Here is a 57,671-nt window from a genome sequence, read left to right on the forward strand (position 1 = left end):
TGAAAAAAGTTAACGGTTTTTTCGCTTTCGGCTTTTATAGCGAAAGTGAAAACAGGCTGATCATAGGTCGAGACCGCTATGGTATAAAGCCTTTGTACTATCATCGATCAAGTGATGAAGTAATATTTGGGAGTAGTTTGGGTACGGTCATGCCCTACTTATCGAAACCGGAAATTGATCAAGAAAGTCTGTCCCTATACCTCGGCTTAAGTTATATCCCTTTCCCAAAGACCATCTTAAGCCACGTTCATAAACTCGCACCAGGCACCTGTTTGCACTTTCATGGTGATTCGGTCAATGAGGAAATTTTCTATGAGTTAGATATAAGCAAGACGAAGGATATCTCTGCTGATGAGGCGAAGAAAGCCATAAGAGAAAAACTTACGGAGTCGGTTCGTAAGCGAATGGTTTCGGATGTTCCGTTAGGAACTTTTTTAAGTGGAGGGGTTGACTCCTCGATCATCACTCAGATAGCCTCCCAATTTGATCGATCAATTCCCGCTTTCTCCATTGGCTTTCCCGATCAACCCTATTTTGACGAAAGTCAAAAGGCTGCTCAAATAGCGAAGCACCTTAGGGTAGACCACCACATTTTGGAAGTGACCGAAAACGACCTCGACCGACATTTGGATGATATTCTGAACGCGATGGACGAACCCTTTGCCGATTCGTCGGGGATTCTGGTGAATATGCTTTCGGAGTTTGCTCGCAAAAAGGTTAAAGTAAGCCTTAGCGGTGATGGAGCAGATGAGCTATTCGGAGGGTACAATAAGCACCGCGCTTTGTTGCGCTCCATGCAGTCGGATTGGAAAAACGGCCTGCTCAAAAATGCTTCCCCATTGTTGGATGTGCTCCCCTCCTCCAGGAATCACAAGGCTTTTGATCGTTTTCGAAAGATTCAAAGGTATTCGAAAGGACTGCGATCAGAATTCAAAGATCGCTACCTGGAATGGGCTTGTTTCACACCCGAAAAGGAAGTGGCCGGTCTTATCAAATCTCATCGCGGCTATTCAAATAACCAAACGATCAGAGCTTATCTCGATCGATTGGATGAGGGAAATTTTAACTCAGTTTTGGAAACAGATTTCGCGCTGGTTCTGGCGAATGACATGCTTTGTAAGGTAGACGGAATGAGCATGCACCGGAGCTTGGAAGTGAGGGTACCTTTTCTGGATCACGAATTAGTAGACTACGTTTTTTCGCTGCCTGCTGAGATAAAGCTGAATAATAACTCAGGAAAAATATTGCTGAAAGAAGCTTTCGCGAATGAGTTTCCAAAAGGTTTTTTCTCAGGGTCAAAAAGAGGTTTTGAAGCCCCTCTTACTCATTGGTTCAAAGGCCCGTTGAGAGAAAGACTGGAGCGCCTCTTCAAAAAACAACTCATTGAAGAGCAAGGTCTCTTTGACTATGATCAAATACAAGGCTTGATTAAAAACGCTCTGAGTCGGGCACCTGGCGACAGTCCACATACATTGTGGGCATTGTTGGTTTTTCAACATTGGTATGAGCGCTTCTTTTTGACATCCACACCCTCATAAATTTTACCTTAGGTCTTTCGCTCAAGATACACTATGCCCCGAATTCTCAGAATAATAAACCGTTTCAATCTTGGTGGCCCTACTTACAATGCCGCCTACCTTACCAAGTACCTGCCTCCGGAATACGAGACAATGCTTTTGGGCGGGATGAAAGATGAAACTGAGGATAGCTCTCAGTTCATTGTAGAAAATCTGGGCATAACCCCGACTGTACTTCATGAAATGCATAGAGAAATTAATGTTTTCAATGATGCCGCAGCTTATCGAAAAATTAAAAATATCATAGCCGAATTCAAGCCTGATATTGTTCACACACACGCATCCAAGCCAGGCGCTCTAGGCAGATGGGCCGCGCATCAGATGAATGTCCCGGTAATTATTCACACATTTCACGGGCATGTATTCCACTCCTATTTCAACCCCGCCAAAACGAGGTTTTATAAATCCCTTGAGCGAAAGCTTGCAAAGATTAGCACGCGCATAATTGCCATTAGCGAAAAGCAAAAAGAGGAATTGTCGATCGATCATGAAATATGTCCTGCTGAAAAAATTGAAGTCATCCCACTGGGATTTGACTTAAACCGCTTTCAAGATGGTATTGCCAAAAAGAGAGAGGTTTTCAGAGAAGAATTTTCTTTGGCAGACGATGATATCGCTGTATCCATTGTCGGAAGGTTGGTCCCGATTAAAAATCACGAACTATTTCTAGACTCTATGAAGTGGGTCAAGGCGAGAATCAACAAAAAAATCAAGGGCTTTATAGTCGGTGATGGTGAGTCAAGGGCGCAACTCGAGAGTTATTGTTCGGAAATAGGACTCAGCTACAGCAGCGATTCTGAAGATGATGTAGATATTTACTTCACATCTTGGGTAAAAAATGTAGACTTTGTAAATTCAGGTTCCGACATAATAGCCTTGACTTCGAAAAATGAAGGAACACCAGTGAGTCTGATTGAAGCACAAGCGGGAAACAGGGCTATTGTGAGCACTAGAGTCGGTGGTATCGAAGATGTAGTAATACCTGACGAGACGGCCCTTCTGAGCGATCCAAACAGTACGGAGGCATTCCAACAAAACTTATTAAAGCTTGCTTCCGATGATGATCTTAGGAAGGCCATGGGAGAAAGAGGATGGTCATTCGTAAAAGATAAGTTCCACTATGAGCGTTTAGCCCGTGATGTTGCTGCTCTTTACGCGCGGCTATTGGTATAATTTTAATACTTTCGACGTTTAAAATAGCGTGAATAAATTCCGCATGAGAAGAATTCTCTTTTTAGCTCTAGTAGCTTTTACTTTAGGTAGTTGCACCATCAACAAGGACCTATTATTCAAGACTCCGACAGATTATACATTTGACGAAGTACCTGATTCTGCTCGTGCAGAAGTGGTTATTGCGCCAAATAATCTTTTGACGTTCAACTTCTTTACCGGAAACGGACACATTCTTGTGGAGCAATCCATCGGTAATGGAATCTTGGGCGGTGCAGGTGGTCAGAACAATCAAAACATTACGAATCAGCGAAACCAAATTTCTTATTTGGTAAATGATGACGGTACAGTTAAACTGCCCGTTCTCGGGAGGGTAAATCTGGACGGTCTCTCCATCAGAGAGGCTGAGAGTAAACTCGAGGAAATGTACTCTGTTTACTACAATGAGCCATTTGTAATGCTACAAGTTCAGAACAACCGGGTGATCATATCGCCGGGAGCCGGAGGAACCGCGCAAGTTATCACGCTTGTAAATGCCAATACTACTCTCATGGAGGCTCTGGCTATGGCCGGTGGTGTAAATGCCAGAGGAAATTCCAGCAAAATAAAGCTGCTTCGAGAGAATCGCGAAACAGGCGAAAGGGAAGTCTATCTTATCGATTTAAGTACCATTGATGGGCTAAAGGCGGCCGATATGATCGTCCAAGCTAACGATATCGTCTATGTTGAACCGCTGCCTTTAATTGCCAGAGAATTTGTTGAGGAGATCACACCAATCGTAACTCTGATCACCACAGCAGCCCTTCTTATTGCCATTTTGAACGTCAATTAGAACATGTACGGCGAGGACATATCGAAAATCAACAATAGTTTCGAGAGCTATAAGGAGCGACTGACCAATTTCAGCAATGAATTTGAGCTGGGGCTTTTTCTGCATATCCTCCGCAAGAACCTTTACTTGGTCGTTATTTTCGTCTCATTGGCTATAGCAGGGTCTTATATTTTCCTTAGATATACCGCTCCCGTTTACGAAGCAAGAACAGTCCTGCAACTTAGTAATAGCGACAATGCGAAGCGCGTACTGAATGTAAACCAGTTTTACGACAACAACAGCTTACTAGCAGAGATTGAGCTCATGCGCTCGAAACTTTTGGTGGAAAGAGTAGTGAAAAAACTCCCTCTTGAGATCTCTTATTTCGAGAAAGGTGAAGTACTCACTGATCAGCGTTATCCTACCTCATCTTTCGTTATTGAGACTCTTGCCATAGCCGACTCCTCCATCATGGACACCCCGATTTTTGTGCGATTTTCGGAAGGCAACACCTACCATCTTGAGTTGAGAGGAGTTCAACTTGGAGAGGTTCACAAAGTGGGACAGTTAGCCCAAAACAATTACTTCACCTACAAATTACTGGTTATTGATGCGAACCATTTTAATCGAGTAGAAGAAGGCGAAATTGAGTTTTACTTCAAACTAAATAGGTCGCAGACATTAGCGAACCAGTATAGTAGGCAGCTGGGCATCAAGATTCTCAATAATACGGCGAAGACCGTGGAGCTGAGTTTGAAAGATAATAATCCCGGAATAGCCCGAGACTTTGTGGTCAATCATGCCGAGGAGTATATCAAGTTTGAACTTGAAAACAGAGAGCAAAGCGCCACCAGCATCATTCGATTCATAGATAGTCAACTCGATACGGTTTATCGAAACCTGAGGGACTCAGAGCTATTGCTCAATATCTACAAAAAGGAAAACAAGATTTCCAATTTGGATAACCTCTCGGGGTTATATTTCGATTACTTCAGGGAGTTTGAAAACGAGATGGTCGAACTGGAGCTCGAAGAGAGTATGTTGGCTCAGGTGGTCGAGACCATCGAAACAGATTCTGATGTTGATGTCTACAACATCATACCTATTCTGACCGGCACCAAATACGAGACGATAATCGCCTCAATGCTTGAAAGTCTGAGAAATCTGCTCGTTTCGAGAGAAGAAATACAATTTGACATTAAAGAGGGAAGTGCCAAACTCGAACAACTTGATTACAGCATCAATATTCAAAAAAGGCTGATTATCGAAAGTATTGAATCGGCATTGGATAAAATTCGTCGTCGCCAAGAATTTTTAAATGGTAAGCTGGCTGAGTACGAAGGTGATTTTAGCGAACTTCCAAAGAAAGAACTCGAATTTGCCAGACTCAAGAGAATTTTCGACATCAACGAAAAATACTACACGCTCCTTCTGGAAAAGAAAACGGAATACCGTATCTCTCAGGCGGGCTACGTTCCTGAGAACAGAGTGCTCGAGCGATTGATCTCTTCCAATGAGCCCATCTCGCCAAAGAAAAACTTGATCACGACAAGTGCCATTTTGGCGGCAGTTCTTTTAAGCCTGCTCATTATTGTAATCAAGTATCTTCTGCACAGCAACATCACTTCGCTGAGCGAAATCACCAAGCTTTCAAATGCTTCCATCAATATACTTGGGATGATTCCAAAGTATAAAAAGGATATTCCTACATCTCAGTTGCTCATTGATAAGAGTCCTAAATCAATGATTTCTGAGGCTTTTCGAAGCTTACGAACGAATCTCCAATTTATGGGAGAAGGCACAACTACCGATGAGCCCAGGGTAATATCAATTACGTCAACGACTTCGGGAGAAGGAAAAACGTTTGTTGCCATCAACCTTGCAGGAATTATCGCCTATTCAGGGCAACGAGTTATTGTACTGGATTTGGACATGAGGAAACCAAAGATCCACATCGGATTTGACGTTGATAACCTCAAGGGAATGAGCACAGTGCTGATCGGAAAAAGCTCTTTAGAGGAGTGTATTAGAAACAGTAAAGTCGAAAACCTAGATTTTATTACGGCAGGACCTATCCCTCCAAACCCAGCTGAATTGATCATTGGGAAACGAATGAGTGAAGTAATTGAGAGATTGAAAAAAGATTACGATACCATCATAATTGATAACCCACCTGTAGGGTTGGTAACAGATGGTATTCCGATGATAAAGGAGGCTGATCATCCTATTTTCATTTTCCGTGCTGACTTTTCAAAAAAGCAATACGTACAGATGGTTGATCGCTTGATCAATGAAAACAACTTACCCAATTTGTCAGTGGTACTTAACTGTGTTGACGTTGATCGAAATAAATACGGGTACAGCTATGGCTACGGTTACGGCTATGGCTATGGATATGGATATGGATACGGTTATGGCTATTACGAGGATGGCAAAAAGGAGAAAAAGTCCTGGGTCCAAAAAATATTTGGTAGCTGATGAAAATTCTTCAGAACCACATCAGCGGCTTGTTGACTATAGAACCTAGCGTTTTCGAAGATGACAGGGGTTATTTTTTGGAAAGTTTCAATACGAAGACTTTCGAAGAAGCCACCGGAGTTGATGTGGACTTTGTTCAGGATAATGAATCCATGTCAAATAAAGGTGTACTTCGTGGGCTGCATTTTCAGGTGCCGCCTTATGCACAAGATAAATTGGTACGGGTAGTAAGGGGCAGCGTGATTGATGTCGCGGTGGACTTAAGGCATGGCTCGCCTACATTTGGAGAATATGCCAAAGTACTCCTGTCTGCGAAAAACAGAATACAATTCTTTGTGCCCAAAGGGTTTGCACATGGATTCGCAGTGCTGGAAGATCAAACTATTTTCAGTTACAAGTGCTCAGAGTTTTATCACAGAGACAGTGAAAGGTCTTTGAAATGGAATGATCCTGCAATAGCTATCAATTGGGAAATTGATGATCCGATTCTATCTCAGAAGGATAAAGAAACTGAACATAGGCTCGAAGATTTTACAAGTACTTTTTTGGTTCAATAGTGAAAGACACCTCATACTATATCATTTTTTACAGCTTCTTCTTCATTGCCATGACAGCATTTGCACTACTCATCAATAGCATCTTATTGAGGTTTGTGAAAACGCTGGGAACCAAAAACCAAGAAGGAGTAACTGTTCGATGGAGTGCGCAAACCAAACCGGCTATTGGTGGGCTTTCATTTTTCATCATCTTTTTAATCAGTCTTTGCTTGTGCTTGTTTTTCTATGATTACAAGGATGTTATCAGCGAGCCACAAATTCCGGGACTCTTGCTCAGTGCCGGTCTCGGTTTTTTGATGGGGCTTACCGATGATGCCTACAATACTAAACCTATTCTAAAACTGAGCATTCAGATTTTATGCGGTATCATTTTGGTTTTGACGGGATCATCGATTGCGATCTTTGAAAGCTATTGGATGAACTACACCCTGACCGTATTCTGGGTAGTGGGCATCATGAATTCCATAAACATGTTGGATAATATGGATGGAATCGCCGCTTCTGTAGGAAGTTTCATATTAGCCGCTCCTTTGATTTTTATGGTTTCTACGGGCACTTATGGCGACGTCAATTTTATGCTGATAGTCGGAATATTGGCTTCACTTATTGCATTTCTATATCACAATTGGCATCCGAGTAAGATGTTTATGGGAGATACTGGCAGTCAATTTTTGGGAGTGATTCTGGGATATGTTGGTATCCACTACTGCTGGAATGTAGGTTTAGACCCTGAAACTTCGCAAGGCTGGTATAGCCTAGCAGCCCTGTTGACCGTATTTATTTTACCCATTTCAGATACAATCACGGTCACCATCAATCGCCTGAGAAGAGGGCAATCACCTTTCGTTGGTGGAAAAGACCACACCACTCATCACTTATCTTATCGAGGGTTTTCAGACTCACAGGTGGCAAAGCTTTTCGTTTTTCTCTCTGCATTCTCCATTGTTCTGTACACTTTATATCTTATTAACATCAGCCCAGCAGATTATATGATGATAGGTACGTATCTTTTCTACTTTTTAGCCGTATTTTTCATATTATACACATTGACGCAAGTCAATAAGAAAAAAGGAATAAAAGATCACTAAGCCATGCAGCAATCCCCTTCAAATACATTTCGATTCCTACTCATATCCGTCTTGTCTTTACTTGTTATTGCTGTAGTATGGACAGGGTACTCTTTCAAATCGGCCAATCTAAATCCCGATATCAGTTACCGACAGTACTTTAATGACAATTACAAAATTTTCAGTTTGAGTTCTCCTGATGCGTTGACTTTTGCAGAGGAAGAAATTCCGCTTCACATTCTCGATGTCAGAGAAAAGTTGGATCATGAACTCTTGGTAAATACGTACTGGCAATCACAAACTCTTTTATTTCACAAGCGGGCTAACAGGTGGTTTCCTATCATAGAACCTATCTTGAAAGAACATGGAGTACCTGATGATTTCAAATATTTGGCAGTGATTGAGAGCGGACTTACCGACGTCGTTTCGCCTGCCGGTGCCACAGGCTTTTGGCAGTTTATGAAGACAACGGGGCGCGAATATGGCCTTGAGATCAACAATGAGGTAGATGAACGTTATCATATCGAAAAAGCTACGGCAGCCGCTTGTGAATACCTGAAGGATGCCCATGCCAAATACGGATCTTGGAGTATGGCAGCCGCGAGCTACAATATGGGAATGGCAGGGTTAAACAAGCAAGTTGCTCGTCAGAATGTGGACAATTACTATGACTTGCTTCTTAATGCGGAAACAGGTCGGTACATGTACCGAATTCTGGCCATCAAGGAGATCTTGAGTAAGCCTGCTCAATACGGTTTCCACTTCAGACCACAGGATCTTTATCCAACTTATGACACACGCACCATCGTAGTTGATGAAAGCGTAGATGATTTCGCTGAATTTGCGATAGAAAACGGAGTGAATTACAAAATATTGAAAATCCTCAATCCTTGGTTGAGAGATAAGTATCTCACAAATCCGGGGAAAAGAACATACGAGGTGAAATTACCGACAGATACCATTCAAGGTCTTGTTCCATTTGCTAAACAAAAAGCTGCTTCTGACACTTTAATCTCTGCACCTCATAGCAACTAAACGGATTGGAAAGTACCGAAACCCTTGAAAAAGAAAGTGTCGAAGTTCTCGGCGCCAGAGTACACAACCTTCAGAACATTGATGTAGAAATTCCCAGAAACCAACTTGTGGTCATAACCGGCCTGAGTGGCAGTGGAAAGTCATCCTTGGCATTCGACACGATTTATGCCGAAGGCCAGAGAAGATATATCGAAACCTTCTCTGCCTATGCTCGGCAGTTCCTAGGCAACATGGAAAGGCCCGATGTGGATAAGATCACAGGGCTCAGTCCTGTGATCAGTATCGAGCAAAAAACCATCAGCAAAAGTCCCCGGTCGACCGTGGGTACGATTACTGAGATTTACGACTTCCTCAGATTGCTCTATGCCAGAGTAGCAAACGCATACTCATACAAGACAGGCGAAAAGATGGTGAAGTACAGCGAAGATCAAATTGTTGACTTGATCATGGATACTTACCGTGATGAAAAAATAGCGGTTCTGGCTCCCGTCGTAAGAGGAAGAAAAGGACATTATCGGGAACTTTTCCAGCAAATCAGCAAACAGGGATACCTGCGCGTCAGAGTTGATGGTGAAGTAAAGGAGATCACGAGTGGAATGAGGCTCGATCGCTACAAGATTCACGATATTGAGATAGTCGTAGACCGCATAGTGGCAGGTGAAAAAGACAAGCAACGCCTTCGTCAGAGCGTTACCACGGCCATGGATACCGGAAAAGGCTCGATGATGGTCATGAATTGGGATACTGAAGAAGCACGCCATTTCAGCCGCGATTTGATGTGCCCTACTACGGGTATCTCTTACCCCGAACCCGAACCAAATTTGTTTTCCTTCAACTCACCTTATGGAGTGTGCAAAAGATGCAATGGTATCGGTGAAGTAAGCGAGGTGGATCGGAAAAAAATTATTCCCGATGAGAAAAAATCGATTCGAAAAGGAGGAATCGCGCCACTTGGCTCTTACAAGAATAACTGGATATTCAGACAAGTAGAAGGGCTCTTGCGGAAATACGAGTACGATCTCAACTCCCCACTGAAGGACATAGACGATGAGCTGCTCGATAAGATTCTAAATGGTACAAATGAGACTGTAAAAATCGATGGCGCGACAGGTTCTAGCGAGTACAACGTAAACTTTGAAGGTATCATCAATTTCATTTCTCGCCAGGCCGATGAAAATGCTTCCGCTCCGATACAGCGCTGGGCGAATAGTTTTATGAACCAGATCACCTGCCCGGTTTGTGATGGTGCCCGACTCAGAGAGGAAGCCCTATACTTCAAACTTGATGACAAAAACATTGCTGAAATATCAAGTTGGGGAATCAACAAGTTTGATGTTTGGGTAAATTCTTTGGAAAAGAAATTGACCAAGACCCAACTGAGAATTGCAACGGAGATTCTTAAAGAAATCAAAAATCGCTCTGGGTTCTTAATGGATGTAGGCTTGGATTACTTGTCCTTGGATCGCAGCGCCAAAACCTTGTCAGGCGGTGAAGCTCAGCGAATTCGTTTGGCTACTCAAATCGGATCAAAACTGGTTGGAGTTCTCTATATTCTGGACGAGCCAAGCATTGGACTCCACCAAAGAGACAATAACAAGCTGATTGACTCTTTGAGAAATCTTAGAGATATCGGGAATAGCGTAATCGTTGTTGAGCATGACAAAGACATGATTCTGGCAGCTGATCACCTCATCGACATTGGCCCGTTTGCGGGAGTCCATGGAGGTAAGATTGTAGGTGAAGGCACTGTCAAAGAAGTAATGAAGTCAGGTTCACTTACTGCAGACTACCTATCTGGGAAAAAGAGAATCGAAATACCAAAAAAACGCAGAAAAGGTAATGGTGATAAAATCACCTTGACTGGGGCTACGGGCAATAACCTGAAAAATGTGAATGCCATCTTTCCTTTGGGCACTTTCACTTGCGTGACTGGAGTATCGGGAAGTGGCAAGTCTACACTGATCAATCAAACCCTCTACCCCATCCTCAACGCTCATGTATATAAAGGGGTAAAGAAGCCATTGACCTACAAGAGCATCAAGGGACTGGAGAAGATTGATAAGGTGATTGAAATAGATCAATCACCTATTGGCAGGACGCCAAGAAGCAATCCCGCCACTTACACGGGAGTTTTCACAGACATCAGGAATCTTTATGCGCAGTTGCCGGAAGCAAAAATCAGGGGATACAAGGCAGGAAGGTTTTCATTTAACACTACAGGTGGAAGATGCGAAACATGCAAAGGCGCTGGACTGAAGACTATTGAGATGAATTTCTTACCGGATGTCTATGTGCAATGTGAAACTTGTGAAGGCAGAAGGTATAACCGCGAAACGCTGGAAGTTCGCTTTCGAGGTAAATCCATTAGTGATGTACTCGACATGACAATTGAGTCTGCTGTTGCATTTTTTGAAGATCATCCAAGAATTTCGTTGAAGCTGAAAACTCTTTTTGATGTTGGATTGGGTTATTTGACTTTAGGCCAACCGAGTACTACATTATCGGGAGGTGAGGCACAAAGGATAAAGCTAGCCTCTGAGTTGAGTAAAAAAGGTACAGGACAGACATTTTACATTTTAGATGAACCTACCACCGGACTACATTTTGAAGATATTCGTTTATTAATCACTGTTCTGAATCGACTAGTCGACCAAGGAAACACCGTTTTGGTGATAGAACACAACTTGGATGTAGTGAAAGTGGCCGACTATGTTATAGATTTAGGTCCTGAAGGTGGAGAAGGAGGCGGAACGATTATTGCCAAGGGCACTCCCGAACATGTTGTAAAAAAGGGAGTCGGCCACACTGCTGAATACTTAAAACTCGAATTGAATGTCAAATGATGAAAAGCGCATCAAGCGCGCCTTTAAGACAAAAACATGGAATGAAGTAAAAACCAACGATAGTTGGGCAATCTTCAAGATAATGTCAGAATTTGTTGAAGGTTTTGAGAAGCTCTCCCGAATAAAACCTTGTGTTTCTATATTTGGTTCCGCTCGATTTACCGATGATGATCCTTCTTACAAAGCAGCTGAAGAAATAGCTTTCCAGCTAAGCCAAGGCGGCTATGGGGTGGTTACAGGTGGAGGCCCGGGAATTATGGAAGCAGGAAACAAAGGAGCACACCGGGGAGGTGGCGATAGTGTGGGATTGAACATCGATCTACCATTTGAGCAAAACGGAAATCCATACATTGATAAGGATAAGCTGATAACATTCGATTATTTCTTTGTAAGAAAAGTGATGTTTGTGAAGTACTCACAAGGCTTTATCGTCATGCCCGGTGGTTTTGGAACATTGGATGAGCTATTTGAAGCCCTTACCTTGATCCAGACGGGTAAAATAGGCCGGTTTCCAATTATTCTTTACGGTAAAGACTATTGGGAGGGTTTGCTCGATTGGATCAAATCAACATTACTTGAAAACTATAAATCGATTAGCGAACAGGATTTAGAACTATTCCGACTCGCTAATACTCCGGAAGAGGCTGTTGGTCACATCGATGCGTTCTACCAGAAGTATATGCTCAAGCCAAACTTCTAGGCTTTTTCGACACACTTCCGATTTCAACAAAATTCTGTTTGCAAATTCGTTTCGGCTCAACCGAGGCACCTCCACTATTGGATAGCTTTGTTAGAAAGGCTTTTCAAAGAGCTACACCTCGGAGGTATGACAAGAACATTTTTCATTGGCATTCAGATTTTGGGATTTTTAATCTTTTCTCTTGGACAAAAAGAAGAGGTCAAGATCAAGCATAATCCACCCGAAAACATGGGGTCAGGAGAAGAAGCGGTGGTTTTAGTCGAGCTTGATAAATCTGATGTAACGGGTTTTGCTAAATATCAAATTACGGTAGACGAAGGTTTGGTGATAGAAGTAGTAGAGTCAGCGGGAGCCTCCTTTACCTTTAACAATGGAAAAGCGAAATTTATCTGGATGGCTCTACCGGCCAATGAAGAGTTCTCCATTTCCTACAGGATTCGCACGACAGGCGCTGCTAAAGGAAAAAAAGCTTTGGACTCACGGTTTTCATATATCTATGAAAATGAGCGAAAGAACCACGACGTACCAACCCACTACATTAATGTAGGAACACCACAAGAAATAGTTGCCGAATCGATCAAAGAATCAATGGAGGAGAAAGGCATGAACAAAGAGGCATACGCTCTGGCTGATCGCCAAATTCGACCTGATGGATTGAATCAATGGAGAGTGACCGTGGAAATTGAAAAGGAAGGGTTAAGCGGATTTGCTAAAGTAGAAGAGAATTTACCTGAAGGGTATACAGCTATTGACTTTAAATCGAGTGGAGCTGTTTTCAGCTCAATGGATCAAGTGATTAAATACATTTGGTACGACATTCCGGAAAATGATGTTATCACCATTTCATACAAGCTTTTGCCTGTAATTGCACAAAATGGAGAAGAACCGAAGATAGAAGGCTCTTTTTCTTACCTCGAAGGTGAAGAAACAATGGAGATTCCTATTTCTTCAGGCATAGAAATGATGGCTGAGGAAAAATCAAAAGATACCACAGGGGCAGAAGTCACAGGTGACCCAATAGCGGATATAGTTGAAGAGATGGAAGAAGTAATTGCTGAACCGATGGTAGTCGCTGTAAGCACTCCTCCAGCAAAAACCAAAGAAACGGATACACCAAAGCCCAAAGAGGAAACTGTAACTGCTTCATTCAACGATTCTAAAAGTCCAACAGATGCGAATATCATTGATGTTCCTCAGCCGGAATCAGGAGTATTCTACAGAGTGCAAATAGCAGCAGGCAAGAATAATCTTCAAAAGAGCGTTTTCGAGAAACTTTATACTTTCCAAGAGGGATATAAGTTGGAGAATCATAAAGGATGGTTCAAATACACTACGGGATACCACCAAGTGTACAAGTCTGCTCGAGACGACCGCCAGAGAATCACGGGTAAATACGACAAATTTCAGGGTCCATTCGTAACCGCATATAACGATGGTGAAAGGATCAGTGTTCAGGAAGCCCTGATGATAACTGCCCAAAAGTGGTATCCATAAGATACGCAACCTTTTAACCAAAGTCTCAGTATACGCAAGAGATTAACTCTCGCTATGCGTACCCCTTTGAAGTATATACGAATCGCTCTCTGCGCTACTGTTTTGCTTATTTCCAATCATTTGGTAATGGCCCAATCAGACTCAACAGCTACAATAAGCAGCGAAAAACTATTCAGACCTCAAGTGGGTTTGAATACTGGTTTGATCAATTATTTTGGTGACGTTGGTAGTTTGGATGGTTTAAGCCAGCAATCTCAAATGAACTGGGGACAGAGTCTCTCACTAGTTTCGCCACTGACAGATGCCTTTAGCCTCCGAGCATTTGCATTTTTTGGAAAAATCACGCAAGAAGAAAGAATTGAAGGTGGCAATGCTAATTTCAGCACTCCCATACGTATGGGCGGACTTAGTCTTTCTTACAATTTTGACCATATTCTTCCTAAAACAAGAACCGTAGAGCCTTACGTTTCTCTGGGTATATCAACATTTGAATTCAATTCAAAATCAGACCTAATGGATGCCAATGGAGAAATCTATCACTATTGGTCGGATGGAACGATAAGAAGTTTGGCGGAAAACGCTCCTAACAAGAGTGACGCCAATACACTTACAAGGGACTATACTTACGAATCTGACCTAAGAGCTACAGATGAAAACACGGGCTTACCCTATGCATTGAGAGGCATGAGTATGCCTATCGGAGTTGGAGCGAATTTGAAAATCAACGATTTCTTTACCTTAAATATGGGTACTGAGTTTCATTTGAGTTTTACGGATAATATTGACAACATTTCGGATCAACCGAATAGTCGATCAGGAAATGATCACTTCTTGTTTTCATCGATTGGTATTCTCTACAACCTCCATCACGAAAAGAAATCTCAGGTCGAGAAATCTTCAGGACTTGAATTTGATGAGATCGAATTTGAAGATGAAGACATTGATGGCATTGCGGACATAATCGACCTCTGCCCTTTCACAAAAGAAGGCATTGCCATAGACGAATATGGTTGTCCATTGGATACTGATAATGATGGAGTAGCCGACTATCGGGATGGTGAATTAACAACCCCAGAAGGTAACCTGGTTGACCTGGATGGAGTGACGCTAACAGATGTCGCTATTCAAAACATCTACTTGACCTACAAGGATAGCATAGGAAACCTTAGTTACCAGAAGAGCAAAAAAGAAACTGCCGATTTCGATAGACAATCGATCAAATTAAGAGGGAGAAGCAAAGGCTATAGAGTCAGAATTGCCAACACAGAAAACTTAGACGGTCTGGCAATTTCAAAACTGCTGAGTATAGCAGACATACGTGGAAGTGAGGACGAAAATGGTTTGAACTATTTCATTGGCGATTTCAATAGTTTAGAGGAAGCTCATAGTAGAATGAGACAACTTCAAGAAATGAATTATGAAACAGAATTGGTCTACAATGATTTTGGCACGTTCAACAGTGTAGACGATACTGAACTTGCTCTGATTGAAAAGAGTTCGGAGTCATTCTTTTCAAATCCTGATCAAACGACTTTCCGAGTCCAGATCGGTGCGTACCGCTATAGGCTATCGGACAATATTTTTAAAGAGATTAATGATGTCTTGGTAATAACCGGTCAAGACGGACTCACACGCTATGTTAGTGGATCATTCGATAACATTAAGGATGCTGCCGAGCATAGAATCGAATTGCTTCTAAATGGATTTGAAGGCTCCTTTGTAACAGCTTATAAAGGCGGTAAGCGAATATCGTTGAAAGAAGCAGGAGCCAGAGTGAGCAAAAAAGAGGTCATAACAGGAACTCCCGCAACAGGTGGTATCAGTACAGAGTACGTAGACTATTCAGTACAGCTTGGTTCTTTCTCAGGGAGAGTTCCTGCCGAAATGTTGAGCAAATTCATCGAACTCGATGACGTAAGCCCAATGAGAGGATCGAATGGTACCACGAAATATATCTATAAATCTTTCAATGATATTCAACAGGCCCGGGAAGCTTTATCTCTGCTTAAAGCGAAAGGTTTTGAAGATGCCATGATAATAGGCTTGTTCAACGGGCAAATCATTTCTGAAGAAGAAGCGAATCGTTTGAAAAACGAATAAGATCGTAGGACTCTATTTGAAACAAAGGCGCATTGGATTCATGAAATACTCGCGCAGGTTCTTTTCTGTTTGCGGTGTGTATTCTCTCTTCTCTAAGATTCCAAATAATATGATGTCCCTCAGATGAATTTTCTGACATGCGGACATTGAGAATGTCATTGTCTTCGTCAAGATTTACAAACCGAATCTTTTCAGGGTCGCGTACTCCTTTCGTGAGCAAATAAGGATAGATCTCTCTCCGCCAATTTGCGCTGAACGTTGCTGTATCTTGGCTGTACACTATCATTTCATCTTGAACTAATCTGATGATAGTGGGACTTTCTCCCAATAAAGGAAGAAGAACATCGTCCTGCAAAACGACACCAATTCGGCGGTTTAAAAAAAGAAAAAGCAAGCAGGCTGTGGCCAATATCAATAGCCTCAAAACTCTAGTTGCGGGCTTCAACAGAAAGATCGTTATGAGAATAATTACGACATAGATAATAAAGGCAGAAAGACTGCTCAAATAGAGCCCATCAATCTTTGCAAAAGGCAATGTATTGATCGTCTCGATAATCCAATTCAAAAGCCACGTCCACCTTATGGTTACCCACCCCATGACATCCGAGGCATATGGAACCCAAAGAAGCAAGACCCAGGCAATTCCTGAATATAAAATTATTGAGGCCAAGGGAATAACTAAAATATTCGTAATAAAAAATAGCAAAGGGAATTGATTGAAGTAGTAAATACTCAATGGAAAAGTAGCTAGTTGCGCGGCAAAAGAGACACAGAATAATGACCACAACATACTGATGTACTTATTCTTAAAATCGAGTGAAGCATAAAAAATCGGATGAAAAAACACAATGCCCAAAACTGCCAAATAGGAGAGCTGGAAACCAATTTGAGTAATTAATAGCGGATTGATCACAAGCAGAACAAGAGCGCTTGCAGCAATCATGTTATACGTATTCGTATAGCGCTTATTAAATTTTCCTAAGGCAATAAAGCTGAACATCGTAGCAGCGCGAAGCACGGAAGGCGAGAATCCCGTGAGCGCGGCATATCCCCAAAGCATCAATAGGACCAATATGAACTTTAAAAGCTTGGCGTTCTTTTTAAATAAAAAGTTGAGGATAGTGAGAAACAGCAAATAGATTATCCCAACATGCAGGCCACTTACAGCTAGGATGTGAACAGCTCCTGCATCTGCAAAATCACTTCTCAGTTGAGGGTCAAGGAAGGACCTGTCGCCTACTAGCAGAGCCGAAATTACGCCGAATTCCTTAGTCGGAATGGAATCTTCGTTCAGCTTTTCAAGAAGATTTCCTCGGAGTTTATTGAGCTTCCCTTTTAAAGAAAAATGATGGACGGAAATGACTTCATAAGACCAACGAGGTATATATACGGAACCCGAAATTCCTGTATTGCGAAGATACCTTCCATAATCAAATTGATTCGGGTAAAGCTCTTGATCTAAATTTGAAATACTCCCGGAAAATTGGATGGAATTGCCCGGGACTATCCGTGAGTCAAAATTATCTTTTGACACGTAGGCGATTATTCTAGCGTTGCACGATCGATAGAGCTGTGAATCGATCTGAACTTTGAATACCTTGAGATGAACAGCATAGCTATTTGGTTTCTCAATGGGAGAAGATTCTATCACTGCCAAAAAGCTACTTCCTTCTGGAGGGCCTGTTTGCACACTTATTGCTCGATATCCCAATGCCATTCCTAAGAGAAAAAATGCGGCAACTGAAAGTATTCCAAAATAGTGATTCTTCAACATATTCTTCCAAATCCTATTTAGGGAGAAAAGCAATCCTATGATCACCAAAACGGCTGATATCCAGACTAGTTTCAAGTCTGAACATGAATCAAAATTGAGAGCTGATATCAGCCCCAACAAAAGAGGTACAAGAATACGCACCAGAGGCGCTTGGTGCAGAAAAAGTTCCATAGAGCTCTGTTTCAGAGCTCTTAAGATAAAAAAACTTTTATTTAGAAGGTCGTTATCTTTCTGGTTTCTTGATGGACACCATTAAATACTCTAAGCAAATAAATGCCCTGAGGTAGGTAAGAAAGATTTAATTGTTCAGTTGCTCCAACTGATAAAACCGGACTCACCACGTCAATCCTACGGCCGTTGAGGTCATAAACTTCAATCATTGCTGTTTGGCCGAAGTCTTCAGATGACAAGGTCAAATTGTACAAGCCGGGAGTGTTAGAGACTGTAGACAAATCTATTTCCCAATTGGGCTCCATTGCAGCTATGGAAAATGATTCTATTCCAGAGTTGTCACTTGGATCAAATGATATCGTGGACTGCGACATCAACAGATTCGGATTTTCGGATGGGCCAATGGTGATATTACAAATCGTCGAGTAGTCTCCGATTAACCCTCCTTGCGCCGCTAAGACTTCTACATCATAACTATCTCCTTCTATTAGGCCAGTCACAAAATCTAAGTCAACAAAGCGGCTACCGTCGTCTCTAGTATAAAAAAGTGGTGCTTGAACTGAGGTAGTGTTCGTGAATCTCCAAGTATACGAATCCGCTCTACAAACCTCATTGGCCTGCAGAAAGGAACTGATGGGATAAGTCTGTCCACATGGGTAGACATTACTGTTGAGGCCTGTGTTTGGAACAGCATTATTCATATTAATAAACCTCAATCCGCCGGAATTACTTTCCTGCCCGGCCACAGTGGCAAATACTGAAACAATGTAAGTAGTTCCTAACTGTAAATCAGGGACTCGATACAGGTTGAGCAACCTGCTATCCGACAAACCAATTACTTCGGTTTGTACAGGAGGATTAGAGCCAAAGTCCAAAAAAGTCCATCTATATTGAGTTGAAAGGGCAACTTTGGTTGCTCCGATTATATCACAGAAATCAAAAAAGCCATTAGAATACTGGTTTTCTAGTGTTGTGGTTAGTACGTTATTCTGCAGACCAATAATGCATGAATTTCCATAATCTCCGTATGCGGGTACAATAGCTCTAACCCGAACACTCACCTCGTAAGTTCTTCCATATTCAATTTGCGGAAACCACTCCAAAAGAAAATTGGGATTTGTTCCGTTTGGTGATGTGATGACATAAGTATTAAACGGTGCCTCTTGTTCAACAAATCGAAATTGGTAATTGGTAAAATTGGAGGTGTTTGATGGATTAGTAGCACGAATCACATTATTCGTGTTGTAATCGAGAGTGCCGCAATTGGAAGCGACCAATTCCACAAATGGAATGTGAGCAACTGCACTGGTAAATTCCGTTGATACAGGAGTAGAACCAACATGATAAACACGATAGATGTATGTGTTTCCAACGGTAAGCCCGGTTAATATTGCATTTTCTGTCGCTCCAACACCAGCATTGTTCCTGCAGGTGAGCAAGGTTCCACCGCATGCATCATACACCTCAATAGCCAAGTTCAAATCTCCTGAACCTGTAGCTTGCACACCATGGCGTGTCGCAATAGCAACAAAACTATACCATACATCATCACTTCCTCCCGGGCCTGCGCACTGTGCATCGCCAGAAAACCCTGCTCCTACAAAAGATCCTGCAAGCTCTGAATCAGCAAAATCTTCTTCCGATGAAATGAGATTTGCAGTCAAACAATCATTTGCCATCGACGAAATAGTAAAAAGAAACGTCGAAGCCAAAACGGCAATATAATAAGGGGTTGTTCGCATAAAAGCCTTCCTATAAAATGAAATCAGATACTAAATTACACAATCAATTCAGATTGTAGGGGTGATTCAAAAAGAAGGTGGTTAAGATTATTAACGGGATTTTCAACAATAAAAAAAGCAAGGCTTTCGCCTTGCTTTTACCACCTACTGAAAATTAACCACGCTTACTGCTACTGAACTATCTTAGCGACAAGTTCTGCGGTGCGGCTCGCGTAGCCAAACTCATTGTCATACCAAGACATTACTTTTACAAAATTGCCATTGGTAGACGTCATCAAAGAATCAAAAACACTGCTGTGTGGATTTCCAATCACATCAGCTGATACAATTGGGTCTTCAGTGTACTGAACGATTCCTTTTAATTCATTGTTTGCAGCTTTTTTAATGGCTGCATTTATTTCTTCTGCTGTCACGTCTTTATCCAGAATTGCAACTAAATCCGTTATGGAACCGGTGATGGTTGGAACTCGAGTAGCGTTTCCATCCAATTTTCCTTTTAGATGAGGAAGAACCAGTCCTACTGCTTTCGCAGCTCCCGTTGTAGTTGGGATAATTGAAAATGCACCCGCCCTAGCTCTTCTCAAATCAGAGTGAGGAGCATCTTGCATGCGCTGATCTGCCGTGTAAGCATGGATGGTATTGATGTATCCTTTTTGGATCCCGAACTCCCGATCCAAGACCATTGCAATAGGCGCCAAACAGTTTGTTGTGCAGCTAGCATTGGAAACAACATGATCATCAGCAGTTAAAGTGTCATCGTTTACACCAATTACTACGGTCTTCACGTCGCCTTTTGCCGGCGCTGAAATAATTACCTTTTGTGCTCCCGCAGTAATGTGTTTAGAAGCTCCTTCTTGATTTGTGAATCTTCCGGTACACTCGGCTACTACTTGAACTCCAAGTTCCTTCCAAGGAAGATCTTCAGGGCTTCTTTCAGCGAAAAGCTTATAAGGTTTACCGTCTATTACGATATGGTCATCTCCCGTATAAGATACTTCACCTTGGTATCCACCCTGACTACTGTCATACTTGAATAGGTGGGCCAAAGTCTTGGCATCTGTCAAGTCATTGATGGCTACCACCTCAACGTCGCTGTTGTTCAATAGCTGACGGAAAGTTAGTCTTCCTATTCGACCGAAACCATTTATTGCAACTTTTATCATAGTTTAAAACTCTTCAAAGTGTCATTTGAACACAAAGTTAATATAATTCCAAGAATTCAATACAACATTCAAAATTAATCACATTAATTTAATATCGGAACAAATCAGAGCATTCCTGTAATGATCTTTTCCATCGTAACACCCTCTGCTTCTGCCTTATAATTCCTAACCAAACGGTGCCTCAGAATTGGTAAGGCCACAGCTTGAACATCTTCAATATCAGGAGAATATTTTCCTTGAAGTGCTGCATGGCATTTAGCTCCCACGATTAGGTATTGAGAAGCCCTAGGCCCTGCGCCCCAGCTCAAATAACTGTTGGTGCTTTCAGAAGCATACTCAGTGCCTGGTCGGGACTTGGCCGATAAATTCACTGCATATTCTACCACATTATCAGCCACGGGAATTTTTCGAATCAACTGTTGGAAGAATTGAATTTCATCTCCCGAGATTACCTGTTCAGCTTCTGCGGTAACACCTGATGTAGTGGATTTTACCACATCGATTTCTTCCTGTATACTCGGATAATCAACAAAGATGTTGAACATAAATCTATCGAGTTGGGCTTCGGGCAATGGATAAGTTCCTTCCTGCTCTATCGGGTTTTGAGTCGCAAGTACAAAAAACGGTTTGGGAAGCGGGTACGAGTGCCCTGCTGTCGTAACCATTCTCTCCTGCATCGCTTCTAAGAGTGCGGCTTGGGTTTTAGGAGGAGTTCGGTTAATCTCATCAGCAAGTATGATATTCGAAAACAACGGGCCTTTAATGAACTTGAATTTTCGATTTTCATCAAGAATTTCGGAACCAATAATATCACCCGGCATCAAATCAGGAGTAAATTGAACTCTATTAAAAGTCAATCCCAATGTTTTGGCAATTGTGTTCACTAAAAGCGTTTTGGCCAAACCCGGAACACCTACTAAAAGGCAATGACCTCCGCTGAATATGCTAATGAGCACTTCTTTGATTACTTCATCTTGTCCCACAATCACTTTGGCAATTTCTTGCCTCATTGAAGCATATTTATCCGTGAGCTGCTTAACCGCTTCTACGTCTTTCATTATATTCTAAACTTCTTAGTTCTTAATTAAATCGTCCTCTTCGATCCAAGGATAGCCGAATGCGCAATCTCGGTATTTTTCATCGATTTTTACAAAGGAATCACCTATTCTCTCCCTCACCCATTTGTCCATTGTTTGCGCTCGAAGCCGCTCAGAAGCCATATTCTGAAGGCTTTGATAATCATCGGTCAAGTTGGCTCTGTGCGGTTCTGTTCTGTTCATGAGCTTTACGATGCGATAGCCTTTCTCATTGGAACGCGTTTGAAAGTAAAACGGCTTGCTCACCTGTCCCACTGTCATTGTATCAATAATGGGAAATAGTGTAGGATCAATATCATCCATTTCGAAAATGGTGCTTCCTGAAGCCTGATTGACTATCGAACCGTTTTGATTCTTGGTCAACTCATCATCGGAATACTTATTTGCCGCTAAGGCAAAGGAAACCGAATCTCGAATCACCAAATTCCGAATAGAGTCCAAGTCTGTTCTTGCTTGACTCAATCCATCAGAAGACACTTCGGGGATGAGCAATATGTGGTTGGCGTCGTACATCTCTCCCCTCCTTTCCAATAACTGCATGATATGAAATCCGTAGTCAGTTTTGAATGGTGTGGATATCTGTCCTTCTTCCAAGTTAAAAGCTACTGCATCGAATTCGGGCACCCAAGTACCACGCGCCTGCATGCCCAGAGCACCACCCTTAGCGGCCGAACCAGGGTCGTCGCTATAGAGAGCAGCCAATGTCTCGAATTCCTCTTGACCTGTTTCGACTTGCTCTTTAAATTCTAATAATCGTGAACGAACCCTCTCCTTCTCCTTCGTTGAAACTTCGGGATACTTGACAATTTGAGCCATCTGTACAGAAGCATTGACATAGGGCAGACTGTCTTTCGGAATTTCGTTGAAGAAATCCTGCACGTCAGAAGGTGTAACATTAATGTCGGCGCTGATCTCAGACTCCATGCGCTGAACGAGTAATTGATCTTTCAGAATGTCGAAAAAATCTTCTCTGATTTCCGACATCGATTTTCCATAATAGTCTTCGAGAGCTTCCACGGAGCCTATTTGTCGAATGAAGACATCCATCCTTCTATTCAACTGACCTTGCACCATATCGTCAGTAATTTCAAGAGAATCCACTTTTGCCTGATTCAGCATTAGCTTCTCAAAAAGAATTTCCTCCAAAACCTGGCAATCTGTTATGGTACCTTTAAACCCCTGTGCCTTAATTTGACTTTTCTGAATTTGTATGTCGCTGTAGAGGATAATTTCATTTCCAATTACCGCTACTATTTGGTCAATTACCTGCGCTTTGGAGCTATTGACGAAAAACAACAACGCCAACGCGGGAAGTAACCATCTCAAATTTATTCCTTTATCCATTCAATTTTGTTCTTTGCGTAGGCCTCTTTAACAGCTCCTTCACGCATTTTTTTTACCAAATCAGCTTTACGCTGATTAATAATCAAGTTTTGCACTTTTTGCTTTTCGAGCTCGAGTGGAGCATTACTACCCCTTAATCTATATTCGAAGATTCGGAGTAAATACAGCTGTCCATCTTTTTCAAACTCATGATACGTATTCGTGGTCAAAAAATTGCTCCAATCCTCTTCTTCTAATGGGATTTGTTTCAAGATGTCGTCTTTGTACATCCACTGTTCTTCATCGAGGAAGCAAGTTTCAGCATATTTACTGCAATACTCATCGAGATCTTCCAAGACTTCCTCAGATTCACCGTTGAACCATTTCTGAAGCTTTCTCTTATTTGGCGCATCAGCGCTCACAGACATAAACCATGGCCTTAAGATGGAGCTTTTCAGTTTGAAGCTCTCAATATTTTCGTTAAAAAATGTTTCGGTCTCTTGATCAGAAACCAGTGTGTCAAGTTTCTGGTTTACAAGTTCCCGCTCGTAGGAATAGATGACCAATGAATTTCTGTAATCTTCAAGCTTGGCCGAAAAGTCCTTGTTCTCTTCTGAAAGATTTTTCTCAGCAAGTGATAAAACGGCCTTTTCTTTTATCCATTTATTAATAATGTCGTCGGCTATCGTCGCAGAATCTTCTTCGGTGTAATTTTTGGGAAGTAAGGATTCGAACTCACTTTGTCGCAAGGAATACTCAAACACTTTAGCAACTGCGGGATCATCAGCATTTTCATCTTGAACACATCCATGCAAAACAAAAAATAGCAAGCTCCCGATGAGGAGCTTGCTATTCAGTAAAGTTGAATTTTTAGTATTCAAACTAGAAAAAGAATTATTTAATGGTGTAAAGAACTTCTTTGTTCACGGTCACTTCGTGTTTAGCTCTCAAAGAATCTATCCATTCTTTTTCCAAATAGTTCTGATAGGCTGCAGTGATCAAACCCCGTGCCTCGTCAAAAGCTTTCGGCTCAGGTTCGCGTATCTCTTTAATGTGAACCACCTTGAGTTGCCCCTCATCATCTATGGGATCAGAAACACCAACTTCCCAAGTTATTTTTTCAAGAATCGGAAGTTGCTTTTGCTCTTTCAAACCGCTGCTTACTCGCACCTTCAAAGCGCTAGCCTCATTCAATGCATCGCGGATCTCATCTTGGTTCTTGCCCTTTTTCAGCATCTTCTTCACCTTACCTGCAGTCTCTTCATCTTCTACAGTGTAAATATCGTAGCCCGCTCTTTCTTCCCACATAAAGTCAGTTTGATGACTTTGATAGAATGTCTCCAAGCCAACAGTGTCTTCAACAGCTTTAGACCAAACCTTCTGATCGGTAAGATCGAAAAGTAAAATACCATCGCGGTACTCTTGCATTAGTGCTTTAAATTCAGGGTACTTTTCTTCCAGGATACCGTTTTCGAAAGCCATAATTTCAGAGTCAACCCAGTTGTCAAAACTTTCGTTTATCAATAACTCAATATCAATTGGCGTCCGAGTTGCACGCATTCTTGACAACAGATATGTAGTGAATTCAGCTTGTGAAAAAGTCAATCCAATCATTTCAAAAAGCACCTTATCCCCGTTTTGCAATTCTGCTGAAGGCTCCCAACGCGCACTGAAGTAGCTAGTGTCAACACCAGTGTAGAAAGGCTTCAGACGCTTGCGGTAGTCTGCGTACTTGTACTCTTTTTTGCGCTTATTGATAAAACTGTCTTTCGTAATATCAGATCGAGAATCGCGAGAAATCTTTGATCGAAGCTCCTTCTCATAATCATCAAATGATTTAACGGGAACTCTTTCTATCAATTTAATGATGTGCCATCCATATGGAGATTTAACGGGCTCAGATATTTCACCAGGCTCCGTTAAAGCAAATGAAGCCTCTTCAAACTCTTCGACCATCTTTCCTGCCCCAAATGCGGGTAACTCGCCCCCCTTGGCAGCAGAGGTTCTGTCATCGCTAAATTTACGAGCCAGTTCTCCAAAGTCTTCTCCTGCTTCCAACTTAGCGTATACCTCATCGGCTCTTTTTTTCAGGCTGGCTTTAACATCTTCAGGGTCGGAATCTTCTGATCTGATCATAATGTGAGCCACTCGTATTTCACCGCGAGCAGGTCTCTTGTCTTGCACCATAACCAAGTGGTATCCAAATCTCGTTCTGATAGGTCCTGATATTTCTCCTACCGGAGTATTGTAAACTGCTGTTTCAAATGGATACACCATCTGAAGAGAAGTAAAGTAACCTAAATCGCCCCCATTTGTCTTAGCGCTGGGGTCTTCGCTTTCAGTTTTAGCTAGAGAGCCGAATTTACTCGGATCAACATCCACTTTGGCCTTGATAGCCATAATCTTGTTGTAAGCCTCAAGAGTGTCTTTCGGAGAAGGGGAAGACGGCAGCTTTATCAAGATATGCGATGCACGCACATCTTCTTTCAGTCTGTCATAAGCCTCTCTTACCAAAGAATCCGTCACCGCTTTGTCCACCAAATAAGGTCTAGCCAGCTGGTCGCGGTATCCACTCAGTTCTCTTTCAAATCGAGCCAACGTGTCCATTCCCATTTCTTCAGCTTCCATCACCTTCAATTTAAAGTTGATGAATAGCTCAAGGTATTCGTCCAAATCCTCTTGTGTGATCGAACTGTCGCGGTTGTTTTTCTTGTAAATGGTTTCGAACTCAGACTTGGTGATCTTGCGGTCGTCAATGGTCATTAAGATGGCATCTCCATTGTCTTGCGCCATCACCTGAAGTGTGATGATAGAAAGCAGTAAAAGAATTCCTTTTTTCATGGTTGTAGTTTTCACTTGAGCAATTATAGTAAGATCATTATAAACTGTAGTTTGGAGCTTCACGCGTAATGGATACGTCATGTGGGTGGCTCTCTCGAATTCCTGAGTTGGTAATTCTGATAAATTTGGCTTCAGCCAACGCCGCAATATCAGCTGCTCCGCAATATCCCATTCCTGCACGAAGACCTCCTATCACTTGGTGCATTACTTCGGCTAGAGTTCCTTTGTAAGGAACACGGCCTGAAATTCCTTCGGGAACAAGTTTATTCAGGTCGTCCAGCGAATCTTGAAAATATCGATCGCTTGACCCTTGCTGCATGGCTTCTATAGAACCCATGCCTCTGTATGACTTGAATTTTCTACCTTCATAAATGATGGTCTCACCCGGAGACTCTTCCACACCAGCAAGCATTGAGCCAATCATTACAGACCCCGCTCCTGCAGCCATTGCCTTAACGACATCGCCTGTATAGCGAACGCCTCCGTCTGCTATAATCGGAATACCTCGGTCCTTCAGTGCCGATGCGGCATCAAGAACAGCTGTAAGCTGCGGCACACCAACTCCCGCTACTACCCGAGTCGTGCAAATTGACCCGGGACCAATCCCGACTTTCACCGCATCAGCTCCTGCATCAGCGAGGTGAATAGCACCTTCGGCAGTAGCCACATTTCCAACTACTACATCAATTTTGTCAAAATTGGACTTGATCTTTTCCAATACAGCCACCACTCCTTTGGTATGGCCGTGAGCGGTGTCTATTATAACTGCATCAACTCCTGATTTTACGAGCGCTGCAGTTCTCTCCACAGCATCGGCAGTAACACCTATAGCGGCTGCCACTCTCAATCGACCAAACTCATCTTTACAGCTGTTTGGGTGTTTTTTCAATTTTATAATATCGCGGTAAGTGATCAAGCCGACAAGCTTGTTGCTATCACCCACTACCGGCAATTTCTCGATTTTATATTCCTGAAGAATGATCTCAGCCTCCTTAAGGGTAATTCCTTTTTTGGCTGTAATCAACTTCTCTTTGGTCATAACTTCGCTTACCGGCTTAGTCATTTCCTTTTGAAAACGAAGGTCTCTGTTGGTAACGATTCCTACCAAAATATTCTCAGCATCGACTACGGGAATCCCTCCGATCTTATTCTCAGACATAACCTGAAGGGCATCACCAACTTTGGCTGTCTCGATCATAGTGATCGGATCTTGGATCATTCCGCTCTCAGAACGCTTCACTTTGCGCACCTCACGGGCCTGAGCCTCTATGCTCATGTTTTTGTGAATGACTCCAATCCCTCCCTGCTGGGCCATGGCTATGGCCATTTCAGATCCGGTTACGGTATCCATCGCCGCCGAAACAATCGGTGTATTGAGCATGATGTTTCGAGAAAATCGCGAACGGATATCAACTTGACGTGGTAAGATGTCAGAATAAGCCGGCACTAAGAGGACATCGTCGTAAGTCAATCCCTCTCCCAAAATCTTGGATTCGTTAAGTGACATGAATCTGAGTTTGAATTTGAAATAAATTCGGGCAAAAGTAAGAATAATTGACCTCAATTGCTCAGAGGTTTTAATGTGGGAAATTCAAAGGGCTATCCACGCTCTATCTGACGTGTCCGATATGGGCTGTTTTGTCCCGAAATGGCCACTACTGTCTCGTTTTGAACTAAGTGTCCGTTAAAATGGAACTGAACCTTAGTTGCATAGGGATAGCATAGGGACTGAATAGGAGTTAGTATACTTGAGCACAGTAGATGAACTTGAAAAAAAAGAAGACTTGAGGTTGAGTTAACACGCAACAGCGCGTCAGTTTTGCTTTGATGGTTCACTCCGCATTCCGCACCATATACATCACTCCCTCTTCCACAAAGGGCTTCCCGCCGCCATCTCTAAAGCTGATAATGTAGCGGTAGTAATCTTCGGGCACAACGCTGCCTGAATAGGTGCCGTCCCAACCCGTCTCGATATCCGATGTCTCGAAAAGGAGTTCGCCCCACTTATTGTAAATCTCCATGCGGTAAGTCTCAAAGTCAATGAAACCAAGAACAGGCTTAAACTGATCGTTGAAACCTTCGTAAACCATAGCCGAAGGAACCCAAACCAACGGCTCTTGAGTCACACAGGAAAGATTAGAGAACGATACTGCTCCGGGGCCGTATTGATTGGTGCTTTCTACCGCTTGAATGCGGTAGCAAAACCTGCCTTGGTTGGTCAGGAATTGCTCGACATCTTCAGACCATTCGGTGGTATTGGGATCGGTCACATCATAGAACGCGGGCTCCTCATCTCCCAATCCGCGGAGGATTTGGTATTCAACGACCGCTCCGTCCCAAACTCCGTACTTGGTCCAATTGAGCCTGTTCACCAAATTGCTTTTATTCGTTCTGGTTTCTAAGACGATGTTTGAACCTTCGTTCGAATCGCCGATCACCTCACCGCATCCGTCAATGGCTTTCCAGTAATACGTGTAGACGAGTTCATTTGCGCGGACATCAGAGTCGATATAAGTGATGGTATCCTCTCCAGGTATGGCAGCAAAGAGCCCGACAAAATTGTAATTACCCTCCTCCTCCTTTTTGAACAACTCATAGGTTGTACCCACCCCTGTGGTATCCTGATAAAGATTTACCTCCACTTGTCCTTCTAAATTGGTGGAAACCGAGCTCAGATAATGAAAGTCAATTATGGGAGGATACTCAGTGAATACAAGAACCCCATTAGACGTTGACGGCTGTTGGAGGCCACTTGAGATAGCCTTGATGTAAAATCGATACTCTAAATTTGGATCGACGTCGACATTGGATATAAAGCCATCGGGTCCCGCGGTGGCTAGAAGGATATCCGTTCCGTCAGCCAGAATCGCGCGTATCTCATACCCTGACAAATCATCTCCCCAACCTTCGTAGGGCGTCCAGTCGATGGTTGCGAAATTACTACAGTCCAAGAAGGTCACATTCACTTCCATGGTGGTATGGGGTTGATCAAAACTGTTTTCGTTTCCACAAGTATCCAAAGCCAATACCACCCAGGTGACAGGGTCGCTGGATGCAGAAAGATTCAAGGTATAGCTTTGATTGTCTCCCGGTATTGAATCAATTTCGGTGAATATATTGTTGGGGATATCAGCATCTTGAATGATGTAGCCAGCGATGTCGGGCGCAGAAGAAGGAGGCCAATAAATAGTTACTTCTCCTGTAACGGGATCTACACTTATGGTTTCAACAACCGGTGCAGGAGGCCCCACATCGTCTTCGAATTCGCTCGATACTTCTTGGGAAGACATAGAGCAAGCACCTTGCTGGTACCTCACCCGATAAGTGAATTCTGTCAATTCACATACGCTGTAGAGCGTATCGCGATAAAGGTCAGACGAGGGCGGAAGAGTAGCTATTGCTATAAAAGAAGCTCCCGCTTCGCTTCTTTCAATGATAAACTCACCCCCTAGAGGCATAGGGTCAAATGGAAAATTCCACTCGAGCTGTGCTACGGATGATGCGCCGGTAGGAATCAATTCTAAGAAGATCGTACTAATGGTATCTGCCGGAATACTGCCAGGCAAATCCCGATCTATCACATAGTATCGAATGCTATTCAAGTTGGCTCCCGCACCAACATCGTTGAAAGTCAAATCGGGAAATCCTACTGTTGGAGCCAAAGGCCCTGTAAAACCTACACCCTGATCTCTGTATATCTCATATACCGTGCCTGGTGCGGCATCACTATATACCCACGAAAGCTGAACTCCTCCCGCTCCGTTCACATCGGCGCACAAGGAGGTCGGTTGGCTTTGCGCCAATGATAAAAGCGGCAACCAACAAGTCAATAAAATCAAGTATGTCAGGAGTCCCAACCTCATCCGGCAAAGATACATCGTTTAAGCAACGTCATAAACCTTTCATTATTTTGACGTTGCAACCAATTAATCGTTGTCGGAAAAGCCTTCACCGACAATAGCAATGGTGAATTTTTCCGGATCAAAATACTTTTGAGCAACCATTAGAATATCAGCAGGTGATATCGCGTAGATCTTCTTTAAAAATTGCTCATAATATGACTGTGACAATCCATGCATGAGCATGGTGTTCAACAAAGACGCTTGACTAAAGGTTCCGTCAAAACTCCTCAACAAACCTCCTGCAGTATAATTCTTTACCAATTCGAGCTCTTCAACGGGCACAGACTCGTTGCGCAATCGATTCACCTCATAATGAATCTCTTTTAGCGTAGCATCGGTGTGTTTTGCTCCCACTTGAGTGGAAATGACGACGTAAGCCAAATCCTTCAATTGGTTGATGCTCGACCCGATTCCGTAAGTGTATCCTTTGTCTTCTCGAATATTTTGCATGAGTCGAGAACCGAAGTAGCCACCCAGAATAGTATTGGCGATGTAGAAAGCGGGATAATCCTCGTTATGTCTGGCAATAGCCGGAAAGCCAACACGAATGGCACTTTGCAATGCGCCATCTTTTCGAACGAATTTCACTTCCTGCTTAGGACTGAAGTTACCAACGGCCTTGCTAAAGACATTACCCTCGCCAGCTTTAAGGGCCTGCTTGAGTAGAGCAATCGCTTTATTTACATCACCACCGCTGATGAAAATTCGGGCATCTTTCAATCGATAATTCTCATTGTGGAAAGCCTCCAGATCAGTCTGATCAATTTTATCAAAATCTTCGGGAGCAAATCGTTCTGCGTATTTTGAATCACCAAAAAACAGCTCGCTAAAAACCAGCCGACAGATGATCTCCACCTTTTCCAGATTGACTTTGAGGCTAGCTTTTGTTCTTCGTTTATAGCTTTCAAATTCCTTTTCAGGAAAAGCAGGTTTCTGAATAATAGCGACAAAGATGGGTATGAGTTCTTCCAGATTCGACTTGAGACAAACCAGTGTGACAGAAGCTAAGTCCTTCCCAACTCCCGTTTGAATTTTGGCTCCATAGTAGTCTTTTAATTCGCTGATTTGATTGGCTGAATACTCACCCGCTCCTTCGGTCAACATGGAAGAAGTAGCTGTGGCCAGAAGTGGTTTCAGCTCCTCTCCTGAACCTGCTGGAAAAACAACTTCTATCTTGTTCAGCTCCTCCGCTTCATCTTCCACCACGAAAACAGGAGTCCCGTTTATCTGATCTCGTGGCTCAAGAGATGGAACCGAAAGTTCCTTCACTTTCTCAATAGCGGGTGCAGTCGTCCTATCCATTTCTCTTTTCATACCTCAATTCGTTTACACCTCTTTCTATTAGTTTCTTAGCCATGGCCTGCACGTCTTCAGCTGATACTTTCATGTAGTTATCCTGAAAACTGTTTATCGCCGAAGCATCTCCCAACATTTCATAGTAGCTCAAATTCATCGCTTTCGAGAGGGCACCGGTTTCTGAGAGGGCTTTTTGAGCCAGCACCTTGTTTTTGACCTTGGTGAGCTCTCGTTCAGAAGGCGGATCTTTAGCCAACTGTGCCAGCTGATCAAGGACGGCTTCTCTTGCTTCATTATGGTCAACTCCCTCGCTGAGCATTCCCGAAACCACCAGAAGACCTTGATCGATACTTCCCGTTATATAAGCTGAAACCTGCGTAAAAATCTCCTTTTCCACAATCAGCTTTCGATACAAACGGGATGACTTTCCATTTCCCAAAACATCACTCAAGAGATCGAATTTGTAGTAATCCATCTCTCTTCGATTACTCATAAGCCAAGCCATATAAATGGCTCCCTGAGGCACATCCCTGATCAGTACTTCGCATTCATCCTCCGCTTTTATTGCCTCCGTCGGGTAGCTACCATTCACACTATTCCCGGAAGGAATGTCCCCATACCAATGGTTGACCCTATCGAGGATGAGTTCTGAATCCACATTACCAGCGATTGTCAGAATGGCATTTGATGGAGAGTAATACCGATTATAGAAACTCTTCACATCATCCATAGTGGCCTCTTCGATGTGAGCTATACTTTTACCGATTGTAGCCCACTGATAGGGATGAACTTTGTAAGCCATTGGCCGCAGCGTCAACCACAACTCGCCGTAAGGTTGATTAAGGTAGCGCTGCGTGAATTCTTCGATCACCACTTTTCTTTGTACTTCCAAGCCTTCGGGCGAAAAGCCCAACTCCAGCATTCGGTCTGACTCCAGCCAAAGTGCCGTATCCAAGTTTTCCTTTGGGAGAGTCACGTAATAGTTGGTAAAGTCATTGTTGGTGAAAGCATTGTTTTGCCCTCCGGCCCGTTGCAGTGGTGTATCAAAATCAGCCACATTCTTGCTTCCGCTGAACATTAAGTGTTCGAATAGGTGGGCGAATCCCGTTTTGTCCGGATTTTCATCACGAGCTCCCACCTTGTATAGGGTATTAACCGAAACAATCGGCGTATTCCGGTCTTTATGTACAATTAAGGTCAAGCCATTTTCCAAGACAAACCTTTCATATTCTATCATAAGCTCACTGATCTTGAGTACATCAATTCTCTCGTTTCTTCGTATTCTGAAATGATCTCTTCCAGTATTTTGGCTACCGGCTTAACTTCGTGAATTCCCGCGGAAACCTGCCCGATTTCCAATTCTCCATTTACCAAATCTCCTTCAAACATTCCTCTTTTGGCTCTTCCACGACCTAAAAGCGTTCTCAGCTCTTCGGTAGCAGCTCCTCGCTCATAGGCCTCAGAAATAGCCGTATAAAAACCATTTCTAATCAACCTGACAGGCGCTAGTTCTTTAAGCGTAAGAACAGTATCACCCTCCTTAGCATCAATTACTTGTTGCTTAAATAACTCATGTGCAGAACTTTCACTAGAGGCGACAAACCTACTACCGATCTGAACGCCATCGGCGCCCAGAGCTAGAGCTGCAAACATGGATTTGCCGGAAGATATTCCACCTGCGGCTGCGACTGGAATGTTTACAGCCTCGCAAACTTGGGGCACCAAACAGAGCGTGGTAGTCTCCTCGCGACCATTGTGGCCTCCCGCTTCAAACCCTTCGGCAATGACTGCATCAACTCCTGCATCTTGGGCCTTCACAGCAAACTTTGAACTGCTCACAACATGTAGCACGGTTATTCCTTCCTTTTTTAATATTTCGGTGTACTTCCCGGGGTTTCCCGCCGAAGTAATAACGGTTTTCACCCCGTTGGAAAGAATCACTTCAAAATGCTTTTCAATATCAGGATAAAGCAATGGCACATTTACGGCAAAGGGATTTTGAGTGGCAGCTTTGCATTTCTTGATGTGCTGATCCAGGACATCAGGATACATAGAACCCGAACCAAGGACTCCAAGCATTCCGGCATTGGCAGAAGCCGATGCCAATTCCCACCCACTGCACCAAACCATTCCCGCTTGAATTATCGGGTATTTGATCTTCAGTAATTGTGAAATTTTCATAGGTAAAACGTGGTTCTGCGAAGAACGTAAAAATTCGAAGAGAAGAACCCTCTACGAGGCTCTCTTAAAAGGAAATTGAAAACTATTTTCTATTGCATCCATTCTTCTATCTTTGCGCTTATGCTCAGCCCCCGCATATTATGTTTTGTAATCCTTTTGGGAATAGCTGCACCTGCGTCGGCCCAATACCAGTGGGACTTTGGTGTGGGTGTCGGTTTTTCCAATTACCTCGGCGAGATAGGTGGAGAGGAGGAGACACGGAGAGATTTCATTTTTGACATGAAATTGAACCGCACCCAATATGTTTTCGGAGGTTTTGCTCGATACAAGTTTTCGCCTACATTTTCATTCAATTTAGGAGCCAACTACGGACGTATCCGAGCGAATGACTACAACTCCAAAAACCCTGCACGAGTAGCGAGAAACCTAAGCTTCAGAAACAACATCTTTGAAGTAAGCGGTCGAGCGGAGATCACCTTGTTTTACGACAACGATGTGAGCGGAAAAGGTTATTACAATCCCGATTTTAAAATTTATGCTTTTCTAGGGGCGGGTGTCATGCACCACAATCCAAAGGTGGTATACTACGGTGATTTGGAAGAATTCAATGGAGAGCTTGTTGAATTACAACCGCTTCAAACCGAAGGAGAGGACTATAGCCGGTGGCAGTTCACCCTTCCTGCAGGTTTGGGGCTATATTTTACTCATAATAAGGTGCATCGTTTCGGCTGGGAAATTGGCTACCGTACTACCTTCACAGACTACATAGACGACACGAGTACCGAGTATGCGAGCTTTGATGACCAAAATAGTCTCGCTGCCCAATTGTCCAATCGCACTACTCCTGAAGCTTTAGCTACTGCAGCTGAGTATGCTGAAGAATTTGGACTAGATGTTCCGAATGCGGAAAGTTTTGCCCCCGGAGAGAAGCGAGGTGACCCAACCAACAATGATGGGTATCTCTTCACTCAATTCACTTACTCTTATGTTCTCAAGGGAAGGAGTAGTTTCTACAAAAAGCGGTACAACTGGATCAAGCGCAAGTCGAGAAAACGACGTAAGTCCAGAGCTAAGTTTTAGTAATCAGGAATTGACTGATTTTTCTGAAAGGCTTTTTGATAAAGGTGAACGTCTCAGGTTTCACCCCGTTTAAATCCCAGGCAAGTCTATCTTCCTTATTGGCTCTAATTCTGTTTTGCAAACTGAGATTACTCTGCCCACCTCTTTTCATTTTCACCATAACTTCGGGCATGTAAGTAGTAGAAATCTTTTCCTTGTACAGCACTCTAACCATAAATTCGTAATCGGCACTTGTGGTGAGGTCTGTGTTGAAAAGTCCATATTTATCATAGACTTCTTTCTTGACGAAAAAAGTGGGATGTGGAACCATCCAACCCTTCAAGAAGAAAGAGCGAACAAACTTCCCTGCCTTCCATCGACGAACCACATTTCCAGCTCTGATGCGATCTACATAGTGTAAATCACCATAAAGAGAATCCGTTTTTGACGCTTTAAGCTGAGAAACTACTTTTTCGATAATCGTATCGGAAGCGTAAGTATCGTCTGCATTTAAGATCGCAATGACATCGCCTGTTGCCATTTTGATGCCTTTATTCATGGCAAAATAAATACCCTCGTCAGGTTCAGATACGACTTGATCAATTTTATCGCGGTATTTGTCAATAATCTCGAGTGAGCCATCATTGGATGCTCCGTCAATCACAATGTATTCCAGATCACTGTATGTCTGACCAATCACTGAAAGTATAGTATCTTCCAGTGTATCAACGGCATTGTACGATATGGTAATTACACTAACCTTCAAGGATTTCTCTTGATTTAATTTCCTTCGCAGGATTGCCTGAATATACGGAATAAGAATTGAGATTCGATGTAGCAATGCTACCAACTGATAGGACAGAGTGTGAATAACATGTAATTCCGGGGCAAACCACACTTTTTGCTCCTATCCAAACTCCTTTTTCCAAGATGATTGGCTTTGCCATCAAATCAAAACGTGACTTTTTATAATCGTGATTTCCCGTCAACAGCATAGCGCCTTGAGATATACAAGCGTTGGAGCCTATCGAAACACTGACCAAATTATCTATCCAAACCATCTCACCGATCCATGAATGATCCCCTATAGCTAGGAACCATGGGTACTTTATAGCTACTGAAGGCTTTAGGACAACCCCTTGACCAATTCTCGCTCCAAAGAGTCGCAAAAGTACTACCTTAAATCCTGAAGGCCATGGAAAAGCTGTTCTAAAAAAAAATAAAGAGACGAGATACCACAAAACTCGCTTGACCGCAGAACCCGGTCGATATTCTTTGTTGGTGAAAGAGCTAAGATCTGTTTCGATCATGGAATAAATTCTGGTAAGCCATATGCAATTTATCAAGATTTATTAATGCTGCGGCATTGACCTCAATATTTTTATACTGCAACTTGTATTCCTCATCGGCCATCTTTCCAAGCTTATTCAGAAGAACTGTAAACTCCTCCCTGACAAGGGTCAGATCATAACCCATTTGATTTTCAACCAATTCGCGCCAGGGAGTTTGGTCAGAAATAACGACTGGAACGCCTGTCAACAAAGCTTCTACTATGGCGTGGCCGTAGTTCTCACCAGCAGTAGGAAGAAAGAAAAAATCAGCTTTTGCAGCAACGCCGGGAATATCCTTACCCGGCATTGCACCCAGGAATCTCACTTCCACATTATCGGGCAAAGTTTCTATGATCTTTTTACACCGATTCAAATAACTCTGATCATAAACAGATCCGATCATTTGGAAACTCACGGATATTTCGCTGTCAACGTGCTTTAAGCACTCCAGTGCAAAATGGATGTTCTTTTCAGGAGCGATACGAGCAACGGTGTAAAGGCTAAGTCTATTTTTCTCCTTGGTATGAGATGATCCGGGACTGTCAAGGCTTTGGTTCCCCGGAATATTTGCAACAATTTCAATAGGAACTTTCCCAAACCACGTTGAGATCTGCTCGGACTCAACAGAATTGGTCGCATGGAATTTCACCCCGGAAAAAAGTCCAAATAACTTCGATAGTCTCAGAAAGGTTTTTTTCTTAAATGACTTGATTCCCATAGCAGCAGGGGCCAACATTCCTCTGGGCGCTATCACTACTTTAGTGGACTGATTTCGCAGGGCGATAAGCGGAAAGATGGTGAATGCTTTGCTGAACATACCGTTCAAAAAAGCCATTTGAGCCTTCACTTCTCTAATAATCTTTTTGATATTACTTAGGTCCTGCTTATCGGGGGATAAGTACATCACTTGGGCTTTTCCCACTTGGACCCATTCATTCAGCTTTACACCGCTGTACGACTCATTTTCCAAGTAGTCTCTATCGCTGCACACAACTTTAAAGTCGAATTCATCACCCAGTAGTTCGACGATGTTAGCACAAGAGGTAATCGGCCCACCTGCCTTGTATCCAGGCAGGTACCAATCGCTAAAAATGAGAATGGTTCGATTATCAGATTTCATTTTCGTCGAGCCAAGCTTCAAGAATGCAAAGATGCCATATTCGTGACCACGAAATCTTGGAGTCGCCTTTCAAAAAGCCATTCCATCGCTTGTCAATCGCTTTAGAGTTGAATGCATCGCGGGCACCCAGTTTTTGTAAAGCCTCTCCACAAAACTCTTTGAGCTCATTTCGCATCCAAACTTCCCAAGGAAAAGTAAAGCCCATTTTTGGTCGATTGACAATGGAATCAGGCAAATCATCGCCCATCGCATCTACTAAGAGCTTCTTTGGCGAGTAAGGAAACTTGTGCCTGTCACCGATGCCCATCACCATTGATACCAACTCGTGGTCCAAAAAAGGAACTCTGACCTCTAAAGCGTGAGCCATCGACATTTGATCGGTATCCCTGAGAAGAATATTCTCGAGGTAGGTGGTCAATTCGGCATAAGATACGTGGCTCAGAATGGGAAGGGAAAATCCGGGGTTTCCGTACCCTACTCCTCGCTTCACGAGATTGTAAACGGATGATTCGCCTTGCGAAGCTATCGCCAGCATATCAGCATTTTGCCCTATGGTAGCCACCTCCCGACTAAAAGGGTAGATGTATTCCAAGTCGAATCTATCTTGATTGAGTACACTACGGGTTTTAGACGAAGCCACACCGGGATTTCTCATCTCCAGGAGACTTCCCGCAAGGTCTCTGGCGAACTTGGGAAAGCTCAGAAGCCATTTTTTGTTCTGTAAACTGCGAAACTGCTTAAAGATCGGGTATCCCGCAAAAAGTTCATCACCACCCAGGCCAGAGAGCGCCACGGTGATACCTTGGCTTTTTGCGGCACCCGATACAACGTAAGCGTTGATCCCATCACCTGAAGGATGGTCCATCGCCGACAGAGCTGCGGGAAGCTGGTTGATCAACTCATTTGGAGCCAGCTGAATTCGATGGTGCTCAGTTCCAAATTTTCGAGCTACTTCTTCGGCATATTTGGCTTCGCTAAATTCTTGTTCTTGAAAATCGATATTAAATGTCTTGATCGGGCTGATGGAGTGCTTTGCTGCAAGAGCCACAACTGCGCTCGAATCTATACCACCTGAAAGGAAAACTCCAAGCGGCACATCAGCAATTAGCCGTCGTTTTACGCTGGCATCCAGCGAGGCTCTGACCGCAGCATAGGTATCCTCGTAGCTCATGCCTCTCATGTCGGTGCGAGCAGATTCTGCCAACTTCCAGTAGTACTTTATTTCCTGCTCGTTGTCTGTAATCTTCATGTAGCTGCCGGCAGGCAATGAAAACACACCTTCCAAAATTGTAGCAGGACCGTGTACCGTCTGGTATCTGAGGTATTCGGCAAGAGCTGCAGAATTCAAGTTGGGCTTGGAGTTCAGCCCCGATATCAATGATCGAACTTCACTTGAGAATAAGATTTCATTGTCTTTTCTCAAATAGTAAAGCGGCTTGATCCCCATTCGGTCTCTGCAGAGAAAAAGTTCTTCCTCCTGATTGTCCCAAAGAGCAAAGGCGAACATTCCATTGCATTCGTTGACAAACGAAATTCCCCATTTGGCTAAGCCTGCGAGGAGAACTTCCGTATCGCCGTCAGTCTGAAATGAATATCCCGAGAGTTGTTTCTTCAGTTCACGGAAATTGTAAATCTCTCCATTGAATACAATCGTATAGCGTCCGGAAGCGTCGGTCATAGGCTGATTGGCCCCGTCACTCAGATCGATGATAGACAATCTCCGATGAGCCAGAGCTATTCCGTCACTTACGTGGAATCCTTCCGCATTTGGCCCACGGTGCTTGAGTTTATCAGCCATCTTGCGAATACGCAATTGGGCCGAATCGGAATTAGTGTGTCCGTATATCCCCGCGATTCCGCACATTAATGCGCTGCAAATTGATCAGAGTGAAGAACGTGCTTGATTCCCTCTTCCAACGGCATGAGGTCTCTCCCGAGTATTTTCAACATTTTCGAATTATCGGGCATTCTTCTGGTCATATCACCTTCAGCAAGGGGCGGAAGATGAATGATCTTAGATTTTGAATTTGTTGCTTTAATAATAGTTTGAGCTAATTCTAAAATTGTCACCTCTATGTTTGAACCGATGTTAATCACATCGTTGACCACCTCATCGTTATAAAATGCCTTAACACATGCTTCGGTATTATCCGATATAAAACAGAAGGTTCTGGTCTGCAATCCATCACCATATACGGGAATATCTCTGTTTTCAAGAGCGGCATTGATAAATTTCGAAACCACGAAGTCCTTGCTTTGCTTGGGGCCGTAGGTATTGAAAAACCTAAATATGGTATATTCCAAGCCAAACTCTTGCTCATAAGAGCGCAAGAAGGCCTCGCCGATATTCTTCACAATAGCATATGGTAGACGTGAGTTTAAAGGCGTTGTTTGTTCGTTTTGGGGAATCTCTACGGGTTCGCCATAAACTTCCGAGCTGCTGGAGTAAAGAACCCGCTTCACGCCAGTGTTCTTACTCAAGTTGAGTACATTCTTGATTCCTGCAATATCGTCAAGCACCTTCACAGGGTTTTTTAGTGTCCGCTTCACTCCTACGAGCGCTGCATAGTGAAACACATAATCAAACTGATAGGCATAGAAAACGGACGAAATATCTTCGTATAGATTGACATCACACTTGATGAAATGAATGTTATCGTGAACTCCCTTTGGAACATTTCCAAGGCTTCCCGTTCTCAAATTATCGACAATCACGATGGAGTTCTTGTGATCTTCTGATAAGCGTAAGGCTAAATCGCTGGCGACAAAACCTGCCGCTCCCGTTACCAATATTCTTTTCATTTCTTTCTATTTGCTAATACTTCCACTGTCTTGAGCCATCTCGACACGGTCATATTTTGTCCCAGTTCCTTACTCTCCATGGCCATATGGCGCAGAGTCGAATCGGGCAGTTTTACCATATTTGAAAGTACGCGTTCCAAATCCTTTTTATTCTTTGCCTTGAAGGCAAAACCATTTTGACCTTCATTTAAAAATGCCGTAGCCGAATTTACTTTATCTGAGAGAATCAGGGGAAAGCCCGCTGCGGCAAATTCTTGAACCACGACACCCCAAGGTTCTTTGTGGCTTGGCAGAACGAAGATACCTCCTTTGGACATAAATTCTTTCATTTCTGCGGGCTGCAGAAATCCGTGATGGAAAATGGATGGATGATTTACACGCTCATCCCACAATTCTCCGGTTCCTACACAATGCAGCTCCCACCCCTTTGGACTCAACTCGATAAAGGCATTCCACAAATCAAAGATTCCCTTAAACTCAAGGTATCGCCCGACATAAACAATCCTTTTTGGAAAGTCGGCTTTTTCATTCGCAGTTTTTATCGAAGCAAATGCGGCTTCATCAGCAGTGTAGAAGCCTGTGAAGATTTCGTTTCTCTTGAAGCCCATTTTCTCGGCGTATACTTTTTGTGGTTCGCCGGAAACGAAGGCATAGTCAAAGAGCCGTTTATACTTCGACTTTGCTCTGAGTGATGAGGCTCTGTCTTTTAAAGAGCCCACAAACGCATTGTCAGAAATCAAAACCCTATTGACATCGTAAGGTATTGCCTGCATAGTTGCTATATAGCCTTCATCAATCCAACCGCTACAGAAGATAGCTTGTGCATCAATACCTCTTGCGAATGAGATGAGCCCATCATCGTCAAAATCGTTACGATCGTAGTAGGTCGCTTTGGAAGATTCGTTGAACTCAAAGGGTGCCTCGGGATTGACCGGATAGGCAAGGACGTGTACCTCTACTCCTGAAGCAGCCAAGCGCTCAAAGCAATTCCGAATGTAATCGGCCAACTCGGTATAAAGAAAGATCACTTTCATGCCAATACGGTCGTTTGGAGAGTTTCTTCTTCAGCAGCTTCGGCCGTGAAGATATCGTCTGTTAAAACGGTCAAGCCTATAAAGAATAAGATCGAAAAGGGGTTGAGCGAGGCAGCAAGCCATGACTCAGGTAAAATGCTAAACATCACGAGCCAAAGAAAGGGAAAAGCCAAACGAGAACGAGAGGCTCCTTTGATTACATTTAAAAAGATGGCTCTTAAAAAAAGAAGCAATCCGACTATTCCCGTATTCAGCCAAATTTGAAGGTAGGTATTGTGCACACCTCCTTGGTGGCCGAGATCATTGAGAGCCTCTTGGTTCTTTGCCATTATCCATTCGTCAAAAGCAAACCCCCTACCAAACCAAAAACTGTCTTGAATAGTCTGCCAAGCAAGGTTCCAGGCGATCTGTCTTCCTGAACCACCTTCTAATGTGTCGACTCTGAAAAACTCAGAAAGCCCAAAACTCGTGATTATCACAACGATATTTGAAGCGACCAACTCAGAAATGATGGCGGTACCCAAGAAGGCTAAGAAACCAATCATGGGTGAAACCCGATAAAGCCTGGTGAAAACAAAGAAGATCACTACTGCGATGATCGAGGTTCGCGAACCCGCCAAAACCAAAGAAATCAGGGCGGGAATGACCAGCCACCTCAAATCATTCTTCGAAAATAAATTGGGGAAAACATCTCTTTTCAGATAAACCAAGGCTATGACCAGCGATGCGAATATTCCCATCCCGTTTGGATTTCCAAATACACCGCGATATCTGCCACCACGAGCATAGGTATAACCGGGATCGACAATTTCCAAGACGAAACCCATCAAGATCATGAAGCCCGCAAAAAATATGATGTTCCTAATGGCATCGGTACCATGATCATCGTATGCCTTGATTAAAAACTGGGGAACGATAAAAATCAACAGTATGTAAGACAGCGTCTTCTGCACTGCCAAAGTAGGAATGGGAGACTGGACTAATCCTATCAAGCCTGCTAAAATGAAAGGAATAAAGTAGTAGTAAATTCGGTTGATCTTCGGGAATCGATTGCGTTCAATAACGGCAATAGCACCTAGTGCCAGGATATAGATATTTTTAAATGTCTTGGCAAAATCGGTAGTACTATTGATCGTATCACTAAGGATGAGGACGAAAAGAAAGCCCATCAATAGCTCGAGAAACATAAGCTTTCGCCAAAGCAAAATGATACTGACACTCGCCACGACATAAAACGCGGGAGCATTGATTCGTCCGATTACGAACCAAGCCAGAAAGAGGAGTATGGCACCCTTATTTTCAGAGAGAAATCGGAGCATGAATCAGTTAACTCAGCGTAAAGGTAATCTTCTCAATGGCGTTGAGATTCTTTTGGGCGATAGCCGACCAGAGATAATTTTCTGAAATGATGTTCAAGCTTTTTTCTCGGAGTTTCATTAAGTCAGCAGAATCCATCTCGGCCAATTCGGTGAGCACTCCCGACAGTGCAGCTCTTTGATGAGAAGGTATCAAACGACCATTGCTGTCTGAAACCATCATGGGCACTGCCCCGACGGATGTAGCCAGAATCGCCAGCCCTCTCGACATAGCTTCCAAAATGACATTAGGCATTCCTTCGGAATGACTCGGAACGACTAATACCTGGCAAGTATCAATGGTGTCCCGCAGCATATTCGAATCTGTCACTTCACCGTGATAGACACAATTTGGTGATTTGATTTGCTTGAGCTTTGGAATCGGTCCGACAAAATGAAACTCTATCGGCAGGGTGCTTATGAGGCCACTCAATGCTTTCAAATCGTCCAAGCCTTTTCTCTTCTCGTTTCTTCCAATGAAGAGAAATCGACGTGTACCTTGTTCTTTTTTGGGTTCCGTAACCAGCCAGCTATCGTCAATTCCCGATCCGATCGAAACGATCTTATCAGGGTCAACTCCGATTTTCTCAATCACACCATTGATCTCGCCTCCATAAGAAAATACAGCATCAGCATTGCGATTGATAAAAACCACCGGTGGCCGCAACATAAACTGCTCAATCTTTCCCTTGATGTTCTTGTTTTTCTGGAACATCTCATAGCCGTGAAACTTCACTCCTACGGGCGCCATGTGTTTCCCCTTCTTTTTTTGCTCAAGCAGACACCACGAGGTAAATCCCTTGCAATAGATGAAGTCAAACTTTCCCCACTTATCCTTCAAAAGCTCGTAGATATTACAAGAGTATTGGTACGATTCCCTGAGGTAATGGCCAGGCACATTTTTCATTTGGGGAAAACGCAGAGTGTGGATTTCCAATGCTTCGGAACTGGATTCCATTAACTCATAGATTTTTTCCTTTTTTGGAAAACTATCATTGCCACAAACGCAATGCACGAGAGTGATTTTCACCCCTTTTCGCAAAAGATTTTTCACCAAGTGAAAAGAATGGCGCTGCATTCCTCCAGTGACAAAGGGTGTTATTCCATCCGTGATTACCGCTATGTGCATGCCTTCAATACTTTTTTTGCAGCCGTGTCCCAAGTGTACTCGAGCAAGACTTTTTCATGCCATGCGATGGCAATTTTCTCTCTTAGTTCCGAGTTCTTCACCAGTTTGTCGATGGCGTCTTTTAGCGCTTCAGCATTCGGTTCCACCAAAAGGCCATTTTCTCCGTCAGACATTACATCTCTGAGTGGACCCAAATCGGGCGCAATTACCGGTTTTTTCATCAAACCATACTCAAATATTTTAACCGGCGAGCCATACCAGTTGCTATCGGGCATGCAGCAAATATCCATTGTTTCAATCAAAGGGTAAACCTCACGATGGGGCACACTTCCTGTAAAAATACACCGATCCAATATCCCAAGACTTCTGGCATTCGCCTTTAGTTCTGGTAGAGCCTCGCCATCTCCAACGATAAGGAGACGAGCATCCACACTTGAATCTATTTGAGAAAAAGCGTCAATCAGCAAATCAACCCCATGGTAAGGAAAAATGGAACCTACGAACCCTATGGTGGTTTTTCCTGAAAGCTGATATGACTCGCGAACTGCTACTACATCGCTTGACGAATGTGTAGTCTCGGAAGGGTTTACACAATTCGGAATAACGACAATCTTTGAATCGATATCTGTCAGTTTCTTCTGAAGGTGCTCTTTCAAGTCGCTGCTTACGACTGTCACCAAATCAGACTTTGCCAGAATCTGTCTCTCGTGATCTTTGGCCTGATTGAGGAAAAATGATTTCCCCGAAAAATAGACTCGCTCTTCGGGATAGGGAGCATTAATTTCTGCAACGTGCTTTATACCCACATTCTCAGCGGTTTTTACTCCTGAATTTTGAAGGTACGCGACGCGCTCATAGATTAAGTCAGGTTCAAATTCTTTGATCAATGATCTTAGAGAAGGCTCCAAACTCTTGTCGAAGCGAATCAACTGAAAGTCTTTTAGGGTTTCCCAAAGAATGGATGGGATGAATTTTTTAAACCGAGCAAATTTTGATGGACGAGCATCACCGTACCCGTCACCCCCAAAATCTCCCGCTATGAAAGTTTTGACCTCTACATCCATCTTTCTCCATGCGGCAATCATCTCACGCATATGCGTGCCATACCCCGTCGGGGCATTCAGCTTCAGCTGAGGATGTGGTGAATAGTAGAGAATCTTCATTTATTGACCGATTTCCAAAAATTGCACAAGCCGCTCCATCACGCGCTCGGTGGCCTTTCCGTCCCAAAGATGGGGAATCTCTCCATTTTTATAGTTGCCACTTAAAACAGCCTCGACAGATGTCATGATCCTTGCCGTCTCGAAGGGCAACAAAGTATTTGTTCCGACAGTCAAAGTACTCGGCCTTTCCGTATTCGGGCGCAAAGTGAGACAGGGCTTTCGCAAGAAGGTGGTCTCCTCTTGGATTCCGCCTGAATCAGTCAGTACCAATCGGCAGTCGGCTACCAACTTTTGAAAATCGAAATAACTAAGCGGAGGCAAAATAGTCAAGCCATCAATGGCCGCAAAATCATCGGCGATTCCGAACTCTTCCATTCGCTTGGTAGTGCGCGGATGAGCTGTGAAGACGATTTTCACTCGCTTCGACAGTTCGCGCAGGACGTCTAAAACGAGTAACAGTCCCTCTCTGGAATCGACATTCGAAGGTCTGTGAATGGTCACCAAAGCAAAATCATCTTGATCGGCTTTGATGTCTTTGACAATGGTCGACTCCTGAATTTGACTCGAAAAAGCCACCAAGGTGTCAATCATCGTATTTCCCACAAAGGTCAATCCTGCCTCCGAGATTTTTTCGGATCTCAAATTTTCCAATCCAGAGTCTTCGGTGATAAAATGAATATCCGCTAAGATATCGGCCACCTTTCGGTTGTGTTCTTCGGGCATCTCACGGTCGTGGCTCCGTAATCCACTTTCAAGATGTGCCACGGCTACGCCGCATTTGTTTGCCGCGATAGCTGCCGCCAAAGTCGAGTTCACATCACCAACTACCACGACGATATCAGGCTTGGTAGATCTAAAGTAAGTTCCCAGTTTATCAATGGTCTCAGCTATTTGAGCAAAAGGCTCTCCCTGACCGACGTGAAGAAAGTGGTCGGGCCTCAAGCCGAATTGATCAAAAAATATGCTGGCCATTTTCTCGTCGTAATGCTGGCCCGTGTGCACGATTTCTAGCTCCAGACCATCATAAGTTGCAGCCACTTCTTTAAAGCGAGTCACTTTAATGAAGTTGGGGCGCGTACCCACGATGACGCAAATTCTTCGCTTATTTTGCATTGAGTTCGCTTTTTAACAAATCCGTTAGATCTGCGGTGATTTTAGAAAGGGAATGGCTATTGACCCAATCTTGATTTGGCTCAATTTCTTTTGACTGATCAATGGCTTTCATCAATTCCTTTGTCAATCGATCTTCGTGAATAAATTGTCCGAGTGATTTATTCTCAATCAATTCGCTCAAGTTACTTGGCTTACCGATTGCCAAAATAGGCTTTTGACAGGCAGCCAACTCATAGAGCTTGGTCAATCCATATCGTTTGCCTTCCGGCAAAAAAAGCAGTGAATACTTGGAAGCTTTCACTCGAGTAAAAAACTCTTTACTCGAAAGAGGAGGCAGGGCCTTGAAGAACTCGTTTTGAATCGAAGAGTCAACGAGACTTCCCGTGCGAATTTCGATTTTCAGTTCCTTGGCCTTAGCAAAAGCACTCAACTCAGCCAAGGCAGGTTCCAAGCCTTCGTAGATGGCGCCGCCATAAATCAGGTCGGGTGGATTCTCCACTTCGCCTTTGCTCTTCAAGTCATCATCATCGAAGAAATGCGGCAAAACCGAGAGCTTCTTCGCTTGATCGGGATGCCTTTGCTGCAGCTCCTCGATATTTTGAGGCCATGGCATGGTCACCAAATCGAAGGTATCGACCACTTTGGCTTCTTTCTCTTTTTCGATCTCCAACCTTTCGTTTGAAAGTGCGGAATAGCCAAAGGCCGAACCGTTGACCCAAGGGTCGCGCAAATCGGCCAATGAAAGTACATCGGGATGATTCTCCATTTCAATCGCAGCGAAATACAACAGATCAAACGGGGCACCCGTGGCAATGATTACATCGGGATTGAACTTCTCCATTCGTTGACTGAACAGAGATCGAAAAGCGAGTTGGTCCAATGCGGCCCGATCGTAAGGCGTACCTTTTGTCTTCAAGACCATTTTTCGCAAAGCCATGCGGTACCTCACTTTGTCGATCAAGCGAGCGGGTTGCATTTTCAGCGAAGCGGGAAATGAAGTTTTGAATCGAAATACGGGAATCCCGTCCACATCGGCAGTCCAAGAACTATCGGTCTCGGCGGGCATATCGGCAGAAATGACTTCCACCTCGATGCCAGAGCGCCTGAATTGTTTGGCAAATTTTGCCCAGCGCCTCCCGCCTATTCCGCCTTGTGGAGGAAAAGAATAAGCCACAATCAGGATGCGCTTGATTTCGGTCATTTTCTGATCTGCTCTACCAGTTTTGAGGTGCTATAGCCGTGGCTACGGTCGATGTAGACGATTCGCTTGATGGCATCGCCGGCCGTAATCGGCTTGCCCTCGTAATCGTCGCCGAGAAAACGCACGTGGTAATTTCCCGTCGACATAATCTCGGTCAACTCCTCCTCGGTTTGGTAATCAATAATTTCATCGACGTACTTGATCGATTCGAGCACCATGCGGCGCTCTTCCAAAGTGAAAAATGGCTTGCGCTTACCAGGGTTGATGGCCTCGTCAAAATTTTCGGAGCGATTGAGGGCCACGGTCAGGTGATCGCAGTGTGCCTTGCAGTCGTGCAGCATCAGCACGTGACCGGGATGGTACAAATCGAAAACTCCGCACGCAAAACCTCGAATCATCCCAAGACAGATTTGATGTAAGATTCCAAATCGTACTCCGGCTCCCAGCCCATTACGGCTTTGGCCTTGCTCACGTCAGAGTATGTTATTTCAGCTTCGCCCTCGCGTAGCGGAATGAATTCATATTCGTCCGAAATCATTTTTGCTAAATCGAGCACTGAGACAGTCCCCGAGGCGCCGATATTGAAAGCGGTGTTGAGTTTTTCGGGATGTACCGCCGCCATGTAGTTGGCTTTCGCCAAATCGTACACGTGAATGAAGTCGCGCTTCTGCGATCCATCACCCGTAATCAAGAGTGGTTGGTTCTGCTCCTTTCGGTAAAGAAAGATTCCCACCACCGAACTATAAGCATTGAACTTATTTTCGGGATTGAAACTGCGCGGCCCGAAAGGGTTGAAATACCTCAAATGGACAAAATCCAGAGGGTATCGCGTCGCCAGCATTTGAAAGTATTTTTCTCCTTCGTATTTCTGAAAAGCATAGGGACTCAAGCAATCCACTTTCTCCGTTTCGGGAGTCGGTATCAAATCGGGAGTACCGTAGATGGCGCTGGAAGAGCTATTGACGAATCGCGGAAAGTGATTATCGGCGATCATGAGCTCCACCAAGTGAATGGAAGCCAAAAGATTTTCTTTGATGTGTTCCGTCACCAACTCAAAGCTCGGCTGGATTCTGGGCAAAGCCGCCAAATGAAAAATCGTATCGTAAGGCTTTAATGAGTTAAGCAAAAAGAGCGAATCTTCGATCAGATTGAATCGTGGATTGTCCAAGTTCTCGGCCACATTCGACCGTCGGCCCGTGCTAAAGTTGTCTATTCCGTCGATCTCCCAATCTGTCTTTTCCAAAAGATAATCGAGCAAATTGGAACCGATAAATCCGGCTACACCTGTTATGAGAACTTTCTTCATTGGGCGATTTCATCTAGGATGACGTGGAGAATGACTTGGTGGTAGCACTCTACGATTCCGTAATTTTCGACGGTGGTTTGAAAGTTGACATCGCCCATTTGAGAGAGCTTATTGTCTTTCTTGAATCCCGAAAGCGTCATCACTTTTCCGCCTTTTGCTCGGTGCACATTTACCGCGTTCAAGATGTTGGCAGATTCGCCCGAAGAGCTAATGGCTACCAAGAGATCACCTTCCTGAAACGAAAAGTTGATCCATTCTTTCATGGCATTCTCGTAGCCGTAGTCGTTGGCAAAACAAGTAATCAAAGCTGCGTCGGTAAAACTCATCGTTGGCTTTCCGGCAATCTTCATGTAGTCTTCCATCATGTGGCTGCAGATGGCATTGCTGCCTCCGTTGCCGATGAAGATAACCCGCTTCGCTTGGCGAACCAAGTCCACGGATTGCTCCACACCTTTGGTGATTTCGGGATCGGCAAAGAATTCATCGAATGCCGTTTTATATGAACTGAGCTGCATGTTTTTTCAATTTTTCGAGGGTGACTTCTTCTTCATTGCACAGCCAGGTACACGAAAGGCTGGCGGCCAATGAAGGAACGGTCATCACGTCATTAACGTCTTCAAATTTTAATTCGGCGGCCAGGCAGGCAAAGGCGTAGAAGGTATCTCCCGCTCCGATGGTGTCGACGATTTGCCCTTTGAAGACATCTTGGTGAACATAGCTGGATCCATCGTAATAAACGGATCCGCGCTTGCCAAGAGTGAGAAATAATTTGTCGGCTCCGATCTCGTAGTTGTAGAGTTCCCTGATGGCATCTCTAGAGCTGAAATCAGTTTTTCGATTGACCTGAAGGCTGGCTTCACGCAAATCCATACACGCACTTTTCTTCGGAAAAGACTTCCACTTACTCATGCGGTTGTAGCCGTAATTATTGCTATTAGTTTGGGTCATGTAGTGGTACCGACCATTGACTTTGAGCTCATTGCAGAACCCGTGACCGAAATCGGCTACGATAACCACATCGTAATCATGGGTATTGACCTCAAGCGGCCCGAAATTCCCTTGATCAAATTTATTGATCTCTACATGCTTCTTGGCGTCGTCGGCATCGATGAGTCGTGTTTTTACGATTTCGTTTCCTGTATTCGTAAACACATCCACCTGCTTCACGAAATCGCGGAGGTGATTGGCTATAGCCGATGCACCACCCTGCTGCTCACGGCTGCGCCCGTCTTGATGGGCATACCGAAATACGGGACAGAAAGACTTCATGCTCTGGCCCTCGTACTTTACTTCGATGAACTTATCGACGATGGTCTCGCCTATTACACAGACTTTAAAGTCTTTCACCGCCTCTGAAAAGGAATTGATTTTATCTTCTAAACTCATTTCAATCTGCTAAAGAGTCCTCTTTTCGGTTTAAAATTAAGTGGATCTCCGAAGTGCTTTTGCCTGATTTTCATCAGATCGGTTTTCACCGGAAGGAGCGCTTCAGGCAGTGCAGCCCTCCATGCTCCAAACCCTTGCAAGTAGCGAAAGTAGTTGTTTTCAGAAAACTTGCCGCTAGCGGTAGCTGTAATGCTTTCGGGATTCAGGATTCGAACGTAAACCGACTCCTTGGGGTGAACGATATTTCGACCGCTGAAAAATATACGCCACGCTCTTGAATGATCGCAAGCGAAGAGATAATTCTCGACACTTCGGCTCCGCTCAGTGTCCGCACTCAGTGGTCGTGGATCATCTACTTTGGTCATGGCCTTTTCAAAATTCATAATGGCTGTATTCGGAATCCAGTCCCTTTTTTGACGAGAGGCGAGATCGGTAGCCAAATCGTAGAAGAAGTGCTTTCGGTCGTAGGCAATGTCGAAGTCGCGGTTGGCCAATTCATCAAAGACCATGGGGTTAATCAAATCATCGTCGTCGAGGCGCACGAGGTACTTGGCAAGTTGTGGCAACTTAGCCAACTGATCTCCTGCTTCTTTCAATTTCTCTTCTTTGGTGGTGCCTTCGCAAACGATCGTTTTAAAATGGGGATGAGTGATCTCTGCATCACCGAGGAGCCATACCACAAAACTCGATTCGAGCTGGGCCACTTGCTGAAAACAAAGCTTCTGCAAGTCCTTTCGAAGTGAAGCTTCTGCGAGATCGGGGCTGGTTGGAATGAGAAAAAGGTAGTCGAGCATGTGGAGCAGCGAAGGTCGGAATTATCAATCGATTATTGGGTTGATGTACCGAGAATTAAGCGTTCTCCTTCTCCACCGAAAATTTCTTCGCTTCCTTTTCTATCTCATCGAGGTTGAAAGCGTACTTCAGTGGTTTTCGGGTAAGGTTTTTTCGAAAGCGGAGGGTGTCGAATAATCCTTTGATGGGTGGCTCGCCGTTGAAGATGAGCAGCACGGGAGTGTTTACGTAGGCACCCATATGCACGGCACCTGAGTGTTGGGTGACGATGAGCTTGGCCTCGGCGCAAAACTTGAGGGTATCCGCATTATCGGCCGAGACTTTTACCTCGATGTTTCCATCGCCTTCTACCTGAGCACTGAGGGACGGATGACCGACCAAATAGACTTTTTCGAAATAGGGGCTCAAGCGGCGGGCGATTTCCAAATAATCCCAAGGGCCGCCATTGTTGGGTGTTACCTCTCCGCCTTTTTTGCGAGGAAAGATTACCACCGAATCGGTGGGGTTTTCGCCGTAGGCTTTCGCCAAGTTGTACTTGTGCTGACGGCCTTCGAGCTGCCAATTCCGCAAGCCGTGCCAGTAAAAGTCAGATCGGTCAATGTCCAAAAGCGGCATTCCGCTCGACTTGGCCTTTTTTCTCCAAGCGTCGATCACGGAGGCGACATCTTTAGGGACTTCATTCTGATTGGCGCTGGGCTTTATCTCACCAAAGAAATCGCGAAGCTCGGTGAAAGTCTCTACGATCGATTCTCCTTTTTCGTCTACCATGAAGGGCTTGTGCAGGCTCATACCGCAGTAGTGAATCTTCACCCCTTTCTTGTGGAGGTGCATGAGGAAAGGCAGATTGTGCAAAAGGAAATGTCCGAATTCCCCTTTGAAAGGGCCGTAAAAGCAGGCCTTTTCTTTGAGGGCTTTCTTGTAAAATCGATCCAGCGCCAGAGCGTACTTCTTGTACTCCATGCCAAAACCGACCTTTCCCTTCCAGTTCATCCTGTCTTGGATAAGTTCAATGGCAGTGGCATCAGTGCGGCTGATGTACTTCAACTCGGATCTACGGATGCCATATTTTTCCAGTACGGGAATCATTCTTTGAATAAACCTTTCTTCACGGCGTCGGGCCCAAATCGGGATTTGACGTCTTCCACAATTTTTTTAGGATCGTAAATATCGTAATTCGAAACCAATTCTCGCAAAGCTTCGGTCAGCCCCTTCCTACTTCCCTCTCTGAAAAGGATTCCATTGGTGGAATTGATAATTTCTCGGGTTCCATCGATATCGGAAGAGATGGCGGGAATGCCCCGAGCCATGGCTTCGATCACCACCACGCCGAAGGTCTCAGCGCGAGAAGCCAGCACGAACACATTCGACCGATCGAGGAGGTCTTTCACCTCATCGCGGTTGAGGTAACCTGGAATATCGACTTGAGTGGAAACACCTAGTTTCTTGGCCAAGTCAATCAAAGGTTGCTTGAGCTTTCCATCGCCGGCTATCACCAATCGGTAGTTCTCGTCTCCTCCAAAAGCTTCTGCGAAAGCTTCGATAATGAGGTCTTGCCGCTTCCGCGAATCCATGATGGCCACATTGCAAAAAACGAAAGGCTTCGTAGAGCGCGGCTTGGGATTTTCAACGAAGAAATCATCGGTAATGACATTGGGCACCAGCTCGAAAGGAACTTGAAAAATTCGCTCCATTTTTTCAACATAAGCGCCTGTCACGGCAAAGCGTCGCTCTACGTTTTTGACGAACTTTTTTCTTTCCTCATCGGTGTCAAATGGATTGGCACAAGGGAAAACACCTGCTTCGATATTCGGGGAATTCTCCATGTACCAAATGGGAAGATCAAATTTCTCGGAGAGGTGGTGTGAGATGTAGGTATAATCGAAAATCCCATGGTGAAAAATCACGTCAGGCTTGCCGTGAACAGAAATGTAAGCTTTGAGATTCTTAACGGAAGCACTGAGTATGTTCCCTTTCCTTTCGGCAATGGGATCTCGAGAATAACGGAGCGGACGCTTGTGAACAGCCAGATTTTCGATGAAAGTGATGTCACCCCTTTTTCGAAAGTTCAGGAGTTTCGATTTATCAAAACCTGCCTTTACATAGTTTCCAAAAGTTGTTTCACCATTGAGCATGATGGCGCATTTGCAGCCACGCGATTGCAAAGCCAAAAGGTGAAGCTCTACAAAGGTTCCCTCAGAGGTGGTAGGAGAAGGATACCAAGAGCTGATAAAGAGCACGTGTGGTTTATCCTGCATAATCGGCGAGGGTAACTTTGCAGTAGGTTTTGCTCGGGTAGAAGATCAAATCGCCAAGGTGAGAACGGTAAAACTTCTCCAAGGCACGCTGCGCTTTAGGCAGGCGATTCCATTTCATATTGTGCTTAAAGCGAATGTACTTGACGCCAAGTTTGTAGCGGTTTTCATCAACCAGATTTCTGTCCTTGGCCGCTTGCCAATACTCCAAGCCACACTCGCGTGCCTCCTTACCCAACTCACCGATATGCCAACGCATCATTTGGGCTAGGTCGAGCAAATATCTCGAGAGCAATAATTTCTTTTCTTCTCCCAATTTCCCCGCTTTTTCGAGTAGTTCAGCGTGATGCAAAATCATTTCAAATCGAAATTGAAAATGCTCAACCGTTTGTGATTGAAGACGCGGAAGACTGTGAACCTCTTGGCGATAAAAAACATCGGGTTCAACATGGAAATACTTGTAAGAAAAATCAGCTATTAAAGCTCTGACATGAAGGTCGTAATCTTGCTGACTATGGAGGCTATCATCAAATCCACCCAGCTCATCGAGAACGGATTTTTTCCAAATGGGTCCTGCTATCAGCCATACGATATCTCGATTGAGAAACCGATTCAAAGGTGTCTCGTCCGTAGGAATATTGCAAATGATGTCGCTATCGCCGAGTTTGGTGTGAAAGAGCCCCATAGGATAAACGGCGTAATCCAATTCAGGATTTGCCCGCATGGTCTTGACTCTCCTCTCCAGACAGTCGGGAGTGAGCAAGTCATCGCTATCGAGGAACATGACGTATTCCCCTTTGGCGGAAGCCAGACCTTGATTGCGGCAAGATGATGCTCCTTTTTTTCCCTGATTTTGCTGATAGATGACCCGTTCGTCAATCACCGACAGATTCTTGGCGAGCTCGTCGCTGCCGTCTGTCGAGAAATCGTCGACGAAGAGGAGCTCCCAATCGAGCATGGTTTGCCCCATGACAGATCGGATGCAATCTTCTACGAATTGACCCTTATTAAAATTTGGGGTGATAATGGAAACAATGGGTTTGCTCATCGAGTGGGCGCAAAAATATTCATTCTCGGCCACTTGGCACGTAGTAGTCCAAATGGTTTTTCACGGGCAGACCGACTACTGTTTTGAGGAAATACTGCACTTTGGGAATTTTCCAAAAGTCAGAACTCGTTTTCATGACGAAAAGTGCTGCTTTGAAATCAGCCAGTTTGCGGCTTAGCGCTGATTTTTTTGACAAGAGTCGATTCTCCTCATAGTGGTATTTGAGGTAGAGATCGAGCAGAATGCGTTGGACGGATTCGGGCTGATCTTCTGATTTGGCCCAAGCCATTAGCATGGCTGCCATGAGCACTTTGTCGGTGGCGGTGCGCTCGCTCACCGAAGTGGTGTTTCTGCCATCTACCGTTCTCAAAGCCACCACTTTCTTCAGGTCTCCGCAGTAGATTTTATGGGTGAGAACAAGCCTGGCCAGCCATTCGGTGTCCTCTCCTATTTCGAGTCGTTCGGAGAAACCACCGGTGTCTCTTACAGCGTGAGATTTGACGGTAAGGCCACAAACGGAGAAGTGACCGTTTTTGCCGAAAGGCTCCATCTCGTGAAAAACCTCACCGGGATCGACGTGGATTCGGAGCATGGTCACTTGATCACTCCCCTCCTGCCCGAGCGCCTCAAAAACGCCATCGGCATCGGGATGTGTGGTGAAGACTTCGCGAGTGTGCACAAAGCGATTTGGCATCATGTAGTCGTCGGCATCCAAGAAAGCGAGAAATGGTTGGGTGGCATTTTTGATTCCGAGATTGCGAGCTGCACCTGCTCCCAGTCGCCCGCCGTTGGAGTGTAGCAGGCACTTCACTCGTGAGTCATTTGCAAAGATATTCTGAACCAAAGTCGCTCCATCGTCGTCTGATCCGTCGTCGATTACCAAGACTTCGGCGGTCTCGGGTTGGCTCAATGCACTCTCGACAGCACGCTTGACAAAGCGCGCCTGATTGTACAGAGGGATGATTACCGAAACTTTCAAGATATTTGGAACTTTACTTCAGACAAATATAAGATGGCTGAGAAACCGAAAGAAAAGGTTTTTTGCATTGGATTGAACAAGACAGGAACTACTTCATTGGAGAAGTTCATGGAGATTCATGAATTTTCTTGCGGCGATCAAGTAAAAGGTGAGTTGCTTTTAAGTGATTTTTCTGCGGGAAACTTCCAAGCTATCCTCGATTTTTGTGATTCGGCCGATTTTTTTCAAGACCTACCCTTCAGTGCTCCGAATTGCTATAAAATTTTGCTGACCGCTTATCCCGACGCAAAGTATATTTTAACGGTTCGAGATAATGCTGATGTTTGGTATGATTCCTTGGTTCGTTTTCACGAAAGCGTTTTCGGTAAACCGCTGACCAAGGAATTGTTGATGAGTGTAAAGTACCGATACGTGGGCTTTGCTTGGGAAGCGAATCGAGCGCTGTACAATAGCCCCGAAGGAGATCCATACAATCGTGATAGCTTGATCGAAACATACAACACGCATCGCTCTGAAGTTATTGATGCTTTTGAAAATCGCAAGAACCTCTTGGTACTGAATGTGGGAGAAGAGAAAGCCTTGTCGAAGCTTTCAGTATTTCTAGAAATTGAGCCAATGATCGATGAAATGCCTTGGCTAAACAAAACGGTGAAAGCATGAGAATACCGGTGACGAAACCCTTTTTGCCGTCGAAAGAGCGCTACAAGGAAATAGTGGATCAGATTTGGGACAGCCAATGGCTGACCAACAACGGCGTATTTCTGCAGCGATTCGAAAAAGAGTTAGAGCTATTCTTGGGTTCGAGTCACACTTCGGTGGTGACCAGCGGAACAATGGCCCTTCAATTGGCATTGAAAACGTTGGAGCCGGGAGGTGAAATTATCACGAGTCCGTTTTCGTATGTGGCTACTACATCGGCTATTGTTTGGGAAGGCTTCACTCCGATATTCGCCGATGTTGAAGCAGATTCGCTTTGCATCGATCCGTCAGAAGTCGAAAAGAAAATCACGAGTAAAACTAAGGCCATTCTGGCGACGCACGTTTACGGAAACCCTTGCAAGATTGATGAGTTGGAGCGTATTTCGTCAGTTTACGGAATTCAGCTATTCTTTGACGGAGCGCATGCATTTGGTACGAAATACAATGACAAGTCAGTACTGGAATATGGAGATATTTCCGTTCTCAGCTTTCACGCCACCAAGCTTTTTCACACCGTAAATGGAGGAGCAGTCTTTTGTAAATCGGCAACAGGAAAAGAAAAAATCGATCGGTTTAGAAATTTTGGTCACGTCGGTGTCAATGAGTTTGACGGTGTAGGCATTAATGGTAAAATGTGCGAATTCCACTCGGCGATGGGGCTTCTCAATTTGGAAGTAGCCGATGGGCTAATCGCTAAAAGAAGGGAGCAGTGGCACTTTTACCGCAAGGGAATCGAAGGCAGTGAATTGGGAACAATTTCACTTAGTGATGAAGGCGGATACAATGGCGCTTATTTTCCCGTGATATTCTCGAATTACTCGAAATTGCAAAAAGCTATAGATTTAGCCACGGAAAAAGGCATTGAACTGAGAAGGTATTTCAATCCTTCGCTTAATAAACTGGACTACGTTGATTACCAATCATGCCCAATAAGCGAGGATATTTCAGAGAGAATTTGCTGTCTGCCTCAATACCACGATTTGACCAATAAAGAACAAAGTGAAGTACTAGAATTAATCTTGTCCATATGAGTGAACCCTTAGTTTCAGTTATCGTTTTGACTTACAATCACGAGCGATTTATCAAATCTTGTCTGGAAGGAATTCTGAATCAGGATTACGAGAACCTCGAGTTGATCGTATGCGATGACTTTTCTGAGGACAAGACTTGGGAGATCATTGAATCCATTGACTACGAAAAGGGCAGAATAAGATCTTTTAGAAATAAAGAGAATCTCGGGCCTTCCAAGAATTTTGTATTTGCGTTAGAACAATGCAAAGGTGACTTTATAGCCCTTTGCGAAGGTGATGATCTTTGGACAAATTCTTCCAAACTCACACTGCAGATGGAAGGAATGAATGCTGATTCGAGCGTTTCATTGGTGTATGCGGATTACTCGAAAATTGACGACTCAGGAAAAGAAATAGCTGTGAAAGTGCTGGAAGAGCAGCCCGCAAAGTTCGAATTGAAAGACATGCTATCCAAGCATGGCCCTGCCACAAATTCTATCGTGATTCGAAAGAGTGCTTTTCCAAAAAAATTTCCGAGCACCTTTTTTGAAGTTCTCAATCCAGATGTTTTTATCATCGGATTTGGACTTTATTCAGGAAGGCCACACTATGTCAATAAAGTGCTCTCAGCTCATCGTGAACATGACGCGGGCATTTGGACTTCGCTCGATCGATTTGAGCGTGGGCTCATTCGCTATTCCACTTTGGTCAAATTCTACCAAGCCATCGGCGATCGGCAATTGGAGAAAGAAGCTTTGCAGCTTTTTGAACGCCAAGTTATTTTGGCCAGAGAGAAAGATCGCGAAGTGTTTCAGCAATTTTTTGATGAGCTACCGATCAGTCGCAGGTGGGCGCTGGGTTTGAAGTGGGCTTACGCGAATATAAAAGGGTGAAAAAAATTTCCTTTGGATAATCAGAAATTTACAATTTAACTGTTCTCACAAAGAATCATTGTTCTCTTTCTGTTCTTTTCCCTTAGAAGAAAAGAACCAAAACTAAGCGGAGCGACCTCATGAACACCTTATAAAAAATGGACATAAGTGAATAAATCATTTGTTTTCCCAAGGTGTGTCTTCGGTCGCTTCTGAAAAAATAAGCGCCCTCTCGACACGCTCATTCAAATTATTCGCTCCCTGCGGTGGTCTGCATAATTTGCCTTGAGCTGCACTGTGGGAAAACCTTGAGAATTCAACGGGCATCGAGCCCGATGAATTTCATTAAGATCGTGACTCGCTTCGTTCAGTTCATTATTAACATCTCCAAAATATTTGATGTTTTAGCAAGATTCTGTTGGTCTAGTTCTTGAATTCATAAGACTGTCTAACTCAATCCTAAAGAATAATCCAACTTGGAATTAACGCTTTTCTGTCCTGAGCTTCTTTTCCAAATTCAGCATTCCTGATTTTCGCGGTTTGATGGTTCGGCAGGGAGTCCCTCTGGCAATTACGCCGCTTGGAATATCTCGATTTACCAAGGCCAAGGCCGAAATGGCCGAACCTGCTCCGATGCTAACTCCGGGGAGTATAACCGCACCCGCTCCTACGATAACGTGTTTTCCCAGCTCAACGGG

General features: G+C 43.9%; 48 protein-coding genes (2 of these 48 running past the window's edge). 15 read left to right on the forward strand and 33 right to left on the reverse strand.

The genetic code is table 11. The features are described from left to right. The 11 genes from asnB (O3Q51_10590) to O3Q51_10640 form a co-directional block, all read left to right on the forward strand. Positions 1 to 1,538: the 3' portion of an asparagine synthase (glutamine-hydrolyzing) gene (gene asnB, locus O3Q51_10590; protein MCZ4409261.1), read on the forward strand. It extends 394 nt beyond the left edge of the window; only the last 1,538 of its 1,932 coding nucleotides appear in the window; its start codon lies beyond the left edge, outside the window; its stop codon occupies positions 1,536 to 1,538. Positions 1,539 to 1,571: 33 nt separating this feature from the next. After that, a complete protein-coding gene (locus tag O3Q51_10595) occupies positions 1,572 to 2,750 on the forward strand; it encodes a glycosyltransferase (protein ID MCZ4409262.1) in 1,179 nt (392 codons plus the stop codon). 43 nt (positions 2,751 to 2,793) lie between these two features. Next, positions 2,794 to 3,579 (forward strand): polysaccharide biosynthesis/export family protein, encoded by a 786-nt coding sequence (locus tag O3Q51_10600; protein MCZ4409263.1) that lies wholly within the window; start codon positions 2,794 to 2,796, stop codon positions 3,577 to 3,579. Positions 3,580 to 3,582: 3 nt separating this feature from the next. Beyond that, complete coding sequence (locus O3Q51_10605; GenBank protein ID MCZ4409264.1) at positions 3,583 to 6,036, forward strand: polysaccharide biosynthesis tyrosine autokinase; 2,454 nt, start codon at positions 3,583 to 3,585, stop codon at positions 6,034 to 6,036. Then, complete coding sequence (gene rfbC, locus O3Q51_10610; protein ID MCZ4409265.1) at positions 6,036 to 6,593, forward strand: dTDP-4-dehydrorhamnose 3,5-epimerase; 558 nt, start codon at positions 6,036 to 6,038, stop codon at positions 6,591 to 6,593. The genes O3Q51_10605 and rfbC overlap by 1 nt, the downstream gene beginning before the upstream one ends. Continuing rightward, positions 6,593 to 7,681 (forward strand): MraY family glycosyltransferase, encoded by a 1,089-nt coding sequence (locus O3Q51_10615; protein ID MCZ4409266.1) that lies wholly within the window; start codon positions 6,593 to 6,595, stop codon positions 7,679 to 7,681. Before rfbC ends, O3Q51_10615 begins: the two co-directional genes overlap by 1 nt. A 3-nt stretch (positions 7,682 to 7,684) precedes the next feature. After that, a complete protein-coding gene (locus O3Q51_10620; protein ID MCZ4409267.1) occupies positions 7,685 to 8,695 on the forward strand; it encodes a lytic transglycosylase domain-containing protein in 1,011 nt (336 codons plus the stop codon). A gap of 5 nt (positions 8,696 to 8,700) precedes the next feature. Continuing rightward, positions 8,701 to 11,538 (forward strand): excinuclease ABC subunit UvrA, encoded by a 2,838-nt coding sequence (gene uvrA / locus O3Q51_10625; protein ID MCZ4409268.1) that lies wholly within the window; start codon positions 8,701 to 8,703, stop codon positions 11,536 to 11,538. Continuing rightward, positions 11,528 to 12,238 (forward strand): TIGR00730 family Rossman fold protein, encoded by a 711-nt coding sequence (locus O3Q51_10630; protein MCZ4409269.1) that lies wholly within the window; start codon positions 11,528 to 11,530, stop codon positions 12,236 to 12,238. Before uvrA ends, O3Q51_10630 begins: the two co-directional genes overlap by 11 nt. 126 nt (positions 12,239 to 12,364) lie before the next feature. Further along, complete coding sequence (locus tag O3Q51_10635) at positions 12,365 to 13,732, forward strand: hypothetical protein (GenBank protein MCZ4409270.1); 1,368 nt, start codon at positions 12,365 to 12,367, stop codon at positions 13,730 to 13,732. A 126-nt stretch (positions 13,733 to 13,858) separates the two neighbouring features. Further along, positions 13,859 to 15,832 carry an SPOR domain-containing protein gene (locus O3Q51_10640; GenBank protein ID MCZ4409271.1) on the forward strand — a complete coding sequence of 658 codons (1,974 nt, stop codon included), beginning with the start codon at positions 13,859 to 13,861 and terminating at the stop codon, positions 15,830 to 15,832. Here the strand turns inward: O3Q51_10640 and O3Q51_10645 are convergent. From O3Q51_10645 to O3Q51_10700, 12 genes are all read right to left on the reverse strand, one after another. Further along, positions 15,792 to 17,777 carry a ComEC/Rec2 family competence protein gene (locus tag O3Q51_10645; GenBank protein MCZ4409272.1) on the reverse strand — a complete coding sequence of 662 codons (1,986 nt, stop codon included), beginning with the start codon at positions 17,775 to 17,777 and terminating at the stop codon, positions 15,792 to 15,794. The two genes, O3Q51_10640 and O3Q51_10645, sit on opposite strands and share 41 nt — an antisense overlap. A 41-nt stretch (positions 17,778 to 17,818) precedes the next feature. Beyond that, positions 17,819 to 19,456, reverse strand: a complete 1,638-nt coding sequence (locus tag O3Q51_10650) for a T9SS type A sorting domain-containing protein (protein ID MCZ4409273.1) — start codon at positions 19,454 to 19,456, stop codon at positions 17,819 to 17,821. A gap of 233 nt (positions 19,457 to 19,689) precedes the next feature. Further along, positions 19,690 to 20,682 carry a type I glyceraldehyde-3-phosphate dehydrogenase gene (gene gap / locus O3Q51_10655; GenBank protein ID MCZ4409274.1) on the reverse strand — a complete coding sequence of 331 codons (993 nt, stop codon included), beginning with the start codon at positions 20,680 to 20,682 and terminating at the stop codon, positions 19,690 to 19,692. Positions 20,683 to 20,786: 104 nt separating this feature from the next. Further along, on the reverse strand, positions 20,787 to 21,740 hold the full coding sequence (locus O3Q51_10660; protein ID MCZ4409275.1) for an AAA family ATPase: 954 nt from the start codon (positions 21,738 to 21,740) through the stop codon (positions 20,787 to 20,789). 15 nt (positions 21,741 to 21,755) lie between these two features. Continuing rightward, positions 21,756 to 23,123: a peptidylprolyl isomerase gene (locus O3Q51_10665; GenBank protein MCZ4409276.1), complete on the reverse strand. Its 1,368-nt coding sequence runs from the start codon at positions 23,121 to 23,123 to the stop codon at positions 21,756 to 21,758. Continuing rightward, on the reverse strand, positions 23,108 to 23,983 hold the full coding sequence (locus O3Q51_10670; protein ID MCZ4409277.1) for a hypothetical protein: 876 nt from the start codon (positions 23,981 to 23,983) through the stop codon (positions 23,108 to 23,110). Before O3Q51_10670 ends, O3Q51_10665 begins: the two co-directional genes overlap by 16 nt. A 13-nt stretch (positions 23,984 to 23,996) precedes the next feature. After that, positions 23,997 to 25,943: a peptidylprolyl isomerase gene (locus tag O3Q51_10675; protein MCZ4409278.1), complete on the reverse strand. Its 1,947-nt coding sequence runs from the start codon at positions 25,941 to 25,943 to the stop codon at positions 23,997 to 23,999. Positions 25,944 to 25,980: 37 nt separating this feature from the next. Beyond that, complete coding sequence (gene guaB, locus O3Q51_10680; GenBank protein MCZ4409279.1) at positions 25,981 to 27,450, reverse strand: IMP dehydrogenase; 1,470 nt, start codon at positions 27,448 to 27,450, stop codon at positions 25,981 to 25,983. A 325-nt stretch (positions 27,451 to 27,775) separates the two neighbouring features. Further along, on the reverse strand, positions 27,776 to 29,806 hold the full coding sequence (locus tag O3Q51_10685) for a gliding motility-associated C-terminal domain-containing protein (GenBank protein MCZ4409280.1): 2,031 nt from the start codon (positions 29,804 to 29,806) through the stop codon (positions 27,776 to 27,778). Between the two features lie 63 nt (positions 29,807 to 29,869). After that, positions 29,870 to 31,159 (reverse strand): pitrilysin family protein, encoded by a 1,290-nt coding sequence (locus O3Q51_10690; GenBank protein ID MCZ4409281.1) that lies wholly within the window; start codon positions 31,157 to 31,159, stop codon positions 29,870 to 29,872. Further along, positions 31,140 to 32,378 carry a pitrilysin family protein gene (locus O3Q51_10695; GenBank protein ID MCZ4409282.1) on the reverse strand — a complete coding sequence of 413 codons (1,239 nt, stop codon included), beginning with the start codon at positions 32,376 to 32,378 and terminating at the stop codon, positions 31,140 to 31,142. The genes O3Q51_10690 and O3Q51_10695 overlap by 20 nt, the downstream gene beginning before the upstream one ends. Further along, positions 32,375 to 33,322 carry a nitronate monooxygenase gene (locus O3Q51_10700; protein MCZ4409283.1) on the reverse strand — a complete coding sequence of 316 codons (948 nt, stop codon included), beginning with the start codon at positions 33,320 to 33,322 and terminating at the stop codon, positions 32,375 to 32,377. The genes O3Q51_10695 and O3Q51_10700 overlap by 4 nt, the downstream gene beginning before the upstream one ends. Before the next feature lie 120 nt (positions 33,323 to 33,442). Here O3Q51_10700 and O3Q51_10705 point away from each other — a divergent pair, with 120 nt between their 5' ends. Further along, positions 33,443 to 34,402: a DUF6089 family protein gene (locus O3Q51_10705; protein ID MCZ4409284.1), complete on the forward strand. Its 960-nt coding sequence runs from the start codon at positions 33,443 to 33,445 to the stop codon at positions 34,400 to 34,402. Here the strand turns inward: O3Q51_10705 and O3Q51_10710 are convergent. From O3Q51_10710 to O3Q51_10805, 20 genes are read right to left on the reverse strand one after another with little or no spacing between them, the layout of a single operon-like run. Then, positions 34,392 to 35,147: a glycosyltransferase family 2 protein gene (locus tag O3Q51_10710; GenBank protein ID MCZ4409285.1), complete on the reverse strand. Its 756-nt coding sequence runs from the start codon at positions 35,145 to 35,147 to the stop codon at positions 34,392 to 34,394. The genes O3Q51_10705 and O3Q51_10710 overlap by 11 nt on opposite strands. Beyond that, on the reverse strand, positions 35,137 to 35,691 hold the full coding sequence (locus tag O3Q51_10715) for a WcaF family extracellular polysaccharide biosynthesis acetyltransferase (GenBank protein MCZ4409286.1): 555 nt from the start codon (positions 35,689 to 35,691) through the stop codon (positions 35,137 to 35,139). The genes O3Q51_10710 and O3Q51_10715 overlap by 11 nt, the downstream gene beginning before the upstream one ends. After that, positions 35,672 to 36,832, reverse strand: a complete 1,161-nt coding sequence (locus O3Q51_10720; protein ID MCZ4409287.1) for a glycosyltransferase — start codon at positions 36,830 to 36,832, stop codon at positions 35,672 to 35,674. Before O3Q51_10720 ends, O3Q51_10715 begins: the two co-directional genes overlap by 20 nt. Further along, complete coding sequence (asnB, locus tag O3Q51_10725; protein ID MCZ4409288.1) at positions 36,822 to 38,696, reverse strand: asparagine synthase (glutamine-hydrolyzing); 1,875 nt, start codon at positions 38,694 to 38,696, stop codon at positions 36,822 to 36,824. The genes O3Q51_10720 and asnB (O3Q51_10725) overlap by 11 nt, the downstream gene beginning before the upstream one ends. After that, positions 38,696 to 39,634 carry an NAD-dependent epimerase/dehydratase family protein gene (locus O3Q51_10730; protein ID MCZ4409289.1) on the reverse strand — a complete coding sequence of 313 codons (939 nt, stop codon included), beginning with the start codon at positions 39,632 to 39,634 and terminating at the stop codon, positions 38,696 to 38,698. Before O3Q51_10730 ends, asnB (O3Q51_10725) begins: the two co-directional genes overlap by 1 nt. Continuing rightward, on the reverse strand, positions 39,631 to 40,668 hold the full coding sequence (locus O3Q51_10735; GenBank protein ID MCZ4409290.1) for a glycosyltransferase family 4 protein: 1,038 nt from the start codon (positions 40,666 to 40,668) through the stop codon (positions 39,631 to 39,633). The genes O3Q51_10730 and O3Q51_10735 overlap by 4 nt, the downstream gene beginning before the upstream one ends. Continuing rightward, positions 40,665 to 41,987: an O-antigen ligase family protein gene (locus tag O3Q51_10740; protein MCZ4409291.1), complete on the reverse strand. Its 1,323-nt coding sequence runs from the start codon at positions 41,985 to 41,987 to the stop codon at positions 40,665 to 40,667. The genes O3Q51_10735 and O3Q51_10740 overlap by 4 nt, the downstream gene beginning before the upstream one ends. Positions 41,988 to 41,994: 7 nt before the next feature. Further along, positions 41,995 to 43,152, reverse strand: a complete 1,158-nt coding sequence (locus tag O3Q51_10745; GenBank protein MCZ4409292.1) for a glycosyltransferase family 4 protein — start codon at positions 43,150 to 43,152, stop codon at positions 41,995 to 41,997. Beyond that, entirely contained in the window at positions 43,143 to 44,315 is a 1,173-nt protein-coding gene (locus O3Q51_10750) for a glycosyltransferase family 4 protein (protein MCZ4409293.1), read from the reverse strand. The genes O3Q51_10745 and O3Q51_10750 overlap by 10 nt, the downstream gene beginning before the upstream one ends. After that, positions 44,316 to 45,428, reverse strand: coding sequence for a UDP-N-acetylglucosamine 2-epimerase (non-hydrolyzing) (gene wecB / locus O3Q51_10755; protein MCZ4409294.1), 1,113 nt, complete (start codon positions 45,426 to 45,428; stop codon positions 44,316 to 44,318). It abuts the gene before it with no gap. Further along, positions 45,418 to 46,629, reverse strand: coding sequence for a hypothetical protein (locus O3Q51_10760; GenBank protein MCZ4409295.1), 1,212 nt, complete (start codon positions 46,627 to 46,629; stop codon positions 45,418 to 45,420). Before O3Q51_10760 ends, wecB begins: the two co-directional genes overlap by 11 nt. Next, complete coding sequence (locus O3Q51_10765) at positions 46,626 to 47,027, reverse strand: adenylyltransferase/cytidyltransferase family protein (GenBank protein MCZ4409296.1); 402 nt, start codon at positions 47,025 to 47,027, stop codon at positions 46,626 to 46,628. The genes O3Q51_10760 and O3Q51_10765 overlap by 4 nt, the downstream gene beginning before the upstream one ends. Next, positions 47,024 to 47,935, reverse strand: coding sequence for an NAD-dependent epimerase/dehydratase family protein (locus tag O3Q51_10770; protein MCZ4409297.1), 912 nt, complete (start codon positions 47,933 to 47,935; stop codon positions 47,024 to 47,026). The genes O3Q51_10765 and O3Q51_10770 overlap by 4 nt, the downstream gene beginning before the upstream one ends. Then, positions 47,932 to 48,450, reverse strand: a complete 519-nt coding sequence (locus tag O3Q51_10775) for an SIS domain-containing protein (GenBank protein MCZ4409298.1) — start codon at positions 48,448 to 48,450, stop codon at positions 47,932 to 47,934. Before O3Q51_10775 ends, O3Q51_10770 begins: the two co-directional genes overlap by 4 nt. Then, a complete protein-coding gene (locus O3Q51_10780) occupies positions 48,431 to 49,321 on the reverse strand; it encodes a PfkB family carbohydrate kinase (protein ID MCZ4409299.1) in 891 nt (296 codons plus the stop codon). Before O3Q51_10780 ends, O3Q51_10775 begins: the two co-directional genes overlap by 20 nt. After that, positions 49,318 to 50,115, reverse strand: coding sequence for a hypothetical protein (locus O3Q51_10785; GenBank protein ID MCZ4409300.1), 798 nt, complete (start codon positions 50,113 to 50,115; stop codon positions 49,318 to 49,320). Before O3Q51_10785 ends, O3Q51_10780 begins: the two co-directional genes overlap by 4 nt. Before the next feature lie 55 nt (positions 50,116 to 50,170). Next, positions 50,171 to 51,199 (reverse strand): hypothetical protein, encoded by a 1,029-nt coding sequence (locus O3Q51_10790; GenBank protein MCZ4409301.1) that lies wholly within the window; start codon positions 51,197 to 51,199, stop codon positions 50,171 to 50,173. Next, positions 51,196 to 52,368, reverse strand: a complete 1,173-nt coding sequence (locus O3Q51_10795) for a glycosyltransferase (protein MCZ4409302.1) — start codon at positions 52,366 to 52,368, stop codon at positions 51,196 to 51,198. The genes O3Q51_10790 and O3Q51_10795 overlap by 4 nt, the downstream gene beginning before the upstream one ends. Continuing rightward, entirely contained in the window at positions 52,358 to 53,413 is a 1,056-nt protein-coding gene (locus O3Q51_10800; GenBank protein ID MCZ4409303.1) for a glycosyltransferase family A protein, read from the reverse strand. Before O3Q51_10800 ends, O3Q51_10795 begins: the two co-directional genes overlap by 11 nt. Positions 53,414 to 53,432: 19 nt before the next feature. Next, the gene (locus tag O3Q51_10805; protein ID MCZ4409304.1) at positions 53,433 to 54,392 is read right to left on the reverse strand and encodes a glycosyltransferase family 2 protein; all 960 of its coding nucleotides are present in this window, start codon (positions 54,390 to 54,392) and stop codon (positions 53,433 to 53,435) included. A gap of 33 nt (positions 54,393 to 54,425) precedes the next feature. Here O3Q51_10805 and O3Q51_10810 point away from each other — a divergent pair, with 33 nt between their 5' ends. From O3Q51_10810 to O3Q51_10820, 3 genes are read left to right on the forward strand one after another with little or no spacing between them, the layout of a single operon-like run. Beyond that, entirely contained in the window at positions 54,426 to 55,052 is a 627-nt protein-coding gene (locus tag O3Q51_10810) for a hypothetical protein (GenBank protein MCZ4409305.1), read from the forward strand. Further along, on the forward strand, positions 55,049 to 56,122 hold the full coding sequence (locus tag O3Q51_10815) for a DegT/DnrJ/EryC1/StrS family aminotransferase (protein ID MCZ4409306.1): 1,074 nt from the start codon (positions 55,049 to 55,051) through the stop codon (positions 56,120 to 56,122). The genes O3Q51_10810 and O3Q51_10815 overlap by 4 nt, the downstream gene beginning before the upstream one ends. Further along, entirely contained in the window at positions 56,119 to 56,994 is an 876-nt protein-coding gene (locus O3Q51_10820) for a glycosyltransferase (GenBank protein ID MCZ4409307.1), read from the forward strand. The genes O3Q51_10815 and O3Q51_10820 overlap by 4 nt, the downstream gene beginning before the upstream one ends. 461 nt (positions 56,995 to 57,455) lie before the next feature. Here O3Q51_10820 and O3Q51_10825 read toward each other — a convergent pair whose 3' ends face one another. Beyond that, positions 57,456 to 57,671, reverse strand: partial view of an acyltransferase gene (locus O3Q51_10825; GenBank protein MCZ4409308.1) — the final stretch only. 351 nt of this gene lie beyond the right edge of the window; the window shows 216 of its 567 coding nt (coding positions 352-567); its start codon lies beyond the right edge, outside the window; it ends in the stop codon at positions 57,456 to 57,458.

Source organism: Cryomorphaceae bacterium 1068 (assembly GCA_027214385.1).
Classification (GTDB): Bacteria; Bacteroidota; Bacteroidia; order Flavobacteriales_D; family Cryomorphaceae; genus JAKVAV01.

Bases quoted from the DNA above. Each gene is read 5' to 3' on its own strand.
- O3Q51_10665 (MCZ4409276.1), bottom strand. From the start codon at position 23,123: ATGGATAAAGGAATAAATTTGAGATGGTTACTTCCCGCGTTGGCGTTG.
- O3Q51_10720 (MCZ4409287.1), bottom strand. From the start codon at position 36,832: ATGAAATCTGATAATCGAACCATTCTCATTTTTAGCGATTGGTACCTG.
- O3Q51_10760 (MCZ4409295.1), bottom strand. From the start codon at position 46,629: ATGACCGAAATCAAGCGCATCCTGATTGTGGCTTATTCTTTTCCTCCA.
- O3Q51_10785 (MCZ4409300.1), bottom strand. From the start codon at position 50,115: ATGCTCGACTACCTTTTTCTCATTCCAACCAGCCCCGATCTCGCAGAA.
- O3Q51_10660 (MCZ4409275.1), bottom strand. From the start codon at position 21,740: ATGAAAGACGTAGAAGCGGTTAAGCAGCTCACGGATAAATATGCTTCA.
- O3Q51_10765 (MCZ4409296.1), bottom strand. From the start codon at position 47,027: ATGATTCGAGGTTTTGCGTGCGGAGTTTTCGATTTGTACCATCCCGGT.
- O3Q51_10775 (MCZ4409298.1), bottom strand. From the start codon at position 48,450: ATGCAGCTCAGTTCATATAAAACGGCATTCGATGAATTCTTTGCCGAT.
- O3Q51_10640 (MCZ4409271.1), top strand. From the start codon at position 13,859: ATGGCCCAATCAGACTCAACAGCTACAATAAGCAGCGAAAAACTATTC.
- O3Q51_10730 (MCZ4409289.1), bottom strand. From the start codon at position 39,634: ATGAAAAGAATATTGGTAACGGGAGCGGCAGGTTTTGTCGCCAGCGAT.
- asnB (MCZ4409288.1), bottom strand. From the start codon at position 38,696: ATGTGCGGAATCGCGGGGATATACGGACACACTAATTCCGATTCGGCC.
- gap (MCZ4409274.1), bottom strand. From the start codon at position 20,682: ATGATAAAAGTTGCAATAAATGGTTTCGGTCGAATAGGAAGACTAACT.
- O3Q51_10700 (MCZ4409283.1), bottom strand. From the start codon at position 33,322: ATGAAAATTTCACAATTACTGAAGATCAAATACCCGATAATTCAAGCG.
- O3Q51_10635 (MCZ4409270.1), top strand. From the start codon at position 12,365: ATGACAAGAACATTTTTCATTGGCATTCAGATTTTGGGATTTTTAATC.
- O3Q51_10620 (MCZ4409267.1), top strand. From the start codon at position 7,685: ATGCAGCAATCCCCTTCAAATACATTTCGATTCCTACTCATATCCGTC.
- O3Q51_10780 (MCZ4409299.1), bottom strand. From the start codon at position 49,321: ATGAGTTTAGAAGATAAAATCAATTCCTTTTCAGAGGCGGTGAAAGAC.
- O3Q51_10750 (MCZ4409293.1), bottom strand. From the start codon at position 44,315: ATGAAGATTCTCTACTATTCACCACATCCTCAGCTGAAGCTGAATGCC.
- O3Q51_10810 (MCZ4409305.1), top strand. From the start codon at position 54,426: ATGGCTGAGAAACCGAAAGAAAAGGTTTTTTGCATTGGATTGAACAAG.
- O3Q51_10705 (MCZ4409284.1), top strand. From the start codon at position 33,443: ATGCTCAGCCCCCGCATATTATGTTTTGTAATCCTTTTGGGAATAGCT.
- O3Q51_10790 (MCZ4409301.1), bottom strand. From the start codon at position 51,199: ATGATTCCCGTACTGGAAAAATATGGCATCCGTAGATCCGAGTTGAAG.
- wecB (MCZ4409294.1), bottom strand. From the start codon at position 45,428: ATGCAAAATAAGCGAAGAATTTGCGTCATCGTGGGTACGCGCCCCAAC.
- O3Q51_10630 (MCZ4409269.1), top strand. From the start codon at position 11,528: ATGTCAAATGATGAAAAGCGCATCAAGCGCGCCTTTAAGACAAAAACA.
- guaB (MCZ4409279.1), bottom strand. From the start codon at position 27,450: ATGTCACTTAACGAATCCAAGATTTTGGGAGAGGGATTGACTTACGAC.
- rfbC (MCZ4409265.1), top strand. From the start codon at position 6,036: ATGAAAATTCTTCAGAACCACATCAGCGGCTTGTTGACTATAGAACCT.
- O3Q51_10735 (MCZ4409290.1), bottom strand. From the start codon at position 40,668: ATGAAAGTGATCTTTCTTTATACCGAGTTGGCCGATTACATTCGGAAT.
- O3Q51_10770 (MCZ4409297.1), bottom strand. From the start codon at position 47,935: ATGAAGAAAGTTCTCATAACAGGTGTAGCCGGATTTATCGGTTCCAAT.
- O3Q51_10745 (MCZ4409292.1), bottom strand. From the start codon at position 43,152: ATGCACATAGCGGTAATCACGGATGGAATAACACCCTTTGTCACTGGA.
- O3Q51_10820 (MCZ4409307.1), top strand. From the start codon at position 56,119: ATGAGTGAACCCTTAGTTTCAGTTATCGTTTTGACTTACAATCACGAG.
- O3Q51_10795 (MCZ4409302.1), bottom strand. From the start codon at position 52,368: ATGCAGGATAAACCACACGTGCTCTTTATCAGCTCTTGGTATCCTTCT.
- O3Q51_10740 (MCZ4409291.1), bottom strand. From the start codon at position 41,987: ATGCTCCGATTTCTCTCTGAAAATAAGGGTGCCATACTCCTCTTTCTG.
- O3Q51_10685 (MCZ4409280.1), bottom strand. From the start codon at position 29,806: ATGAGGTTGGGACTCCTGACATACTTGATTTTATTGACTTGTTGGTTG.
- O3Q51_10645 (MCZ4409272.1), bottom strand. From the start codon at position 17,777: ATGGAACTTTTTCTGCACCAAGCGCCTCTGGTGCGTATTCTTGTACCT.
- O3Q51_10715 (MCZ4409286.1), bottom strand. From the start codon at position 35,691: ATGATCGAAACAGATCTTAGCTCTTTCACCAACAAAGAATATCGACCG.
- O3Q51_10650 (MCZ4409273.1), bottom strand. From the start codon at position 19,456: ATGGCAAATGATTGTTTGACTGCAAATCTCATTTCATCGGAAGAAGAT.
- O3Q51_10595 (MCZ4409262.1), top strand. From the start codon at position 1,572: ATGCCCCGAATTCTCAGAATAATAAACCGTTTCAATCTTGGTGGCCCT.
- O3Q51_10690 (MCZ4409281.1), bottom strand. From the start codon at position 31,159: ATGAAAAGAGAAATGGATAGGACGACTGCACCCGCTATTGAGAAAGTG.
- O3Q51_10800 (MCZ4409303.1), bottom strand. From the start codon at position 53,413: ATGAGCAAACCCATTGTTTCCATTATCACCCCAAATTTTAATAAGGGT.
- O3Q51_10600 (MCZ4409263.1), top strand. From the start codon at position 2,794: ATGAGAAGAATTCTCTTTTTAGCTCTAGTAGCTTTTACTTTAGGTAGT.
- O3Q51_10675 (MCZ4409278.1), bottom strand. From the start codon at position 25,943: ATGAAAAAAGGAATTCTTTTACTGCTTTCTATCATCACACTTCAGGTG.
- O3Q51_10815 (MCZ4409306.1), top strand. From the start codon at position 55,049: ATGAGAATACCGGTGACGAAACCCTTTTTGCCGTCGAAAGAGCGCTAC.
- O3Q51_10695 (MCZ4409282.1), bottom strand. From the start codon at position 32,378: ATGATAGAATATGAAAGGTTTGTCTTGGAAAATGGCTTGACCTTAATT.
- O3Q51_10605 (MCZ4409264.1), top strand. From the start codon at position 3,583: ATGTACGGCGAGGACATATCGAAAATCAACAATAGTTTCGAGAGCTAT.